This is a genomic window from Flavobacterium sp., assembly GCF_044339515.1.
In the GTDB taxonomy this organism is placed as follows: domain Bacteria; phylum Bacteroidota; class Bacteroidia; order Flavobacteriales; family Flavobacteriaceae; genus Flavobacterium.
This window is the reverse complement of the sequence record NZ_JBIIVK010000017.1, coordinates 1-57,671: the sequence shown is the minus strand read 5'-3', so window position 1 is coordinate 57,671 and position 57,671 is coordinate 1. Positions and strand designations below refer to the sequence as shown.

At 35.0% G+C, this 57,671-nt stretch carries 48 protein-coding genes and 1 pseudogene (1 of these 49 running past the window's edge); 32 read left to right on the top strand and 17 right to left on the bottom strand.

Annotated elements, in window-relative coordinates; all coding sequences use genetic code 11:
• The 4 genes in view from ACIQ0M_RS06650 to ACIQ0M_RS06635 are tightly spaced (at most 22 nt apart) and all read right to left on the bottom strand, a layout consistent with a single transcriptional unit that may run on beyond the window.
• Positions 1–306, bottom strand: the 5' portion of a protein-coding gene (locus tag ACIQ0M_RS06650) for a CopD family protein (RefSeq protein WP_396150986.1). It extends 237 nt beyond the left edge of the window; only the first 306 of its 543 coding nucleotides appear in the window; the start codon lies at positions 304–306; its stop codon lies off the left edge, out of view.
• Entirely contained in the window at positions 293–1,648 is a 1,356-nt protein-coding gene (locus ACIQ0M_RS06645) for an MATE family efflux transporter (protein ID WP_396150984.1), read from the bottom strand. Before ACIQ0M_RS06645 ends, ACIQ0M_RS06650 begins: the two co-directional genes overlap by 14 nt.
• A complete protein-coding gene (hemH, locus tag ACIQ0M_RS06640; protein WP_396150982.1) occupies positions 1,648–2,685 on the bottom strand; it encodes a ferrochelatase in 1,038 nt (345 codons plus the stop codon). The genes ACIQ0M_RS06645 and hemH overlap by 1 nt, the downstream gene beginning before the upstream one ends.
• A gap of 22 nt (positions 2,686–2,707) precedes the next feature.
• A complete protein-coding gene (locus ACIQ0M_RS06635; RefSeq protein ID WP_396150980.1) occupies positions 2,708–3,574 on the bottom strand; it encodes a helix-turn-helix domain-containing protein in 867 nt (288 codons plus the stop codon).
• A 229-nt stretch (positions 3,575–3,803) separates the two neighbouring features.
• On the opposite strand from ACIQ0M_RS06635, the gene hemA reads away from it, so the two are divergent.
• Genes hemA through hemE form a run of 6 tightly spaced genes read left to right on the top strand, consistent with a single transcriptional unit; the run spans position 3,804 to position 10,169 of the window.
• Positions 3,804–5,060, top strand: coding sequence for a glutamyl-tRNA reductase (hemA, locus tag ACIQ0M_RS06630; RefSeq protein WP_396150978.1), 1,257 nt, complete (start codon positions 3,804–3,806; stop codon positions 5,058–5,060).
• Positions 5,057–5,980 (top strand): hydroxymethylbilane synthase, encoded by a 924-nt coding sequence (hemC, locus tag ACIQ0M_RS06625; protein WP_396150976.1) that lies wholly within the window; start codon positions 5,057–5,059, stop codon positions 5,978–5,980. The genes hemA and hemC overlap by 4 nt, the downstream gene beginning before the upstream one ends.
• A 10-nt stretch (positions 5,981–5,990) precedes the next feature.
• A complete protein-coding gene (locus tag ACIQ0M_RS06620) occupies positions 5,991–7,733 on the top strand; it encodes a TrkH family potassium uptake protein (protein WP_396150974.1) in 1,743 nt (580 codons plus the stop codon).
• 11 nt (positions 7,734–7,744) lie between these two features.
• The gene (locus ACIQ0M_RS06615; RefSeq protein WP_396150972.1) at positions 7,745–8,434 is read left to right on the top strand and encodes a potassium channel family protein; all 690 of its coding nucleotides are present in this window, start codon (positions 7,745–7,747) and stop codon (positions 8,432–8,434) included.
• A gap of 2 nt (positions 8,435–8,436) precedes the next feature.
• Positions 8,437–9,132, top strand: a complete 696-nt coding sequence (locus ACIQ0M_RS06610) for a uroporphyrinogen-III synthase (RefSeq protein WP_396150970.1) — start codon at positions 8,437–8,439, stop codon at positions 9,130–9,132.
• 11 nt (positions 9,133–9,143) lie between these two features.
• Positions 9,144–10,169, top strand: coding sequence for a uroporphyrinogen decarboxylase (hemE, locus tag ACIQ0M_RS06605; protein ID WP_396150968.1), 1,026 nt, complete (start codon positions 9,144–9,146; stop codon positions 10,167–10,169).
• Here the strand turns inward: hemE and ACIQ0M_RS06600 are convergent.
• Positions 10,166–11,059, bottom strand: coding sequence for a T9SS type A sorting domain-containing protein (locus ACIQ0M_RS06600; protein WP_396150966.1), 894 nt, complete (start codon positions 11,057–11,059; stop codon positions 10,166–10,168). The two genes, hemE and ACIQ0M_RS06600, sit on opposite strands and share 4 nt — an antisense overlap.
• 141 nt (positions 11,060–11,200) lie before the next feature.
• On the opposite strand from ACIQ0M_RS06600, the gene ACIQ0M_RS06595 reads away from it, so the two are divergent.
• Positions 11,201–11,716 (top strand): PAS domain-containing protein, encoded by a 516-nt coding sequence (locus ACIQ0M_RS06595; RefSeq protein ID WP_396150964.1) that lies wholly within the window; start codon positions 11,201–11,203, stop codon positions 11,714–11,716.
• 48 nt (positions 11,717–11,764) lie between these two features.
• Here ACIQ0M_RS06595 and pyk read toward each other — a convergent pair whose 3' ends face one another.
• From pyk to ACIQ0M_RS06570, 5 genes are all read right to left on the bottom strand, one after another.
• Positions 11,765–13,195, bottom strand: a complete 1,431-nt coding sequence (gene pyk / locus ACIQ0M_RS06590) for a pyruvate kinase (RefSeq protein ID WP_396150962.1) — start codon at positions 13,193–13,195, stop codon at positions 11,765–11,767.
• Positions 13,196–13,203: 8 nt separating this feature from the next.
• Complete coding sequence (locus ACIQ0M_RS06585; protein WP_396150960.1) at positions 13,204–13,689, bottom strand: IPExxxVDY family protein; 486 nt, start codon at positions 13,687–13,689, stop codon at positions 13,204–13,206.
• A gap of 110 nt (positions 13,690–13,799) precedes the next feature.
• Positions 13,800–14,546: a ribonuclease III gene (rnc, locus tag ACIQ0M_RS06580; RefSeq protein ID WP_396150958.1), complete on the bottom strand. Its 747-nt coding sequence runs from the start codon at positions 14,544–14,546 to the stop codon at positions 13,800–13,802.
• Between the two features lie 6 nt (positions 14,547–14,552).
• Complete coding sequence (gene fabF / locus ACIQ0M_RS06575; RefSeq protein WP_396150956.1) at positions 14,553–15,806, bottom strand: beta-ketoacyl-ACP synthase II; 1,254 nt, start codon at positions 15,804–15,806, stop codon at positions 14,553–14,555.
• 174 nt (positions 15,807–15,980) lie between these two features.
• Positions 15,981–16,217, bottom strand: coding sequence for an acyl carrier protein (locus ACIQ0M_RS06570; RefSeq protein WP_007137004.1), 237 nt, complete (start codon positions 16,215–16,217; stop codon positions 15,981–15,983).
• 175 nt (positions 16,218–16,392) lie between these two features.
• Between ACIQ0M_RS06570 and ACIQ0M_RS06565 the strand changes: the two genes are divergently transcribed.
• From ACIQ0M_RS06565 to ACIQ0M_RS06545, 5 genes are all read left to right on the top strand, one after another.
• On the top strand, positions 16,393–16,962 hold the full coding sequence (locus ACIQ0M_RS06565; protein ID WP_396150954.1) for a phosphoribosylglycinamide formyltransferase: 570 nt from the start codon (positions 16,393–16,395) through the stop codon (positions 16,960–16,962).
• Positions 16,963–16,988: 26 nt separating this feature from the next.
• Positions 16,989–17,468: a ribonuclease HI gene (gene rnhA / locus ACIQ0M_RS06560; protein ID WP_396150952.1), complete on the top strand. Its 480-nt coding sequence runs from the start codon at positions 16,989–16,991 to the stop codon at positions 17,466–17,468.
• 206 nt (positions 17,469–17,674) lie between these two features.
• Positions 17,675–18,373, top strand: a complete 699-nt coding sequence (locus ACIQ0M_RS06555) for an IS1 family transposase (RefSeq protein ID WP_396150950.1) — start codon at positions 17,675–17,677, stop codon at positions 18,371–18,373.
• 83 nt (positions 18,374–18,456) lie between these two features.
• Positions 18,457–19,383, top strand: coding sequence for a PfkB family carbohydrate kinase (locus tag ACIQ0M_RS06550; RefSeq protein ID WP_396150949.1), 927 nt, complete (start codon positions 18,457–18,459; stop codon positions 19,381–19,383).
• Between the two features lie 133 nt (positions 19,384–19,516).
• Positions 19,517–21,415, top strand: coding sequence for an amidophosphoribosyltransferase (locus ACIQ0M_RS06545; protein WP_396150946.1), 1,899 nt, complete (start codon positions 19,517–19,519; stop codon positions 21,413–21,415).
• Between the two features lie 430 nt (positions 21,416–21,845).
• On the opposite strand, the gene ACIQ0M_RS06540 is transcribed toward ACIQ0M_RS06545, so the two are convergent.
• Complete coding sequence (locus tag ACIQ0M_RS06540) at positions 21,846–22,451, bottom strand: superoxide dismutase (protein WP_396150944.1); 606 nt, start codon at positions 22,449–22,451, stop codon at positions 21,846–21,848.
• A gap of 105 nt (positions 22,452–22,556) precedes the next feature.
• Between ACIQ0M_RS06540 and ACIQ0M_RS06535 the strand changes: the two genes are divergently transcribed.
• The 4 genes from ACIQ0M_RS06535 (at position 22,557) to ACIQ0M_RS06520 (ending at position 31,224) form a co-directional block, all read left to right on the top strand.
• On the top strand, positions 22,557–25,709 hold the full coding sequence (locus ACIQ0M_RS06535) for a UvrD-helicase domain-containing protein (RefSeq protein WP_396150942.1): 3,153 nt from the start codon (positions 22,557–22,559) through the stop codon (positions 25,707–25,709).
• A gap of 13 nt (positions 25,710–25,722) precedes the next feature.
• Positions 25,723–26,916 (top strand): glycine C-acetyltransferase, encoded by a 1,194-nt coding sequence (gene kbl, locus ACIQ0M_RS06530; RefSeq protein ID WP_396150940.1) that lies wholly within the window; start codon positions 25,723–25,725, stop codon positions 26,914–26,916.
• 99 nt (positions 26,917–27,015) lie between these two features.
• Complete coding sequence (locus ACIQ0M_RS06525; RefSeq protein WP_396150938.1) at positions 27,016–28,407, top strand: OmpA family protein; 1,392 nt, start codon at positions 27,016–27,018, stop codon at positions 28,405–28,407.
• Between the two features lie 63 nt (positions 28,408–28,470).
• Complete coding sequence (locus ACIQ0M_RS06520) at positions 28,471–31,224, top strand: PD-(D/E)XK nuclease family protein (RefSeq protein WP_396150934.1); 2,754 nt, start codon at positions 28,471–28,473, stop codon at positions 31,222–31,224.
• Between the two features lie 61 nt (positions 31,225–31,285).
• On the opposite strand, the gene ACIQ0M_RS06515 is transcribed toward ACIQ0M_RS06520, so the two are convergent.
• The gene (locus ACIQ0M_RS06515; RefSeq protein WP_396150932.1) at positions 31,286–32,104 is read right to left on the bottom strand and encodes an alpha/beta fold hydrolase; all 819 of its coding nucleotides are present in this window, start codon (positions 32,102–32,104) and stop codon (positions 31,286–31,288) included.
• A gap of 310 nt (positions 32,105–32,414) precedes the next feature.
• Here ACIQ0M_RS06515 and ACIQ0M_RS06510 point away from each other — a divergent pair, with 310 nt between their 5' ends.
• The 3 genes from ACIQ0M_RS06510 (at position 32,415) to ACIQ0M_RS06500 (ending at position 33,566) form a co-directional block, all read left to right on the top strand.
• A complete protein-coding gene (locus ACIQ0M_RS06510; RefSeq protein WP_396150930.1) occupies positions 32,415–32,612 on the top strand; it encodes a hypothetical protein in 198 nt (65 codons plus the stop codon).
• Positions 32,600–32,923, top strand: coding sequence for a hypothetical protein (locus ACIQ0M_RS06505; protein WP_396150929.1), 324 nt, complete (start codon positions 32,600–32,602; stop codon positions 32,921–32,923). Before ACIQ0M_RS06510 ends, ACIQ0M_RS06505 begins: the two co-directional genes overlap by 13 nt.
• A 100-nt stretch (positions 32,924–33,023) precedes the next feature.
• Positions 33,024–33,566, top strand: coding sequence for an STM3941 family protein (locus ACIQ0M_RS06500; protein ID WP_396150927.1), 543 nt, complete (start codon positions 33,024–33,026; stop codon positions 33,564–33,566).
• A 143-nt stretch (positions 33,567–33,709) separates the two neighbouring features.
• Here ACIQ0M_RS06500 and ACIQ0M_RS06495 read toward each other — a convergent pair whose 3' ends face one another.
• Entirely contained in the window at positions 33,710–35,002 is a 1,293-nt protein-coding gene (locus ACIQ0M_RS06495; protein WP_396150925.1) for an aminopeptidase P family protein, read from the bottom strand.
• A 125-nt stretch (positions 35,003–35,127) separates the two neighbouring features.
• On the opposite strand from ACIQ0M_RS06495, the gene ACIQ0M_RS06490 reads away from it, so the two are divergent.
• The 7 genes from ACIQ0M_RS06490 to ACIQ0M_RS06460 all read left to right on the top strand — a co-directional run bounded on the left by ACIQ0M_RS06490 (position 35,128) and on the right by ACIQ0M_RS06460 (position 46,691).
• Positions 35,128–37,944: a WD40/YVTN/BNR-like repeat-containing protein gene (locus ACIQ0M_RS06490; protein ID WP_396150923.1), complete on the top strand. Its 2,817-nt coding sequence runs from the start codon at positions 35,128–35,130 to the stop codon at positions 37,942–37,944.
• On the top strand, positions 37,931–38,839 hold the full coding sequence (locus ACIQ0M_RS06485; RefSeq protein WP_396150921.1) for a ChaN family lipoprotein: 909 nt from the start codon (positions 37,931–37,933) through the stop codon (positions 38,837–38,839). The genes ACIQ0M_RS06490 and ACIQ0M_RS06485 overlap by 14 nt, the downstream gene beginning before the upstream one ends.
• A 1-nt stretch (position 38,840) precedes the next feature.
• Positions 38,841–39,722: a hypothetical protein gene (locus tag ACIQ0M_RS06480; protein ID WP_396150919.1), complete on the top strand. Its 882-nt coding sequence runs from the start codon at positions 38,841–38,843 to the stop codon at positions 39,720–39,722.
• A gap of 165 nt (positions 39,723–39,887) precedes the next feature.
• Positions 39,888–40,760 carry a succinate dehydrogenase cytochrome b subunit gene (locus ACIQ0M_RS06475; RefSeq protein WP_396150917.1) on the top strand — a complete coding sequence of 291 codons (873 nt, stop codon included), beginning with the start codon at positions 39,888–39,890 and terminating at the stop codon, positions 40,758–40,760.
• 19 nt (positions 40,761–40,779) lie between these two features.
• Positions 40,780–42,789, top strand: a complete 2,010-nt coding sequence (locus ACIQ0M_RS06470; protein WP_396150915.1) for a fumarate reductase/succinate dehydrogenase flavoprotein subunit — start codon at positions 40,780–40,782, stop codon at positions 42,787–42,789.
• A 6-nt stretch (positions 42,790–42,795) separates the two neighbouring features.
• Entirely contained in the window at positions 42,796–43,554 is a 759-nt protein-coding gene (locus ACIQ0M_RS06465) for a succinate dehydrogenase/fumarate reductase iron-sulfur subunit (protein WP_396150913.1), read from the top strand.
• 287 nt (positions 43,555–43,841) lie between these two features.
• Complete coding sequence (locus tag ACIQ0M_RS06460) at positions 43,842–46,691, top strand: GH92 family glycosyl hydrolase (RefSeq protein WP_396150911.1); 2,850 nt, start codon at positions 43,842–43,844, stop codon at positions 46,689–46,691.
• Positions 46,692–47,123: 432 nt separating this feature from the next.
• Here the strand turns inward: ACIQ0M_RS06460 and ACIQ0M_RS06455 are convergent, their stop codons facing one another.
• A complete protein-coding gene (locus tag ACIQ0M_RS06455; protein WP_396150909.1) occupies positions 47,124–47,687 on the bottom strand; it encodes a hypothetical protein in 564 nt (187 codons plus the stop codon).
• A gap of 70 nt (positions 47,688–47,757) precedes the next feature.
• On the opposite strand from ACIQ0M_RS06455, the gene ACIQ0M_RS06450 reads away from it, so the two are divergent.
• Positions 47,758–48,525, top strand: coding sequence for an amidohydrolase (locus ACIQ0M_RS06450; RefSeq protein WP_396150907.1), 768 nt, complete (start codon positions 47,758–47,760; stop codon positions 48,523–48,525).
• Between the two features lie 121 nt (positions 48,526–48,646).
• Here the strand turns inward: ACIQ0M_RS06450 and ACIQ0M_RS06445 are convergent, their stop codons facing one another.
• Together ACIQ0M_RS06445 and ACIQ0M_RS06440 are read right to left on the bottom strand one after the other, a co-directional pair.
• Complete coding sequence (locus ACIQ0M_RS06445) at positions 48,647–50,236, bottom strand: Ig-like domain-containing protein (RefSeq protein WP_396150905.1); 1,590 nt, start codon at positions 50,234–50,236, stop codon at positions 48,647–48,649.
• A gap of 85 nt (positions 50,237–50,321) precedes the next feature.
• The gene (locus ACIQ0M_RS06440) at positions 50,322–51,002 is read right to left on the bottom strand and encodes a ComF family protein (RefSeq protein WP_396150903.1); all 681 of its coding nucleotides are present in this window, start codon (positions 51,000–51,002) and stop codon (positions 50,322–50,324) included.
• A 115-nt stretch (positions 51,003–51,117) separates the two neighbouring features.
• Here ACIQ0M_RS06440 and ACIQ0M_RS06435 point away from each other — a divergent pair, with 115 nt between their 5' ends.
• The 4 genes from ACIQ0M_RS06435 (at position 51,118) to ACIQ0M_RS06420 (ending at position 56,567) form a co-directional block, all read left to right on the top strand.
• Positions 51,118–52,659 carry a glycine--tRNA ligase gene (locus ACIQ0M_RS06435; RefSeq protein WP_396150901.1) on the top strand — a complete coding sequence of 514 codons (1,542 nt, stop codon included), beginning with the start codon at positions 51,118–51,120 and terminating at the stop codon, positions 52,657–52,659.
• Between the two features lie 78 nt (positions 52,660–52,737).
• Positions 52,738–53,505, top strand: coding sequence for a sensor histidine kinase (locus tag ACIQ0M_RS06430; protein ID WP_396150899.1), 768 nt, complete (start codon positions 52,738–52,740; stop codon positions 53,503–53,505).
• Positions 53,468–54,184, top strand: coding sequence for a LytR/AlgR family response regulator transcription factor (locus ACIQ0M_RS06425; RefSeq protein WP_396150897.1), 717 nt, complete (start codon positions 53,468–53,470; stop codon positions 54,182–54,184). Before ACIQ0M_RS06430 ends, ACIQ0M_RS06425 begins: the two co-directional genes overlap by 38 nt.
• Positions 54,185–54,293: 109 nt before the next feature.
• The gene (locus tag ACIQ0M_RS06420; RefSeq protein ID WP_396150895.1) at positions 54,294–56,567 is read left to right on the top strand and encodes a cation:proton antiporter; all 2,274 of its coding nucleotides are present in this window, start codon (positions 54,294–54,296) and stop codon (positions 56,565–56,567) included.
• Between the two features lie 215 nt (positions 56,568–56,782).
• On the opposite strand, the gene ACIQ0M_RS06415 is transcribed toward ACIQ0M_RS06420, so the two are convergent.
• Positions 56,783–57,112, bottom strand: a complete 330-nt coding sequence (locus ACIQ0M_RS06415) for an ArsR/SmtB family transcription factor (protein WP_396150893.1) — start codon at positions 57,110–57,112, stop codon at positions 56,783–56,785.
• Between the two features lie 281 nt (positions 57,113–57,393).
• Here ACIQ0M_RS06415 and ACIQ0M_RS06410 point away from each other — a divergent pair.
• Positions 57,394–57,671 (top strand): annotated as a pseudogene (locus ACIQ0M_RS06410) (DNA-binding response regulator); the annotation flags it as partial.

The window sequence follows — 57,671 nt, the reverse complement described above, 5'->3', positions numbered from 1 at the left end:
ATAAGCATATAGTAAAACCACAAAACCTAATTTAATAATCATCCAATCTTGTTCTAACCAAGTGGGAATTAAATGTAATAACCAAAAGGCAAAAACGCTTGCTAAAACTGCACTCGGCCAAGTGATAATGTACCACAATCGGTATTGCATCAATTGGTATTGTTTGATTAAAATGCTTTGTTCCGGTTCGGGTTTTTCTTTGGCTTCGGCATGATACACAAACAATCGAACGATATAAAACAACCCGGCAAACCAAGTGATGACAAAGATAAGGTGTAACGCTTTGATGTAGTTATAAAATTCCATCCGGTTTTTCAATCAGTTTAGTAGTCATTTCCTTCCTCAAAAAGTAGGCCGTGATTATTGTTGATAAAATATCTGCAATCGGAAAAGCGACCCATACTCCAAAAATACCAAAATAATTTGGCAAAATAAGTACAAGCGGAATCAGAAAAAATCCTTGTTTGGATAACGTGAGCAACAAAGCAGGAATTGCCTTTCCGGCAGCTTGAAAATAAGCGGCTCCAATCAATTGCAAAGCAATAATCGGTGACGCAGCAAAAACCCATCGCAACGCATCGGGAGTTTCGGCAATTACATCTGCATCGTTTGTAAAAACAGAAACGATTGGTTTTGCAAAAACTAAAATTAAAATGAATATAAATGTCGCCAAAATAGCCGCATATTTTATAGAAATAGAAATAGTTTCCTTTACACGATTATAATTTTCTGCCCCATAATTGTATCCGGCAATCGGAAGAAATCCGTGCGTAATTCCCAAAATGGGAAACAAAGCAAACATCAACATTCGACTGATAATTCCGTATACAACCACAGAATGTTCACCACCATACGTAAATAAAGTATGATTGATGATGATGGCTAAAATACTCACGACACCTTGACGAGAAAAAGTAACCAATCCAAGCGAAGAAATCTCTTTTACAATCGATAAATCAAATTTATAATGATGAAACGAAGGTTTTAATTCACTTTTTTTAACGAAGAACCAAAGAATAAAAACAAAACACATAAAATAGGAAATCGTTGTAGCCAAAGCCGCTCCGAACATTCCCATATCTAAAAACTTGATGAAAATTATATCTAAAATGATGTTTCCAAAAGCCGGAATTATCATCGCCATCATCGCAAATTTGGCTTTTCCTTCGGCACGAATCACGTTGTTTCCCATCATACAAAGAGCCAAAAACGGAACACCGATTAAAACAGGAATGAAAAATTCTTTGGCCGGTTTCATAATATCGCCATTCGCCCCAAAAAGAAGCAGAATTTCATCGGAAAACAAAAATCCAATTACAACAAAAAATAATGCTAAGACTAAGGTCATCATAATTTGATTTCCAAAAGTCCGATAGGCTTTTTCTTTGTCTTTTGCACCTAAAGCTCTTGAAATAATGGAGCTTCCGCCAATACCAATCGCCATTCCTAACGAAGAAATTAAAAAGGTAATTGGCAAAACTACGGTAACAGCAGCAATGGCTAACGACCCTATCCATTGACCCACAAAAATGGTGTCAACTAAAATGTTAACCGACATAAATAAAATACCAATAGAGGCCGGAACAGCTTGTTTTATCAACAATTGTTTGATGTCATCTGTGCCTAATGCTCCTGATGATTGTGCCATTATTTTGCGGTTTCTGTTTCAGCAAAAGCCCATTGGTCAATCCATCGGCTTAAGGTTTTGCACCAGTTGTCGTCGTCGTTTAAACAAGGGATTGCTAAAAATTCTTCGCCTCCATGTTCTTTAAATTCATGATTCGCTTCCATGGCTATTTCCTCTAGTGTTTCCAAACAATCAGAAACGAAAGCAGGTGTAACAACGGCTAATTTTTTAATTCCTTTTTCAGGCATTTTATTGATTTCAACATCAGTATATGGTGTTAACCATTTGTCGCCGGCTAAACGCGATTGAAATGTTTGGCTATATTTTCCTTCCGGAATACCTAAAAATTCAACTACTTGTTTGGTGGTTTCGTAACATTGATGACGGTAGCAAAATTCATGAGCCGGCGATGGTGTGTTGCAGCAGGAACCATCAATTTTACAATGACTTTTGGTGATATCAGTTTTGCGAATATGACGTTCCGGAATGCCGTGGTACGAAAATAATAAGTGATCGTATTCAAAACCTTCCAAATGTTTTTTGATGGAATTGGATAAATCGCGGATGTAATCTTTTTGGTTGTAAAAAGCCGGAAGAATTGTGAAATTCATGTTGGGGAATTTCTTTTTACGAATTTCCTCTGCCAAAACTAAAATTGTCACGGTTGAAGCCATTGCGTGTTGTGGATACAAAGGAAAAAGCATCACTTCGGTCACGCCTTGATCGTGTAATTCTTGTAATCCGGATTCAATGCTTGGTTTGCCATAACGCATGGCTAAACTAACAGGAATACTCGTGTTGGCTTGCACTTTTTTGTGCATTCGTTTAGATAACACAATAAGTGGCGAACCTTCATCCCACCAGATTTTGGCGTAAGCTGCGGCTGATTTTTTTGGTCTGGTTTGTAAAATTATTCCGCGAACAATCAACGCTCGCAGTAAAAACGGAACGTCAATCACATATTTATCCATTAAAAATTCGTCCAAATATGGCTTGACATCTTTTGGGGTCGGACTTTCGGGCGAACCTAAGTTGACTAATAATACTCCTTTTTTCATTTTTATGTTGCAATTTATTTTTTTAATTTGAGAGAGACATTAAATATTTCTTCGGAGTCGTTCCGAATTTCTTTTTAAACGCAGCAATAAAATGCGAAGCAGTGCTGTATCCAATTTGCACACCTACTTCATTTACATTGTATGTTCCGCTGTCTAACAATTTTCGGGCGTATTCCATCTTATAATCAAACAAAAAACTGTACACACTATCGCCATAAATTTGTTTGAAACCCATTTTTAGTTTCTTCAAATTCAAACCTACTTGATCGGCTAAATCTTGTAAACCCGGTGGTTCAGCCATGTTGGCAATCACAATTTCTTTTGCTTTTTTAATTTTTAACACATTTTCTTCATCAACCAAAAACGGACAATGTTCAGCATTCGGATCTTCGTTGCGGTTAAAGTACAAACTTAACAGTTCATAACCTTTTCCTTTGTAATAGAGATTTTTTATAGACGCATTGAGGTTGTAATGAAAAATCTGATTGAGCACAATTGCCATTGAAGGACTGATGTTTTCTTCGGCATAATATTTTTTCTCCCGATTATCATCACTCAAAAACGGAATGTATTCTGCTTCTGCGGAAAACAAAGCGTGGAATTTTTTTATTGAAACCAACACGGAAATTATCCACGATTGGGGTGAAATTTCCAAATGAACCGGCAATTCTTTTTGTGGATTATAGAGCAAAAGCGATTTTTCTTCCTTCATTTCTAACGCATAATTACCTTGATTAAAGATAAATTTTGCTTTTCCTTTTAATCCAAAATGAAATTGAATTAAACCCGTAGATACCTGTCTTTCAAAGCGAACTACCTCGTCGGAGTCGTTTTGAAAACGGATTAAAATAAAGTCATCTTCAATTTTTATTTCTTCTTGAGAACCCATAGCGACATTTTTTCGTATATAACTCGGAAAGCTTTAATTTTGTTTATTTAGAATTATTCTAAACAAATGTATTCAAAAGCATTGAGAACACTACAAATATAAAAGAAATTACGATGAAAACCACATTTTGGATTCGTATATCTTCAAGCGATACAAAAAGTACTTTGAGCGATACTTTTATAGAATAGATAATGATAATTTTGTTCAACTTTTTAGGAAGAGTGTATTTATGGAAAATTTAAACTTGTCGAAACATCAAACGTTTTATGCCGTTGGATTGAGTTACAAAAAAGCGGATGCAGAGACACGAGGAAAGTTCAGCTTAGACGAAAAAGCGAAAACCAATGTTTTGCGTCAGGCAAAATTAGAAGGAATAGACAGTTTGATAGTTACCTCAACGTGTAACAGAACAGAAATATATGGTTTTGCACAACATCCATTTCAATTGATTAAATTGATGTGCGAGAACAGCGTTGGTACAGTAGAAGAATTTCAAAAAGTGGCTTTTGTTTATAAAAATCAAGAAGCTATCTCCCATATGTTTCGAGTAGGAACCGGATTAGACAGTCAGATTTTAGGCGATTTTGAAATCATCTCTCAAATCAAAAACAGTTTTGTTGAAAGTAAATCGTTCGGTTTAGCTAATTCTTTTTTAGAACGATTGATTAATGCCGTAATTCAAGCCAGTAAACGTATTAAAAACGAAACGGAAATAAGTTCAGGAGCCACTTCGGTTGCTTTTGCTTCGGTTCAATATATTATCAATAACGTAGAAGGAATTTCACAAAAAAACATTCTTCTTTTCGGAACAGGAAAAATTGGTCGAAATACCTGTGAAAATCTTGTGAAACACACCAAAAATGATCATATTGTTTTAATCAACAGAACAAAAGACAAAGCAGAAAAAATTGCAGGAAAGTTTAATTTAATTGTAAAAGATTATACTGAATTACAGTTAGAAATCCAAAAAGCGGATGTGTTGATTGTGGCTACCGGTGCTCAAAATCCTACTATTGACAAAGACATTTTAAATCTAAAAAAACCACTTTTAATTTTAGATTTATCCATCCCAAAAAATGTGAACGAAAATGTGAAAACATTGGATAACGTTTCGTTGGTTCATATGGATTATCTATCGCAATTGACAGACGATACGTTAGAAAAAAGAAAACTACATATTCCGGCTGCTGAAGCAATAATTGATGAAGTGAAATCCGAATTTATTTCGTGGATGAAAGCCAGAAAGTTTGCTCCAACCATTCATGCATTGAAAGAGAAATTGAATTCTATTAAAGAAGGTGAATTGGATTTTCAACGAAAAAAAATAGCCAATTTTGATCAAGAACAAGCCGAGATAATCAGTAACCGAATCATTCAAAAAATCACAACCCATTTTGCTAATCATTTGAAAGATGATAACACCATGGTGGATGAAAGCATCGAATGGATTGAGAAAATTTTTCAAATTGAAACGGCGGTAAAATGAGTAAAACCATTAAAATTGGAACTCGAGACAGCGAACTCGCACTTTGGCAAGCTCATACCGTTGAAAAAAAACTGAATGATTTGGGTTATCAGACCGAAATTATTTCAGTAAAATCCATAGGTGATATTATTCTAGACAAACCACTTTACGAACTCGGAATTACCGGAATTTTCACCAAAACACTTGATATTGCTATGCTTAAAGGCGAAGTTGATATTGCCGTTCATTCCATGAAAGATGTGCCAACTGCTCTACCAAAAGGAATTGTGCAAGCGGCGGTTTTGGAACGAGCTTCAACATTAGATATTTTAGTTCATAAAGGCGATTTGTCTTTTTTAGAAAATTCAGGAACAATTGCATCAGGAAGTTTACGACGAAAAGCACAGTGGTTGAATAAATATCCATCTCATCAAGTAGAAGATTTACGTGGAAATGTAAACACCCGAATGCAAAAATTGAAAGATAACAATTGGAATGGAGCCGTTTTTGCCGCCGCCGGTTTAGAACGAATCAATTTAAAGCCCGAAACATTCATCAACCTGGATTGGATGATTCCGGCACCGGCACAAGGTGCAATGGTGGTGGTTGCGATGGAAAATGATACTTTTTCGCAAGAAGCTTTAGCTCACTTAAATCATAATGAATCCGAAATCTGTACTTTTGTTGAAAGACAATTTCTCAAAACATTAGAAGGTGGTTGTACGGCACCTATTGGAGCACTTGCTACGATTGATAAAAATCAACTTACTTTAAAAGGAGTGCTTTTTTCTTTAGATGGAAAAGAAAAGTTAGTAATAGAAAAAACTATAAATAGCTCTTTATTTCAAAAATTTGGCGAACTTTGTGCTACTGAAATTTTAGAAAATGGTGGTTCTGAATTAATGCGAATCATAAAAACCGCATTAAACCAAAAGCACTAACTATCGCTTTATGGAAAAAGATTCTATATTCAAGATAATCTATCGGTTTTTTGATCTCATTGTATTGACATACATCGTTTTTGATTTTGGATATAGCATTCATGTAGAATACCATACCCCCAAATTCATAGGCTTGGTTCTTATTACTATTGCCTTATTAGCATTTAATATTTTTAAATATTTTTACTATAAATCAAAAGGAAGGAAGAAAGTTGCTTTAGTTAATTCTATAATAATTGGAGCGTTATTGTTAATTTCTTTGGTGATTTCAATTGTAAATATTGATTTGCACTACTTGGATGTTCTTCGAAAAATTCGTCCCATTTTAGAAGCGGGCTTGATATTTTATTTTATCATTCGGTTAATGATTTTGGTACGATTTGTCTATGAAGTTTACTATAATCCTGCCATAGTATTTGTGGGAAGTTTTTTTGCCATCATTATTTTGGGATCATTTTTACTAATGCTACCAAATGCCACAACAAGCGGAATTTCGTTTACCGATGCACTTTTTACATCCACTAGTGCAGTTTGTGTAACCGGTTTAATTGTAGTGGATACGGCAACAGTTTTCACAACCGTTGGTCAAACCATTATAATTAGTTTAATTCAAATTGGTGGATTGGGAATCTTGACATTTACTTCGTTTTTTGCCTTTTTCTTTCGAGGAAGTTCTTCGTTTAAAGAAGGATTAAACGTTAGAGACTTTATCGCTCAAGATACTTTAAAGGATGTTTTAAAAACGGCTTTGAATGTTGTTGTTTTCACTCTTGGTGTTGAGTTAATAGGGGCTTTGTTTATTTATTCCTCTATTTTAGATAACCCGGAAATCAAAGACAAAATTTTCTTCTCCGTTTTTCATGCTATTTCCGCTTTTTGCAACGCAGGTTTTTCAACCTTAACGGCGGGACTGAGTGAAAGTTACATTCAATTTAATTATTACATGCAATGGGTTGTAATCGTAATGGTTGTATTTGGTGGATTGGGCTACAACATTATTTTTAATTTTTATCAATATATAAAAATCTATGTTTTAGAGTTTTTTGATCGAAATAGAATTCATAAACAGGTGAGTATTATGACGTTAAATTCCAAAATAGTACTCTATACGACGGGAGCACTTTTGGTTGGTGGTTTTGTTTTTTTATGGATTTCAGAATACAACAATACCATGAACTATCACCAAACATGGTTTGGAAAAATAACCGCGACAGCTTTTAATGCCGTAACACCAAGAACAGCAGGTTTTAACACCATCGATTTTACTGAATTTTCGGTTCCAACCTTACTATTTATCATCTTTTTAATGTGGATTGGAGCTTCACCGGCATCAACCGGAGGAGGAATAAAGACAAGTACCTTTGCTCTGGCAACTTTAAACATTTTTGCCATTGCCAGAGGAAAATCCAGAATACAACTGTTGGGAAGAAGAATTTCTAGCGAGTCAACTTCCAGAGCTTTTGCTATATTATGTATCTCGTTGATAGTGATTGGTTTTGCTATTTTAGCATTGTTGGTTTTTGAGCCCAAAGGAACTGACTTACTTTCAGTTGTTTTTGAATGTTTTTCGGCTTACAGTACGGTAGGATTATCATTGAATTTTACGCCAACTTTAACTGAGCCCAGTAAATATGTGCTTATTGTGACGATGTTTATCGGAAGAATCGGGATGCTTAACTTAATGATTGGATTGCTTCGTCAAATCAATCATCAGTTTTACGAATACCCCAAAGAAAATATTTTAATTAACTAAAATCTAAGAGAATGAAAATCATCATTTTTGGATTAGGAAATTTTGGAATGTCATTGGCCTTAAGCCTCACAGAAACAGGTAATGAAGTAATTGGTGTGGACAAACAAATGGACAAAGTCAACTTAATTAAAGACAAAATTTCACACGCCATTTGTATGGACTCTACCAATGAATTAGCCTACGAAGCTTTGCCATTAAAGGATGCGGATAAAATTGTTGTAGCAATTGGAGAAAACGAAGGAGCAGCCATTATCACCACGGCCATCATCAAAAAATTATCTAATGTAAAAATCATCAGTCGTGCATTATCACCCATTCACGACACGGTTTTGGAAGCGATGGGAATTTACAGTATTATCCATCCGGAACAAGAAAGTGCTGATCGTTTGACCAAGCAAATCAACTTTAAAACGACGTTGGAAAATTATCAATTAGATAATAATTATACTATTTCCGAGGTTAAATCAAAACCTGAATTTCACGGAAAAACGCTATACGAATTAAATACAATTGATAAATACCACCTTAATTTAGTGACGATTATCCGTAAAAAAGAAAAAACGAATTTAATCGGAAAAAAATCAATTGTAAAAGAAACCATCGGTATTCCAACACCGGAAACCGTTATTTATGAAGATGATATTTTGGTGGTTTTTGGTGAAAATAAAAATATTTCAGTTTATTGTGAAGGACAAGATTAACGTTGGAAAAAGCAATCAGAATACTATCTACTAAAAAACTTCAGCCTAACCAAAAACAGTTTTTACTCAATGCTGATTTTCGTTTGATTGAAGCCGATTTTATTCAAATTGAATTTCAGCCTTTTCAATTGAACTCATCTTTTGATTATTTAATTTTCACCAGTCAAAATGCGGTTTTAAGTGTTTTGAAAAATGAAAATAATTCCTTTTTAAAAGATAAATTTTGTTTTTGTGTAGGAATAAAAACAAAGCACCTTTTGGAAGAAAATGGATTTAAAGTTGAAAAGGCAGTTGAATATGCCGAAGATTTAGTTGTTTTTCTAGTAGAAAATCATTTCGATAAAGAATTCACTTTCTTCTCGGGAAATTTAAGAAAAGATACCATTCCAACTACTTTTCAAAAACACAATATCATTTTTCAAGAAATAGAAGTTTATACAACAGTCTTAACACCTCATAAGATTGGTTATAAACCGGATGGAATCTTGTTTTTCAGTCCGTCAGCGGTACAGAGTTATTTAAAAGAAAACAACATTTCAAGCGAAGTTTGTTTCTGTATCGGGACGACAACCGCTGCAGAAATTAAAAAAGACATAAAAAACATAGTGATTGCAAACCAACCAACCGTTGAAAACGTAATCATACAATGTATAAATTATTTTAAAAATCCTATCTCTGACAAAATTTTGTCAGTTTAAAGCATTCAATTATGTTAAAAAACGACCTTTTCCTAAGAGCCTTAAATAATGAAACTGTTGAGCGTCCACCCGTTTGGATGATGCGTCAAGCCGGAAGATATTTGCCTGAATTCAGAGCTTTACGCGACAAATACGATTTTTTCACGCGTTGCGAAACACCGGAACTAGCAGCAGAAATTACTGTTCAACCCATCCGAATTGTTCAACCCGATGCGGCCATTTTATTTTCCGATATTTTGGTTGTGCCAAGAGCAATGGGAATTCACGTGGAATTAAAAGACAATTTAGGACCAATTATTCCTAACCCAATTCGAACCATGGAACAAGTGAACCAGGTTTATGTTCCGGATGTGAATGAAACCTTAGGTTATGTTTTTGATGCCATCAAATTAACCAAAGAAATGTTGAATGATGAGGTGCCGTTGATTGGTTTTGCCGGATCACCTTGGACGATTTTTTGTTATGCCGTGGAAGGAAAAGGATCCAAAAGTTTTGATACAGCCAAAGGGTTTTGTTTTTCAAATCCAATGGCTGCTCACACCTTATTACAAAAAATTACAGACACGACTATTTTGTATTTAAAAGAAAAAGTAAAAGCGGGTTGTAATGCCATTCAAATTTTCGATTCATGGGGCGGAATGTTATCACCTGTTGATTATCAGGAATTCTCATGGCAATACATCAATCAAATAGTGGAAGCTTTAGCTCCACATACCAAAGTTATTGTTTTTGGAAAAGGATGCTGGTTTGCTCTAAACGACATGGCTAAATCAAAAGCTTCGGCTTTAGGTGTAGATTGGACTTGTTCTGCAAGAAATGCTCGTTATTTATCAGGTGGAAAAATCACGTTGCAAGGGAATTTTGATCCATCACGTTTATTATCGCCCATTCCAACCATCAAGAAAATGGTACATCAAATGATTGATGAATTTGGGAAAGATAGTTATATCGTAAATCTTGGTCACGGAATTTTACCAAATATTCCTGTAGATCACGCAAAGGCTTTTGTGGAAGCGGTGAAGGAATATAAAAGTTAATGACTTACCATTATTTTTATTTGTTTTTCTCCTTCATAACTATATAGCTTTAGACTATAAATCCCATTAGAAAAAGAACTTAAATCAAACTGAATTTCGTTTTGATTCGAATTTTGATAACTAACTAATTTCCTTCCTTTAAGGTCAAGAAGATCAATTTTAGTTACATTTTCTGTGTTTTTTAAATAACAAACAGACTTGTCATTTTCCGGATAATAAACAATTATTTCTAATTCTTTATCTTCTGATAATGATAGAATAGTTGGTTCACAAACCGTTACTTCAGGAGTTAAATTGGAGTAGAAGAGTTCACCATTTTTAAAAAAACAATTCAATAATCCTACGTTATTTATATCCGGATGTCCACCTGGAGCATTGATTATTGACAAAGATCCAACACCTTCTACCCAAATTGCATTTTGAGTACTGATTTGATTAGTTTCGTGAGGAGAAAAATAAAAGTGTTTTCGCGTGGTTACCGACCAAATTTCAACATTTCGAATAGAATCTAAAACAAACAAACCGCCTTCTTCAGGAAAAGGGGTAATAGGGTTTTTCATCTCAAACGTATCTCCTTCTTCTAATCCAAAATCGTAAAGTAAATATTCATCAATTCGGTTAGGACTAATTCTTGTCAGAGAAACCTTTTTTTCTGCTATATCTTCATACAATAAAAATGTTCTCGAAATATAATGGTAACCATCAAGAATTTTGTGGCTTTTATTGTTTACTAATGTATCACCATTCGTATAATAGATATCGGTAATACAGCCTTCGTAACAAGTCGTAAAATGCCATTCGTTTTGTGTATCGAGCAGAGGAATATATGTTTGCCCTAATAGGGTAAAACAATTTAAAAATAAACCGATATAGAAAATTTTTTTCAGCATATGTGAATCAAATATATGAATTTTTGGTGGTCAATTCATTCTGTTTACTTTGATTTTTCAAACTTCAACAATCGTTAAACCTTATACAATTTGATTGTGGTTTGAAATTAAAATCTAATTTTGGCTCAAAATAGAATTACAATGTTAGAGTTTAAAGAATATGACAAAGGTTTTTCCATCTATGAATCAAATTTGGAAACTAAAAAAATGCCTCTCACCACTTGGGATTTTTATGGAGATTTCTTAAGTCAACTAAATAAAATAATCGCCGATCAAAACCAATTGGAACTTTTGGCGACATTTAACAATTGGAAAACGGAGATTGATTTAAATAAAGCAATTGATGTTGATACCGTAGTTGTAGTGACTTGTCCTAGTTTAAAAATTGTTTTTTCCACTAAAAATATGGAAAGAATGAACGGTTACCGACCCGAAGAAGTTCTAGGAAAAACGCCAAAAATGTTTCAAGGTCCCGCCACTTGTGTTGTAACTTCAAAAGAAATTGGTTATGCGGTTCGAAATAAACTTCCTTTTGAAAAAGTAGTTACAAATTATTGTAAAAATGGTTCTTTATACCAATGTCATATTAAAGGGTTTCCGATTTTTAATACATCAGGTGAACTGACAAATTTTATCGCATTTGAAAAAGCAGCATAAAAAAAGGAGCTAATTTCAGCTCCTTTTTTATTAATTTCTATGAGTGTTTTATGAAATATCTGAAACTCTCAATGTATTAACCATACCTTTTTCAGCAATTGGCATCGCAGCTAAATTGATAACCATATCACCTTTTTCTACAAATCCTTTTTCTTTAGCTAATTTGTTTACATCTTCCACTGTATCATCTGTGCTGGCAAATTTATCATAATAAAAGGAACGAACACCCCACAATAAATTCAGTTGAGTTAGTATTCTTTTGTTGGATGTGAAAACCAAAATATGAGCACTTGGTCGCCAAGCAGAAATCTGGAAAGCCGTATATCCACTATTTGTTAAAGTAGAAATAGCCTTTGCTTTAATTTCATTAGCCATAATTGCAGCATGATAACAAATGGACTTGGTTATGAATCGTTTCGTGCGAACATGAGGCGGATTGTGCGGAACTTGTATAAGCGGACTATCTTCAACCGAACGAATGATTTTAGACATCGTTTCAATCACTTCAACAGGATAGTTTCCTACGGAAGTTTCTCCGGAAAGCATTACGGCATCTGCACCATCCATCACCGAGTTGGCTACGTCGTTCACTTCCGCTCTGGTTGGTGTTAAACTGGTAATCATTGTTTCCATCATTTGTGTGGCCACAATAACCGGAATTCGAGCCGTTTTAGCACGGTGGATCAATTTTTTCTGTATCAAAGGAACTTCCTCTGCCGGAACTTCAACACCTAAATCTCCACGAGCAACCATTAAACCATCACAAAAAGCTACGATTTTATCGATGTTTTCCACCGCTTCCGGTTTTTCAATTTTTGCAATAATCGGTATTTTATAAGAAGAGTGTTTAGCAATTAAATCCTGTAATTCTTCTAAATCTTTTGGCGTTCTTACAAAAGAAAGTGCAATCCAATCTACTTCATTTTCAATGGCAAAAAGGGCGTCTTTAATGTCTTTTTTGGTCAAAGCAGGTAATGAAACCTTGGTGTTAGGAAGGTTTACTCCTTTTTTTGATTTCAATGGACCACCTTGAATAACTTTACAAACTACTTCGGTAGTTCCATTGGTTTCCAATGCTTCAAACATTAATTTTCCATCATCTAAAAGAATTTTTTCACCCGGATTTACATCACTTGGAAATTCTTTATAATTCATATAAACACGTTCGGCAGTTCCCGGGACATCTTCTGCGGTTTGAAAGGTGATAATATCTCCTTTACTCACTACAACATCTTCTTTCATAACACCAACACGTAGTTTTGGGCCTTGTAAATCGGCTAAAATAGCAGTGGTGTAACCAAACTCTTCATTTAAACCCCGAATGATGTTGATGCGTTCTTTTACATCGTCATAATCGGCATGAGAAAAATTGATTCGGAATACATTTACTCCGGCATCCACCATGTTTTTAATAACTTCTTTAGTACTGCAAGCGGGCCCTAATGTGGCAACAATTTTGGTTTTTTTGTTGATTGGCATGTTGTTTTTTAAAAAATTAAATTGTTTTTAGATTTTATTCGACTTTTGTCTACAGCATATACTGTTGTTATTAGGTCGATGGTATTTAGTTTTAGTAATATGTTGTTAAGAATAATTTGGTCTTCATCACCTTCAATTTTCAGAAAAAAATCTACATTTTTAAATTCAGGTAAAAAATATACTCTATTGCTAAATTCTTGTTCCTCTTTAAAAAGATTGATGGTTTTGCTTTTTTGTGGGAGAGAAACTTCTTTTTTGTTTTCAATTAACGTCCAAAAAATTTCTTTTTTATTGTCTTCAAATATGAAGTTTGAGAATCCTGTTTTTTGTTTTTCCGAACCGATTAAAATATCTTTTTTATTACGGTGTAGTAAAATGGGCAGGTTTTGGTTTATAAAGTAGGCAACTCGATAATTTTCCAAGGTAGTATGAATGGCGATTAGCTGATAGTCAGCTTCTTCGAAGTCGTCAATGAATAATTTATGAATAGCCATATTTAACATTCAAACAAGATGTAAATATAGTGTTTTTAGCCTACAAAAACAGACAGGTTTCTTAACTTAACGATAATTTATGAACGAAAACGATGTAGTTTTTGAGATTTCTACAATTTTTTGTCCATTTTTTCTTGGAAAGCGAAAAAAGCACGCTTGGATGCAATTTCTTCCGCCTTCTTTTTGGAAGTTGCTCTTGCTTTGGCAATTATTTTGTTATCAATACTTAATTTAACACCAAAATAGCGTTGACCATCATTGCCATTGTCGTCAAAAACGTCATAATGAAAAGGTTTTTTCTCCTTTTGACACCATTCGATGACCAAACTTTTGTAGCTGATGACTTTTCCTTCCAGTTTAGCAATGTCTACATAAGGAACAATAACTCGTTTGTTGATAAATTTTTCGCAATAAGTATAACCTTTATCTAAAAAAATGGCTCCCACTAAGGCTTCAAAAATATTGCCGTGAATGTTTTCTCCAAAATGTTGAGAAGGTACTTTGCTGTCTACTAATTGGATTAGGTTTAAATCTCTTCCAAGTTCATTCAAATGTTCACGACTCACAATTTTAGAACGCATTTTAGTGAGGTACCCTTCGTCTCCGGTTGGGACTTCTTTAAACAAATGTCCGGCTATCACAGCACTTAACATAGCATCTCCCAAAAACTCCATTCGTTCATAATTTATGGGATTTCCTTTAATGTCTAATTTGTTTGAAGACCGATGTGTAAAAGCTTTTTGATAAAATTCTATATTATCGGGCTTGAACCCCAGAATTTTATGAATAGTTTCAAAAAAAATCCCGCCTTCGAGAGGACGGGAGTTTTTGGTAAATATTTTTTTAAAAACGTTCATTGAAAATTAGTCTTCCAATTTTTTAAATAAAACACAAGCGTTGTGGCCACCAAAACCAAAGGTATTACTCATCGCAACTTTGATGTCTCTCTTTTGAGCTTTATTTAAAGTCAGGTTTAACTCCGGGTTAATGTTTTCATCCACCACCGTATGGTTGATGGTTGGTGGAATTATACCATGTTTGATAGCTAAGATGGAAGCAATTGCCTCAATTCCTCCCGCTGCACCCAGCAAATGCCCGGTCATCGATTTGGTAGAATTGATATTGATGTTTTTTGCATGATCGCCAAAAACAGCACTAATTGCTTTTAATTCAGCTACATCACCTAGCGGTGTTGAGGTTCCATGTGTGTTGATGTGATCGATGTCTTCCGGATTCATTTTTGCATCACGTAAACAGTTTTTCATAACGGCAATCACGCCAATTCCTTCCGGATGTGGGGCTGTTAAATGATACGCATCCGATGACATTCCACCACCGCCAATTTCACAATAAATTTTTGCTCCACGAGCTATGGCATGCTCATATTCTTCTAAAACTAATGCACCGGCACCTTCACCCAACACAAATCCGTCGCGGGTTGCGTCAAAAGGTCTTGAGGCTGTTTCAGGACTATCATTTCGGGTTGATAAAGCGTGCATCGAGTTAAATCCGCCCATTCCGGCTATAGTAACTGCTGCTTCAGAACCGCCTGAAATAATTACATCACACAATCCTAATCGAATATAGTTAAAGGCATCAATCAACGCATTTGCAGAAGAAGCACAAGCAGAAACGGTCGTATAATTTGGCCCCATAAATCCATTTTTCATCGAAATATGAGCAGGAGCAATATCTGCAATCATCTTAGGGATAAAAAACGGATTAAATTTTGGTGTTCCGTCTCCTTTAGCATAATACAAAACTTCTTCTTGAAAAGTTTCTAATCCGCCAATTCCTGCTCCCCAAATGACACCGACTCTGTGTTTATCAACGTTGTCTTCAGTAATTCCTGCATCTAAGATAGCTTCGTCACTGGCAACAATGGCATATTGAGCAAATTTATCCATTCTTCGGGCTTCTTTGCGGTCAATAAATTCTTCCACATTGAAATTTTTCACTTCACAGGCAAACTTTGTTTTGTGTTTTTCTGTGTCATAATAGGTTATAGGTGCGGCTCCACTTACACCGTTAATGAGACCATTCCAGTATTCCTGAATATTATTTCCTATGGGCGTCAAAGCACCTAATCCGGTAACAACTACTCGTTTTAACTCCATTTTGTTAAAAATTTATTGGTACGAATATAAACAAAAAAACCCTGAAATTTATTGAATTTTAAAAATCAGGGGTGTTTTTTTGTGTGTGTGTGTGATTGAATGACAATCAATAATTTAAATTTAATAAAATAATAACACCCGCTCGGATTAAACAGAACGGGATGTTTGTAGTTATTATTTTTTAGCTTCTTCGATGTAAGAAATAGCTTGACCTACAGTAGCAATGTTTTCAGCTTGGTCGTCTGGAATTTGAATATCAAATTCTTTCTCGAACTCCATAATTAGCTCAACAGTGTCTAATGAATCAGCTCCTAAATCGTTTGTGAAGCTTGCTTCTGTTACAACTTCGTTTTCGTCAACGCCTAATTTGTCTACGATAATCGCTTTTACTCTTGATGCAATGTCTGACATAATCTTTTAAATTTTAGTTTAATTGTTGGCAAAAATAAAAAACTTTATTTTAATACAACATTTTAGTTAATAAATCTGACTACGAATTTAAAAAATTAATTTGACAATAGAAGCTCAAACCCTATAAATTCTCGTTTCTTTTTTGTTTTTTTGCGTAATAAAAATTACAGGAAACATGAAGAACATCGTGATTTTTGCCTCAGGAACGGGTTCCAATGCTGAAAATATCATTCACTATTTCAAAAATAACAACTCAAAATCGGTAGTCGCTGTTTTTTCAAACAATTCTAATGCCAAAGTTGTTGAGAAAGCAAAAATAGTAGGTGTACAAGTAGTTACATTCAATAAAGAAGAGCTTTCCGGCGAGATAGTACTTTCTAAATTAGTAGCTATTAAACCCGATTTGATTGTGTTAGCCGGTTTTTTACTTAAATTTCCTGAACATATCATCCAAGAATTTCCCAACAAAATTATAAATATTCATCCGGCATTACTACCCAAATATGGAGGAAAAGGGATGTATGGCAATCATGTGCATCAAGCCGTTTTAGAAAATCAAGAAAGCGAAACCGGAATCACAATTCATTTTGTCAATGAGCAGTATGACGAAGGAGGAATTATCTTTCAAAAATCTGTTTCCATCTCCGATTGCTCTTCCATTGAAGAAGTTTCTAAGAAAGTGCATCAATTGGAACAAAAGTATTTCCCAGAAATTATCGACCAGCTTTTAACCCTCAACCCGTAACCCGCAACTTTCAAACCCACATTATTATGTCTCACCAAATCCACATCTACACAGACGGAGCAGCCAAAGGAAATCCGGGGCCCGGTGGTTATGGCGTTGTCATCGAATTAGTGGGTTCTACCTATAAAAAAGAATTTTATGAAGGGTTTCGTTACACCACTAACAACCGAATGGAATTATTGGCTGTGATTGTGGGTTTAGAAAAATTAAAAAACCCTAATACGACTGTTTTAGTGACTTCCGATTCCAAATATGTGGTAGACGCCGTTGAAAAAAGATGGGTTTTTCAATGGGAAAAGAAAGGTTTTGCCGGAAAGAAAAACCCGGATTTATGGTTGCGTTTTCTAAAAATTTACCGCAAACACAAAGTCGATTTCAAATGGGTAAAAGGACATAACAGTCATCCGCAAAACGAACGTTGTGATGAATTGGCGGTGTATGCATCCGGTTTGCCCAATTTATCTATTGATGCGTTTTATGAAAAGGAAGAAGGTAAATTATTTTGAAAAATAACATTCTTAATCCTTAAAATTTGGTTGCTTATTCTAATCGTTTAAACATCTAAAACCATCGGTAATGTTCCAAAGTTAGTGATGAACAAAAAAGTTGAACTTAACCATTTGTAAATCAATTCTTAAATGAAATTTAAACCTAGAAGGTAAGCCTAACCGCTTACCTTTTTTAGATTTGAAAATGCCTTAAATCGAATGTAATGAAGAAAATTGACACCACGTGTATCAAAATTAGTGATACCGGAATTTGTCCTAATTGTAAATCGAAAGAGATTATTAAAAACGGCTTTACAAAAAATCGAAAGCAACAATATTATTGCAAAAGTTGCAACACGAGAAGTATTGATTTTTACACTAACAAGGCTTATTGCAAGAACATAAATTCCTCGCTTATACAACTAACAAAAGAGGGTGTCGGAATTAGAAGCACATCTAGAATTCTAAACATTTCAACTACTACGGTTTTAAAGCGAATTATTTTAATTGCAAAATCAATTAAAACACCTGCAATCGCCTCAGGTCAAATTTATGAAGTAGATGAAATGCGAAGTTTCATAAGTAGGAAGTCTCGCCCTATATGGATTGTGTATGCTTTCCAAAGAAAAACAAAAAATGTTGTCAGTATTGCAGTTGGAAAACGAACATTAAGAACACTTGGTATTGTTGTCAATACATTATTACTTTCTAAAGCCAAACGAATATACACTGATGGTTTAAGACATTATAAATCACTCATAGATAAAACCATTCATTGTGCCACAAGGTTTGGAACAAATCAAATCGAAAGAAACAATCTCACTTTACGCAATAGCCTGAAAAGATTAAACCGTAAAACTATTTGTTATTCTAAAAGCTATTCAGTGCTATTGTGTGTTTTAAAAATTTATTTTTGGGGATAATTTCACCCAAACTTTTACACTTCTACCCATTTAAACTTTTAAACAAAAACCGTATCTTTGCACCTTATTTCAAACCATAATCCATGAACAAACTACTCATCGTAGGAACGGTTGCTTTTGATGCGATTGAAACACCTTTCGGGAAGACCGACAAAATTTTAGGCGGAGCCGCTACTTTTATTGGCTTGTCAGCTTCTTTTTTTAATGTAAAATCGGCGATTGTTTCCGTTGTGGGAGAAGATTTTCCGCAAGAATACTTAGATTTATTATCCGATAGAGACATCGATATTTCCGGAATTGAAATTGTAAAAGGAGGCAAAACGTTCTTCTGGAGCGGTCGCTACCATAATGATTTGAATTCAAGAGATACGTTAGTTACAGAGTTAAATGTGTTGGCCGATTTTCAACCGAAAGTACCTGCTGAATTCAAAGATGCAGATGTAGTAATGTTAGGCAACTTGCACCCAATGGTTCAAATCAGTGTGTTAGACCAAATGACCGCTAAACCAAAGTTAGTTGTATTGGACACCATGAATTTCTGGATGGATTGTGCATTAGCTGAATTACATGAAGTGATGAAACGCGTAGATGTAATTACCATTAACGATGAAGAAGCCCGTCAACTATCCGGTGAATATTCATTGGTGAAAGCAGCTGCCAAAATCCATACGATGGGACCAAAATATGTAGTAATTAAAAAAGGAGAACACGGAGCCTTGTTGTTCCAAGGAAAAGAGATTTTCTTTGCACCGGCTTTGCCATTAGAAGAAGTATTTGATCCAACCGGAGCAGGCGATACGTTTGCAGGTGGATTTTCAGGATTCATTGCTCAAAGCGAAAACATTTCGTTTGGCAACATGAAAAATGCTATCATTTATGGTTCTAACTTAGCTTCTTTTTGTGTAGAAAAATTTGGAACCGAGCGAATGCTTGACCTTGAAAAAGAAGAAGTATATGACCGCTTGAAACAATTTAGAGCGTTAACTCAATTTGACATCGAATTAGAATAAAATAGTGTGCCTCGAAATTTCGAGGCTTTTTTTATTAAAAAACACCGCAAATTCGCAAATTTTTTTGTCAAACAAAAGAGTAATAAAATTCGCGAATCTGCGGTTAAAATAACAACACAACTAAACAACAACAATGAGTGACAACTTAAAACACGAATGCGGAATTGCCTTATTACGATTAAAAAAACCGCTTCAGTATTACAAAGACAAATACGGAACTGCTTTTTACGGGATACAAAAAATGTATCTTTTGATGGAAAAGCAGCACAACCGCGGACAAGACGGTGCCGGTTTTGCCAGTATCAAATTTGATGTAGAACCTGGACAGCGTTACATCAGCCGGGTTCGTTCCAATAAAGCACAGCCGATTCAAGATATTTTTGCTCAAATTAATGAGCGGATTAATGATGATTTAGCCAATAATCCTGAATTTCAAAATGATGTGGATTGGCAGAAAGAAAATATTCCATATATCGGAGAATTATTTTTAGGGCACGTTCGCTATGGCACGTTTGGAAAAAACAGTATCGAAAGTGTTCATCCATTTCTTCGTCAAAATAATTGGATGCACCGAAATCTGATAGTAGCCGGAAATTTCAACATGACCAATGTGAAAGAACTTTTTGACAATTTGGTTGAATTGGGTCAGCACCCAAAAGAATTAGCCGACACCGTTACTGTAATGGAAAAAATCGGTCATTTTTTAGATGATGAAGTAACCGATTTATATCAGGAATGCAAAAACAACGGTTTATCTAAAAGAGAAGCTTCTCCGGTGATTGCCGAAAAATTAGACATTGCTAAAATTTTACGAAAAGCTTCTAAAAATTGGGATGGTGGTTTTGCCATGGCCGGTTTGTTAGGTCACGGAGATGCATTTGTGTTTCGTGATCCTGCCGGAATTCGTCCGGCGTATTTTTACGAAGACGATGAAATCGTGGTGGTTGCATCGGAAAGACCGGTAATTCAAACGGTTTTCAATGTATCTTTCGAAAAAGTGCAAGAATTAGAGCCAGGGAAAGCGTTGATTGTAAAGAAAAACGGAAGCTTTTCGTTAGAACAAATTTTGGAGCCGTTGGAAAAGAAAGCCTGTTCTTTTGAACGCATTTATTTTTCCAGAGGAAGCGACGCCGAAATCTACAGAGAAAGAAAAATGCTTGGAAAATTAATTCTTCCTGCCGTTTTGGATGCTATTGAAAGCGATACTGACAACACTGTTTTTTCATACATTCCAAACACAGCTGAAACTTCTTTTTATGGAATGGTGGAAGCCGCTCAGGATTTTCTGAATCAACGGAAAAACAAATACATTCTTACCAACCGAAAAACGTTAACGAAGGAAAAGTTAGAGGAAATTCTTTCGGTAAAAATCAGAACCGAAAAAGTAGCGATTAAAGATGCGAAATTGCGAACGTTTATTACAGAAGACAGCAGCCGTGATGATTTAGTAGCTCACGTGTATGATGTAACATATGGCGTAATCAAACCGGAAGATAATTTAGTAATCATCGACGATAGTATCGTTCGCGGAACAACATTAAAGAAAAGTATTATTCGTATGATGGATCGATTAAATCCAAAACGAATTGTCATTGTTTCATCGGCTCCACAAATTCGTTATCCGGATTGTTACGGTATCGATATGGCGAAATTAGAAGGATTGGTGGCCTTTAGAGCTGTTTTAGAATTATTAAAAGAAAACAATCAATATCATATTATTGATGAGGTGTATAAAAAGTGCAAGCTTCAAGAGAAATTCAAAGACGGAGAAATTGTAAATTATGTCAAAGAAATTTATGCACCGTTTACCGACCAGCAAGTTTCAGATAAAATTGCCGAAATGTTATGTTCATCGGATACAAAAGCAGAAGTCAAAATTATCTTTCAGTCCGTAGATAATCTGCACATTGCTTGTCCTAAAAATTTAGGCGATTGGTATTTCACCGGAGACTATCCAACACCCGGCGGAAACCGTGTGGTAAACCGTGCTTTCATGAATTTCTACGAAGGAAAAGACGCAAGAGCTTACTAAAGTGAAGTATTTTTTGCCTTTTAACGATTTTTGATGCATTTCATCTAATTTATTTGTTAACAAAAAAGTGTTAATATACATTTGTTTCACCATAGCATTAGTAGGTTAAGTTTATGGTAGATTTGGGGCAAAAAGGGTACGCTATGCGTACCTTTTTTATTTTATAATGGCTAATAATCACTTTTAAAACCCAACCAAAAACCCATATAAACCTATAATGTACCCTTTATTCCCTAATTGTTAAAATTTATTTTATCATACAATAGTTTCTTACTAAAAACCGTTGTACATTTGTACTTACCATAGTACGCACGGTTAAGTTTATGGTAGATTTGGGGCAAAAGGGTGGAAGAAATTCCACCTTTTTATTTTTACATAAAAAAAGCGACACTCGTTAGAATGTCGCTTTTTTTGATTGAATAGAACTTTTTTATTTTTCTATGGCAAATCTTCTTGAAACTTCTTCCCAATTAATTACGTTAAAGAATGCTTCAATGTAGTCCGGTCTTCTATTTTGATAATTTAAATAGTAAGCATGCTCCCAAACATCCATGGCTAAAATAGGTGTTCCGCCACAACCAACACCCGGCATTAAAGGGTTGTCTTGGTTTGGAGTTCCGCAAACTTCTAATTTACCGTCTTTCACACACAAAAAAGCCCAACCTGAACCAAATTGAGTGGCTCCAGCTTTAGAAAACTTAGCTTTAAATTCTGCAAAAGTGCCAAAATCTCTTTCAATGGCTTCGGCTAGTTCTCCTGATGGTTCACCGCCTCCGCTAGGAGACATTACTGTCCAAAACAAATTGTGATTATAAAAACCACCGCCATTGTTACGAACAGCCGCATTGGTTTTGTCTAAATTAATTAAAATATTTTCAATTGTTTTGCCATTCATATCTGTTCCTTCAATAGCCGCATTTAGGTTATTGGTGTAGGCAGCATGGTGTTTTGAATGATGAATTTCCATCGTTCTGGCATCAATATGTGGCTCTAATGCATCGTATGCATAAGGTAATTTTGGTAGTTCAAATGACATAATTATATTTTTTACGTTTAACAATAATGAGCTTCAAATTTAATCATTTAACTTTGGAAAAGGAAATTCTATTTCGTTATTGTTGTATTAATTTAAATTATAGCCTTGAATAGACCCGCTTTTTCAATCTACGATGCCTCTGCCGGTTCAGGTAAAACCTTTACTTTGGTGAAAGAATATTTAAAAATTATTCTATTATCCAAAAAAGAAGATGCCTATAAAAATATATTGGCTATCACATTTACCAACAAGGCTGTAGGTGAAATGAAATCCAGAGTGGTTGAAACCTTGTCGCAATTTGCCGCAGACGAACCAAATGCCAAAGGAATGGCGGTGATGAATGCAATTGTTTTAGAAACCGGATTGTCCGTCCAGGAAATCAAACAAAAATCGAAAGCCATTATTCGAAATATTATTCACAATTATGCTGCTTTTGATATTTCAACAATCGATAAGTTTACGCACAAAGTCATTCGAACGTTTGCACACGATTTGAATTTGCCCTCCACTTTTGAAGTTTCGTTGGAAACCGATAATCTCTTGCAAGAAGCTATCGATGCCATTATTGCTCAAGCAGGTGATGATGAAATGCTCACACGTTTGCTGGTAGATTTCACCTTAGAAAAAACAGACGATGACAAATCGTGGGATGTTACCCGTGACATTAAAGAAATTTCGAAGCTGTTGACCAATGAAAACAATCGAAACGAAATAGTTCACTTTAAAGACAAGCAGATTCAGGAATTTATTGATTTGAAGAAAAATGTGCTTGAAAAAATTAGAACCATTGAAAAAGAGTGTTTGGTAGCAGGACAAAAAGCAGTGCAACTAATTCATTCAAATCAATTGGATGCCAAATCATTTACTAGAGGTGTAGTTTTTAATTATTTTACAAAAACCGCTCAAGGCGAAATTATCAACAATGCTAAAATTGAAGAGTATTTAGCAGATGGAAATCGCTATTCCAAATCCATTCCTCAATCGCAAAAAGATGCGGTTGATTTAATTTCAACGGAATTACTTCAATTTTTCAGTTTGATACATTCTTCCATTAAAGAATATATGTTGTATTTGGCTTTTTTGAAAAACATCACACCCTTATCACTTTTAAATCGAGTAAGTCAGGAATTGGATAAAATTCAAGAAGAGCAAAATATTTTATCGATTTCAGAATTCAATGCCATCATTCACAACGAAATTCAAAACCAACCGGCTCCTTTTATTTATGAACGAATGGGCGAACGGTATAAACATTTTTTTATAGATGAATTTCAGGATACATCGCAAATGCAGTGGGAAAATTTGATTCCGTTGATTGATAATGCTTTGTCCAGCGAAGATTTAAACCAAGAAAGAGGTTCGTTGATGATTGTGGGCGACCCAAAACAGTCGATTTACCGTTGGCGAGGTGGAAAAGCAGAGCAATTTATCGAATTAAGTAAAGCTGAAAACCCTTTTGTGAATCCTGAAAAAGAACTTTTTCATTTAGATACCAACTGGCGAAGTTATAGCCAAATTATCGATTTTAATAATCAGTTTTTTGCCTTTTTGGCCTATAGTTTTGAGCATCCGGATTATAAAGATTTGTATGAAAATCACAGCCGTCAGAAGGAAAACGATAAAAAAGGTGGTTATGTGAAACTGTCTTTCATTCCATCCAAATCAGAATGGGATGATGAGGTTGAAAAAGATGATTTGTATTTAGAAGCCATTCTTCAAACTATCGAAGAATTAAAAGCAAGAGGATTTTCGTATCGTGATATCGTTATTCTAACCCGAAAAAAAGATCCCGGAGTTAAAATTGCTGCTTTTTTAACCGAAAAAAGTATTCCGATTGTTTCGTCTGAATCACTGTTGTTGCAAAATTCATCCGATGTAAATTTGATTATTTCACTGTTGCGATTTTTAAAAAACGGGGCTGATAAAGAATCAAAAGCACATTTTTTATATTATGTTGCCAAAAATCTTCAGCAAGAAATGCCAACCCATGATTTTGTGGGGAAAGGGATGGAATTTGACTTGGAAATTGATTTAGAAAATTGGTTAACTTCGTTAGATTTATCTTTTTCGTTTCAACAAATTAGAAAAAAATCGCTGTATGAAGCGGTTGAAACGATCATCAGAACTTTCATAAAACCCAAAGAATCAAATGCTTATATCCAAGATTTTCTGGATAGGGTTTTGGATAGAGATAGTAAAAACCAAAGCGGAATTTCAGATTTTTTAGAATACTGGGATAATAATAGTGCCAAATTTAGCATTCCATCGCCGGAAGGAAATAATGCCATTCGGATTATGACCATTCACAAATCAAAAGGATTGGAATTTCCGGTCGTTATATTTCCGTTTGCCGAAGAAAGTTATACCAATTCACCCAAAGATAAATTGTGGATTGAACCCGAATCTAATTTAATTGAATTGCCAAAAGTTTTAATTGATAACAATAAAAATGTAGAAGAATTTGGCGAATCGGCAGCAGCGGTGTATCATCAAAAAAAGGAAGAAGAATTGCTGGACAACATCAATATTCTTTATGTAGCATTAACCAGAGCAGAGGAGCAACTTCACATTATTTCGAGTATGAATTTGACTTCCAAAGGAGAAATTGTTTCCAACAACATGTCAACTTTCTTTCTCACTTTTTTACAAGACAATAATTTATTCGATTCGCAAAAGAAAGTCTATGAATGGGGAATTGCTGAAAAAGTTTCAAACGAAAGTAAAAAAGTTCAAGAGTTAATTCCGATTACTTTGGTAGAGAAAAATCTCAATCCAAATTCAATTAAAATTGCTCATCGAGAAAGTTTGATGTGGGGAACTCATCAACAGAAAGCAATTGAATATGGCAATGTGATTCACGAAATATTATCCTATATCCAAACCAAAAATGATACTGATTTGGCAGTTACAAAAGCATTGGAAAATGGAATTATTGCTTTGAGCCAAAAAGAAGCTGTTTCGTCGATTATTACTCAAATTTGTTTTCATCCGGAATTATCCATCTTTTTTGATGAGTCGAATAAAATATTGAATGAACAGATTATTTTACGCAAGGAAGATAACATCGTAAAACCCGATCGGATTGTAATTAATCGTCAAAATCAAGCAATGATTCTCGATTATAAAACAGGAGAACCGCTCGCTAAACATCATAAACAAGTAGAAATATACGAAGTTGCTTTGCAAAATATGGGTTTTAAAGTCGTTAAAAAAGCACTGGTTTATATTGGCGAAACATTGGAAATAGTAACTTTGTAAAAAATAAAACAACATGTACGGTAAAATACAACACCATTTACAAAACGAATTAGACACAATTCAACAAAACGGATTGTTTAAAAAAGAACGCATCATTACTTCGCCCCAAGGAGCGGAAATCACCATTTCAACTGGCGAAAAAGTATTGAATTTTTGTGCGAATAATTATTTAGGACTTTCTTCACATCCTGAGGTGGTTCAAGCAGCTAAAGATGCGTTGGATTCTCATGGTTTCGGAATGTCGTCGGTGCGATTCATTTGCGGAACACAAGATATTCACAAACAATTAGAACAAAAAATAGCAGAATTCTACGGCACAGAAGATACGATTTTATATGCTGCTGCTTTTGATGCTAATGGTGGTGTTTTTGAACCTTTGTTAGGTGAAGAAGATGCCATTATTTCGGATAGTTTAAATCATGCTTCTATTATCGATGGTGTTCGATTGTGTAAAGCGGCTCGTTATCGTTACGAAAACAACAACATGAATGAGTTGGAACAACAATTAATCAAAGCCAATCAAGAAGGAAGACGTTTTAAATTAATTGTAACCGATGGTGTTTTTTCGATGGACGGTTTAGTAGCTCCGTTGGATAAAATTTGTGATTTAGCCGATAAATATGATGCGATGGTGATGGTGGATGAATGTCACGCTGCCGGTTTCATAGGAGCAATAGGAAAAGGTACATTGGAAGCAAAAGGTGTAATGGGTCGTGTGGATATCATCACCGGAACACTCGGAAAAGCCTTAGGCGGAGCCATGGGCGGTTATACCACAGCCAAAAAAGAAATTATTGAACTGTTAAGACAACGTTCCAGACCCTATTTGTTTTCAAATTCCTTAGCACCATCAATCGTTGGAGCTTCTTTAAAGGTTTTTGAATTACTTGAAAAAGATACCACCCTTCGTGATAAATTGGAATGGAATACCAATTATTTCAAAAAAGGAATGAAGGCAGCCGGATTTGATATTGTCGATGGAGACTCTGCTATTGTTCCCGTTATGCTTTATGATGCAAAATTGTCACAACAAATGGCTGAAGAATTGCTAAAAGAAGGCGTTTATGTAATTGGCTTTTTCTTTCCCGTAGTTCCTAAAGATAAAGCAAGAATTCGTGTACAACTTTCTGCAGCTCACAACAAGGAACACCTCGATAAAGCTATTGCAGCGTTCATAAAAGTAGGTAGGTTGTTGAATGTCATCTAGTTTTCTTATTAATATTTTTAACATTAAGTTTTGTAGTTAAAGGAAAACAACTTATTTTTGCATCAATTAACAATGTATTGTAATCAAAACAAATCAAGTATGAAACATCTTAACAAATTAGTTGTCGCTATCTTTATGTTTGCAGGACTAAGTTCTCAAGCTCAGGATAGTAACAACCCATGGGCAATCTCTTTTGGAGCAAATGCCGTTGACGGAGGTAGAGTTAGTGCTGCCGAAAGTGTTAAAAATCAGTTTTCTGAATATTTTAACGCAAATGATTTTTGGAACGTTGTTCCTTCAGTATCTTACATTACAGTATCAAGACACGTAGGAGATAATTTCTCTTTCGGAGTTACTGGATCTTTTAACAAGATTGACAAATTTGTAACAGAAAAATCGCCACTTAATAATGGAGATTATGTTGTTACAGATATTGATGAAATGTATTACGCTGTTGATGGTACTATCAACTACAGTGTAGGGACTTACTTCAAATTTATTGAGCCAGTTTTACACATTGGTGGAGGTTATACTTTCTTAGGTGATAACAGTGCCGGAACAGTGAACGGAGGTTTAGGGTTTAACTTTTGGTTCTCAGAAGTGGTTGGTCTTTCAGTAAGATCTACATACAAGCATTCTTTCGAGGATGACAGAACTGTTATGCCTGCTCATTTACAACACTTCGCTGGTCTTACTTTCAAATTTGGAGGCAAAGATACAGACGGTGACGGAATCTATGATAAAGACGATGCTTGCCCGGAAGTTGCTGGTTTAAAACAGTTTAACGGATGTCCAGATAGAGATAGTGACGGAATCATTGATGGTGATGATGCATGCCCTGATGAATTTGGTTTAGCTGAATTCCAAGGATGTCCTGATACTGATGGAGACGGAGTGCCTAACAAAGATGATGAGTGTCCAGAAGTTGCCGGTTTAAAAACATTAAAAGGTTGTCCTGACACAGACGGAGACGGAATCGCTGATAAAGATGATTCTTGTGTAAACGAAAAAGGACCAAGAGAAAACAAAGGATGTCCATGGCCAGATAGAGATGGTGACGGAGTTCTTGACAAAGATGACAAATGTCCAGATGTAAAAGGAACTGTTGCAAATAATGGTTGTCCTGAGGTTTCCGCTGAAGTTGTAAAACAATTAAATGATTTCGCTAAATCAATCTTGTTTGACACTGGTAAATCTACAATCAAATCGAGTTCATTTGAAACCTTAGCTTCAATCAAAAATGTAATGAATGAGTACTCTCATGCAAGATTCAGAATTGAAGGTCACACAGATAGCACTGGTAAATTAGCTACAAATGAGAGACTTTCTAAAGAAAGAGCTGCTGCAGTTAAAGATTACCTAATAGCGAATGGTGTTGCCGCTTCTAGATTAGAGTCTGAAGGTTTCGGTCCATCTAAACCGGTTGCTGATAACAAAACAGCTGCAGGTAGAGCACAAAACAGAAGAACAGAAGTTGTTGTTATTAAATAATTTCTTTTTTAAATAATTGAAGAAACGCTCCGATTTATCGGGGCGTTTTTTTATTTTTATAACATGAAGTCAATTTCTTTTTTATCGTTACTTGCAAAGCATATCGTTGCTAATTATTCAGCTAGAATTGAGGAATTAGTTGTTGTTATGCCCAATAAAAGAGCAAAAGTTTTCTTATTGGAAGAACTTAAAAATGAAATTCAACAAAACAGTTTTGCTCCCAAAATTATCAGTATCGAAGACTTTATTCAAGACATTGCAGGAATACGTTCGGTAGATTCCGTTGAATTGTTATTCGAATTCTATAATGTTTACATCAGTTTAACCGAAAAAGAACAGCAACCCTTTGAACAGTTTTCCAATTGGGGAAAAACATTATTACAAGATTTTAATGAAATTGATCGCTATCTATTAGAACCTACTCACGTTTTTTCGTATTTAAAAGATATTGAAGCCATCAAAAGATGGAATCTTGAACCACAAGACAAGACCAAATTAATTGAAAATTATCTTTTGTTTTGGGAAAATATGCCGTTGTATTATGATGCTTTTTATAAGCATTTGCTTTCTAAAGGAATTGGTTATCAAGGGTTGATTTATAGAGAGGCAGTTGAAAATTTAAACTTTTTCTCAAACTCCATCAATAATAAAATTGTTTTTGCCGGATTCAACGCATTGAATCAAGCCGAAGTAAAAATATTCCAACATTTACTTTCTGTTGAAAAAGCAGATGTTTTGTGGGATGTGGAAGAAACTTTTCTCAATGATCCCTACCACGATGCCGGTTTGTTTGCCAGAAAAATCAAGAAGTCTTGGCCGCATTACAAATCAAATCCATACGAATGGTTGTTCAATGAATTTAAGGATCATAAGAATATCCAAATCATGGGAACGCCCAAAACGATTGGTCAGGCGAAATTGGTTGGAGAAATCATTGAAACTATTTCATCCGAACAAAAGCTTGAAAATATAGCAATTGTTTTAGGAGAAGAAAACATGCTGATTCCGCTTTTGCATTCCTTACCGGAATCGGTTTCGCATCTTAACATCACCATGGGTTATTCCGGGAAAAACAATCCTGCACAATTGTTGGTTTCCAAACTGTTCAAAATGCATCAAAATGCATTTAACCGAAGCCAAACCAGTTATGTTTTCTATTATAAAGATGTGTTGGAAGTACTTCAAAATCCGCTTGTAGAACCTTTCGCAAAAGCAAAATCAGTCGTAAAGAAAATTAATGAAAATAATTATACATTCATCACTCATTCAAAATTACTCGAGTTTTGCGAAACAGAAAATGAATTTTTTGCACTTTTATTTCAAAGATGGGAAGCTAATCCAGTTCTTGTTTTAGAAAGAATTTCATCGATTCTACTGCAAATTAGGCACTATTTGTTAAGTGAAGCAACCAGTGATAAGTTAACCAACAGCTTTGTATACGCGATTTTTAAGGTGATTAATAAGCTTTCAACTTACTGTGAACAACACAACCATATTACTTCCATTGAAGGGCTGTTTTCCCTTTACAAACAAATTATCGATTTAGCTGAAGTTTCTTTTGAAGGTGAACCACTTCAAGGATTGCAAATCATGGGTGTTTTAGAAAGCCGCGTGCTCGATTTTGAAACAGTCATTATTACTTCTATGAATGAAGGCGTTTTTCCAGCCGGAAAGTCGCAAAATTCCTTTATTCCGTTGGATGTAAAACGAGAATTAGGTTTACCGACATTCAAAGAAAAAGATGCTATTTACACCTATCATTTCTATCACTTGTTGCAAAGAGCAAAAAACGTTTATCTACTTTACAATACCGAGTCAGAAGGAATCGATGCCGGCGAAAAAAGCCGTTTTATCACGCAATTAGAAGTGGAAAAGCAACCTAATCATACGTTGTCACATCAAATATATAATGCCTATTTACCGGAAAAAGCCAGACAACTCATTCAAGTGGAAAAGTCTGATTTGGTCATGGAACGATTGAAAGAAATGGCAGAAAATGGATTTTCACCATCAACTTTAACAACATATATCCGCAACCCCATTCAGTTTTATTTTCAACGAATTTTACGAATCTCCGAAGTGGATGAGGTGGAAGAAAATATTGCCGTCAATACACTCGGAACCATCATTCACGGTGCTTTGGAAGAATTATATAAACCTTATTTGAATACTTTTTTAAGTGTTTCTACCATTGAAAACATGTTGCAATTAGCCAATGAAGAAGTTTTAAAACAGTTCAAATACGTTTACAAAGAGGGCGAAATTACCAAAGGTAAAAACCTACTCGCTTTTGAAGTAGCTAAGCGAAATGTCTTTAATTTTCTTCAACTCGAAAAGCGTTTGCTCGAACAAGGTGATGCAGTTAAAGTACTGTTTTTAGAGCAAAATTTCGAACAAATGTTGACTGATGAGCGTTTACCTTTTCCTATCAAAATAAAAGGAAATGTGGACAGAATTGAACAGAGAAACGGAAAAATCCGCATCATCGACTACAAAACAGGAAAAGTTGAGCAAAACGGATTGGCCATTCAACATTGGCAAGGCTTAACCGAAGACATTAAATACGATAAAATCATTCAATTGTTGTGTTATGCTTTCATGGTTCAAACGGAATTCCCAAATACAGAATTGGAAGTCGGCATTATTTCATTCAAAAATTTAAAGGCCGGATTTATGCCTTTTCAAATTAAAGAAGGTAGAGAATTGGTAAGCGATTTAGTGGATGATTCTGTTTTGAATGATTTTAAAACCGAATTAATTGTGTTACTAAATGAAATTTTAAATGTTGATTTACCTTTTGAAGAAAAAATAGTATAACCATATAAGTCATATAAGTTTACGCAAAAAAGGCTTATATGACTTATATGGTAAAAAATAATTATATTTTTTTCAGAAAGTTAACCAAAACCGTTTTTAATCCTGCCTCATTTTCAATGTGACTCATGTGTCCATCCGGAAAGGAAACCAATTCCACTTTCGTGTTTTCAATTTGTTCCAAACTGTCTTCGTAGTTTAAAACACCATCTTTTTTACCTAAAATTAATAAAATAGGATAAGGTGAAAAATGCAACAAAACCTCTCTGTCGTTGCGAATTTTCATGCCTTCCAATGCCGCAACAATGCCTTGAAGTGGCGTTTTTAAAGCTTCATTACGAACTTCTTCAATTTTTTCAGCCAAACGTTCACGATTATCTTCGCTAAATAAATTGGCAATACTCATCCGAACAAAAGCGGTATAATTTTGTTTAACCGCTGAAATTGCTCGATCCCGATTTATTTTGCGTTCCTCACTATCGGCTCGCGAAGTCGAATTGAGTAAAATCAAACCTTTTACATTATCCGGATACAATTCTGCGAAAGCCATCGCAACATATCCGCCCATTGAATGCCCAATAAAAATTGCCTTCCTAATTTTGAGTTCATGCAACACATGATGCACCATATCCGCCTGATCTTCCATCGTGTGAATATAACCTAAACATTCAGTTCCTCCGTGACCTAATAAATCAATTGTAATGACACGGTTTTTCTTTGAAAATTCATCCACATAAGCATTCCACATCGAAAGGTTTTCTAAAAAGCCGTGTAACAACACAATAGCCGTTCCTTTTCCAATGTCAGTGTAATTGATTTTGGTGTTTTTGTAGAGGATGGATTTGGTTTCAGGTTTCAAGTTTAATGTTAAAAAGTTACGCATACAAAGTAAATTATTACCAAACTAAAATCCTATTTTTGAGAAAAGGAATTTTGAGATGAATAGAATTATCGCAATTGATTTTGTCTCATTTCGACGAAGGAGAAATCACATCAAGCTATTTATATTGTAAGATTCCTCCTTTGTTGGAATGACAAGTTTGCGGACAAAAAACTACCCATTTAATTATTCTTTTAATAATTAAATCAAGTTAAGCAATGCAAAAATATATTTTTAACTAACTCAAAATTATATCGCTAATCTATTTCATACCAAAAAAATTTAGTAGTTTTGTTTCTAATAATTTACAACTATGAATTTAACAGCACAAAAATCTGAATTAATTAAATGGATTAATTCTATTGAAGATGTTACTATTCTTAAGAAAATTGAAGTTATTAAATCAGAAACTTCTTTTGATTTTGAAAAAGAATGGACTAGAAGTATTTCAGGAGATGAATTAAGAGAAAGAACTAAAAAGCATCTAAAATCATTGCCTTGGAAAAAGTAAGTATTCAATATTTACCTGAAATTGAAAACTTTATTAATGATTTGAACGATTTACTTTTCGAAAAAGAGTATTTCTCATTTTATGAATATGCTTCAACTTACGTTGATAATCTAACTTTTTTTATCGAAAGAGAATTACATAATTTTCCTCACAAAAAAACGCCTAAAAAATTAAAAAATTTTGGTTCTTTCTACGCTTTTTATAAACCAAACAACCGAACAACGTGGTATATATTCTTCGAAAAAAGTAATAATCGTTACTTAATTACCCATCTTACCAACAACCACGTAAAAGAACTAAATGATTTATAAAATGCTACGCTCCTAGATGCGATTATTCTTAAAACAGCATTGAGTTTTTATTTATTACTAATTTACAGTGGTTAAAAAAACTAATTTTAATAAAAATCAAATGGAGTCTACGATATTTAAAAGAAATACTAATTATTCAAGAAAAATTTTAATAATTTTTTTGTTAAGTTTTATCCTGTATCAGTTGTTCAATTTTTTAAAATACCCTAGTGAACACACTTATTTTCTGCTTCGTACAAAAGAAATTGTCGTTTTGTTTTCTTTGTTTGGTATTGTATTTTGTTTTTTGGGTGTTTTCGTTGTTTTTAAGAGTGTAATAGGGAGTAAAGCATATTTGAAAATTGATGCTAATGGTATATTTAATGGTTTTTTTTTGTACAAAAAAAAGTTTATAGGATGGGAAGAAATAAATGAAATAAGTACCATCAAGTATAATTATAATAACTACATAGCAATTTTTTTAAAAAAAAGCAGGTTTAAGGAGAAGGGGTTGAGTTATATTTTTTATAAAATAAATGAATATACTATGGGAACTCCCTATGTCATTTATTCAGGAGATTTAGAGTGTAATTTTCAAGAATTAGAAATGGCAATAAAAGAAGCTTTTTTAATATATAAAAAAAGAAATAAAGTTAGTAGGTAATTAACTTTTTAAAATTAGATCTAAACTAAAAATCCATTTTGAAGTAAATAAATAATTCATAAAATTTCTATAATTTGTGTTCAAAAAAACGACCCACATTCCTGCAAGTTGTCTATTTTCTATGCTCTATTTTCTATATTCTTTTAACTATTCATTAAAGATTCAATCTCCTCCACCTCAATCGGAATATTCCGCATCAAATTAAACGGTTCGCCACTTTTTTGAATTACTACATCATCTTCCAAACGAATACCAAAACCTTCTTTTGGGATATAAATACCGGGCTCCACCGTAAAAACCATATTGGCTTGCATTGGTTCGTGCAACAATCCGTAATCGTGCGTGTCTAATCCCAAATGATGCGAGGTGCCGTGCATAAAATATTTTTTATAAGCCGGCCACTCCGGATTTTCATTTTGCACATCGGCTTTGTCTAACAGACCTAAATTTAGTAATTCTGAAGTCATTATTTTACCAACTTCAATATGATATTCTTTCCACAACGTTCCCGGAACTAAAAGTTTAGTAGCTTCGTTTTTCACATTCAAAACGGCATTGTAAACTACTTTTTGTCGGTCATTAAATTTTCCTGAAACCGGAATCGTTCGCGTCATATCACTTGAATAATTGGCATATTCTGCACCCACATCCAACAAAATCAAATCGCCTGCTTTGCATTGTTGGTTGTTTTCAATATAATGTAAAACGTTCGCATTATTTCCCGAAGCAATAATTGGCGTATAGGCAAATCCTTTTGAACGATTTCGGATGAATTCGTGAGCAAATTCAGCTTCAATTTCATATTCCATGACATTCGGTTTCACAAAAGATAAAACTCTGCGAAAACCTTTTTCAGTCAAATCACAAGCTTTTTGCAACAAATCAATTTCTTCACTTTCTTTCACCGAACGTAAACGCTGCAAAATCGGGTTACTTTTTTCCACTTTGTGAGCCGGATAATTTTCTTTCCACCATTTGATAAAGCGAGCCTCACGCGTTTCCGTTTCAATGGAGGCACGATAATGTTCATTTGTGTTGATGTACATTGTATCGGCATACGCCATCACTTCTTTCAAAATCTTATGAAAATCACTCAACCAATACACCGTTTTGATGCCCGAAACTTCAAAAGCACGGTCTTTAGTGAGTTTTTCACCTTCCCAAATGGCTATGTGTTCATTGGTTTCTCGTAGAAATAAAATTTCTTTCAAATGAGCATAAGGTGCGTCCGGAAACAAAAGCAAAATACTTTCTTCTTGATCAACGCCTGATAGATATAAAATGTCACGATGTTGTGCAAACGGCAACGTCGTATCGGCACTCACCGGATAAATATCATTAGAATTAAAAACCGCCACACTGTTTGGCTTCATCTGAGCAACAAATTTTGCTCGGTTTTTGATGTATAAATCACGATCAATCGGATGGTATTTCATAATGGGAAAATGTAAATTGTGTAAAAATCAAAATTAGTAAGAATACAATGATTTGCTGTTAATTCAACGATAAAATTTTGTCAACAGCGTAGTTATGCCTAATTTTCCGTACTAAATTTATTCAAATGAAGAAAGAACGCGTCGGTTTGGTTTGGCTTTTCTTTTTTGTTTCCTTTTCTTGGGCACAAAATAACTCAGTTTCAAATGAAAATTCTCTCGTAAAAAACATTGCTTTTCAAAGTGTTGGACCAACCATCATGAGCGGTAGGGTGGTAGATATAGATGTAAATCCCGACAATCCAATCGAATTTTATGTGGCGTATGCGTCGGGCGGACTCTGGTATTCCAACAACAACGGAATGAGTTTTAACCCAGTCATGGATTCATCACCAACGCAAAACATTGGAGAAATTGCGGTAGATTGGAAAACCGGAACCATTTGGGTGGGAACCGGTGAACACAATGCATCCCGTTCTTCGTATGCCGGAATCGGAATTTTAAAATCTTCTGATAAAGGAAAAACATGGAAAAATATGGGTTTAACCGACAGTCATCACATCGGAAAAATAGAAATTAATCCGAATAATCCAAATGAAATAATTGTTGCTGTCACCGGACATTTGTATTCTAAAAACAACGAAAGAGGCATTTATAAATCAACCGATGGCGGAAATTCGTGGAAACAAACGCTTTATATTGATGATGAAACCGGAATTATTGATATTTCAATTTCGCCAAAAAATTTTAATATTCAATATGCTGCAGCTTGGAAAAAAGATCGAAAAGCTTGGAATTTTTTAGGAAACGGCTCTACTTCCGGCATTTATAAAAGTGAAGATGGTGGAAATTCGTGGAAATTGATTTCAACGGCAGAAAGTGGTTTTCCTACCGGAGAGGGTGTGGGCAGAATTGGTTTGGCTGCATTTGATAACCAAATTGTCTATGCGGTGTTAGACAATCAATTCAATCGTCCCAAAACCGAAGTTAAGAAAAGCATTTTGCCAACTATGTTTAGTGTACCGGGCGATGTTTTTATGCAAATTTCTGATAAAGAAATCAACACGGTTTTAAAAAAGCACGGACTTACAGAGAAATATCGTGCACAAAACCTTAAAAACATGGTTAGTAAAGGTGAGATGCTTCCGGAAGAGGTGAAAAATGTTATTTCTGATGCCAACAAAGCCTTGTTTGAAACGGAAGTGATCGGTGCAGAAGTCTATAAATCAATCGACGGCGGAAAAACATGGAAAAAAACACATACCGATTTTATTGATGATTTCTTTTATACTTACGGTTATTATTTCGGACGAATAGCAGTAGATCCATCTAATGTTGATAAACTTTATGTTTGTGGTGTACCATTGATTAAGTCAGACGATGGTGGAAAAACCTTTGTTTCCATCAATCGGGAAAATGTTCATTTAGATCATCATATCGTATGGATAAATCCGAAAAAGCCAGGGCATTTAATTAACGGAAATGACGGAGGATTGAATATTTCGTATGATGATGGAGCCAATTGGGTAAAATGCAATTCACACGGAGTGAGCCAGTTTTATTCGGTAAATGTAGATTATCAAAAACCGTATAACATTTATGGTGGGATGCAAGATAACGGCGTTTGGGTTGGACCAAGCAATTACAAATACGATGTCGAATGGCACCAAGAAGGAAAATATGCCTATGAAAGTTTAATGGGAGGCGATGGGATGCAAACACAAATCGACAGAAGAAATCCCGACATCGTTTTTACCGGCTTTCAGTTTGGGAATTATTATCGCATCGATAGAAGTAAAAAAGAAACCAAATACATTTCGCCTAAAGCAAAAAAAGACGAAAAACCGTTGCGATTCAATTGGCAAACACCGATTTTGTTGTCTTCTCATAACCAAGATATTTTGTATATGGGTTCGCAGTATTTGCACCGTTCTTTCGATCAAGGCGAAACGTGGACACCCATTTCTTCCGATTTAACACAAGGAGGAAAAGAGGGAAATGTGGCCTATGGAACGCTCACCACCATTAGCGAAAGCAAACAACAATTCGGTGTAATTTATGTGGGAAGTGATGACGGTTTGGTTCATGTGACTAAAGACGGCGGTGTGAATTGGCAGAACATTTCAACGAGTTTTCCAAAAGATTTATGGGTTTCCAGAGTGGTGGCTTCTATACATAAAAACGAACGTGTTTATGTCACTTTGAATGGTTATCGTTGGGATGATTTTAAACCGCATGTCTATTTTTCCGATGATTACGGACAAACATGGACTTCCATTGCTCCGAAATTCGAAACGCTTTCTGTAAATGTTTTAGTGGAAGATAATGTAAATCCGAATATTTTGTATTTAGGTTCAGATAATGGTGTTTATATTTCATTCGATCAAGGAAAAAATTGGCAAACTTTCAATAACGGAATGCCTCCGGTTGCCGTTCACGACATGGTTATTCAAACGGATGCTAAAGATTTAGTGGTTGGAACACACGGACGATCAATTTATAAAGTGAATTTAAAATCAATTCAGCAATTGAATGATGAAAATTTAACCGCTGATTTAAAAGTTTTTACAGTTGATAATGTCGTTCATTCCAACTTCTGGGGAAGCTCTTGGAGTAAATGGCTGCCTGCCAATGAGCCCAAAATTGACGTAGATTATTTCGTAAAAAACCAAGGTGAAGTAACTATTCAAGTGATTCATGAAAACGGAATTGTTGTATTTGAGGAAAAACTAACCGCTTCAGTCGGAATAAATCAATGGAACTACGACGTTGAAATTTCAAAAACCGGAGCTGAAAAGTGGAAGAAAAAAGATAAAAAAGTTACTTTAACCGAATCTAAAAACGGAAAAACATACCTAATCCCAGGAAAATATCAAATCAAAATCACTCAAGGAAAAATTTCACAATCCACACCTTTTGAAATCATAAAAAATGAAAGAAATTAAAATAAATAAACTTTTAAGCACGCTCGCTCCCCTCTCCCTTGGAGAGGGGTTGGGGGTGAGGTTTTTAATCCTATTAATATCAACATCCTCCTTCTCCCAAAACAAATCCCCCTACCAAGTTTTCGATAAAAAAGGTAAAAAATCTTCTTATGAAAAGATTTTAAAAGCTGCGGAAAAATCAGAATTGGTATTGTTTGGTGAACACCATGATAATTCTGTTGTGCATTGGCTACAATTGGAATTCACAAAAGATTTAGCCGAAAAAAAATCATTGATTTTAGGTGCAGAAATGATTGAAGCCGATAATCAAAAGCAGTTAAATCAATACCTGAATGACGAAATCGATCAAAAAAAGTTTGATACGACAGCCCGTTTGTGGAACAACTACAAAACGGATTATAAACCGTTAGTTGATTTTGCAAAAGCGAAAAAATTCCCTTTTATCGCTACAAATGTGCCACGACGGTATGCCAGTATTGTTTTTAAAAAGGATTTTGCAGGTTTAGATGACTTAACCGACGAAGAAAAAAGCTGGATAGCCCCATTACCAATTCCATTCGATATTAATTTACCCAGTTATCAAAAAATGTTGGAAATGATGGGCGGTCATGCCGGAGAAAAAATGCCAAAAGCTCAAGCTATTAAAGATGCAACGATGGCTCATTTTATTTTTCAAAACTTAAAAAGCGGCACTGTTTTTGTGCATTATAACGGAACGTATCACAGTGATTTTTTTGAAGGAATTAGTTGGTATGTAAATCAATACCGTAAAGACACCAAAATTATTACGATTGCTACAGTTGAACAAAAAGAGTTAACTAAATTAGAACAAGAACATTACAATAAAGCCGACTTTATTCTCGTTATAGACGAAGATGTGACCAAAACCTACTAATATGACCAAATTGATTAAATTATCATCTGTAATTTTACTCCTAGCAATTAGTTACGGATTTTTTTCGTGTAGTTCCGAAGACGGAGCTACCGAGCCGGCTAATTTAATCATCAAAATTAAGTTTGATCCCAATCAAATTCGATTAAACAACTTGGGTCAACCTTCGGTTATTCCGGATGGAAATGCAACTCAAACACCTGATATGAAGAACATTAGTGCACATTATTTAGAATTGGCACCGTCGGCAACCACTTTATTAGGTCAAGGAAAAGTACTTTATCATGCTCCTGAAACCGACTTAGGCGGAACGATGGCAATTGATTTTAGTCAGGCAAAAATAGTAGGTCAAAATGAGGTTTTTTTAACTATTCCCATCACGCCACAAATGGCAGGTTCATTTGAATGGGTGCGACTTTCATTATCTTACCAAAGTGGAAAAATTCAGGTACTGAGTCAGGGTACAACGTACGGCGGTACTTTAGATAGCTTCTTAGGATATAACACTTATATCGGCACTCACAGCATAGGAAATAATGTTTTTCCAGTTAATGGAAATAAATTACAAGGTTATTGGGCTTTCGCGTTGGATTCTCATCCATATATGACTTCAGGTCAAGCTCCTGCAGGAGCTACAACAGTGCCTAATCCTTTGTTTCAAACTTCACCTGTTCCACAAGGTTCTTGTGTGGTAACGGGAAAATTTGAAAATAATTTAACCTTAGTCGGTAATGAAACTTCTGATGTAGTGGTTACCTTGTCGCTTTCCATAAACAACAGTTTTGAATGGACAGAAGTAAATAATGACGGTAAATATGAGCCTTCTGTAGGTGAAAGTGTTGTTGATATGGGAATACGAGGAATGATTCCGAGTTTTATTCGGTAAATAGTGTTTAATGTTTTTGGGAATATTAACCTTCCAAAGAGTACCTTTTTAAACACATGTTAATCCTTCTTTAAAATCGTTTTAAATAAAGACGAAAAGGTTGTAGTTAATACTAAATAGCTGTAAATTTGTGTGAAATTTTTAAAAATTTATTTACACAACGTTATGGCAAAATCTGCACTTCTAAAGTCATCCATCGGGAAAAAGTATTGGATGGCTCTTACGGGTTTATTTTTATGCTTGTTTTTAGTAGGTCATTTGGCGGGTAATTTACAATTACTAATGCCAAATAGTCAATTGCAATTTAATCAGTATGCATTGTTTATGACTACTAATCCGGCCGTAAAAATTCTTTCTTATCTTACTTACATTTCAATTTTATTCCATGCTGTTGATGGAATTCTTCTAGCGATTCAAAACAAAAAAGCACGACCGGTTGGTTATGCAAAATCAAATCCTTCTGCCAATAGTAGTTTTGCTTCGAGAAATATGGCGGTTTTGGGGACATTGGTATTAGTGTTTATTGCCACACACATGATTAATTTCTGGGCAAAAATGCATTTTGATAAGAATATGCCTTTAATGACTCAAACAATTGAGCCTGCACCCGGAATGAAGAGTGAATATTACGTGGGAAGAGCTGTTGGTCAGTATTATCAAGTTGATCAGGTAAAATTGCATGGAGAAAAAGAACCTGAAGCCGGACTACCACCAAAACAATTGGAAATAAAAAATGGCACGGATTTATACAATGTCCAAGCCAATGTAAAAGTGGGAGAACTTTACAAGGATTTACATAAAATTACTTTCGACTTCTTTAAAGATAAGAAATACGGTTTGTATTTTACACTTTTTTATGTGTTTTCAATGGCAGTCTTAGCTTTCCACTTATGGCATGGTTTCCAAAGTGCATTTCAATCCTTAGGATTAAATAGTCCAAAATGGACACCAATCATCAAATTCGCAGGGAAAGCTTTTGCGGTAATTGTACCCTTATTATTTGCCATTATCCCGCTGTTTATTCATTTTAGTAAATAATCAACATCAGAAATATATTATGAAGTTAGATTCAAAAATACCGGAAGGTCCAGTTGCTCACAAATGGACAAACCATAAAAATCATTTAAAATTAGTTGCACCAAATAACCGTCCAAAAATTGATATTATTGTAGTTGGAACCGGTTTAGCCGGAGCTTCTGCTGCCGCTTCTTTTGGAGAAATGGGGTACAATGTAAGTGCATTTTGTTTTCAAGATTCACCACGTAGAGCTCACTCTATAGCCGCTCAAGGTGGAATTAATGCTGCAAAAAATTATCAAAATGATGGTGATAGTGTATATAGACTTTTTTATGATACGATAAAAGGTGGTGATTACCGTGCTCGTGAAGCAAACGTTCACCGTTTAGCCGAAGTTTCCGGAAGCATCATCGACCAATGTGTGGCTCAAGGTGTTCCTTTTGCTCGTGAATATGGCGGAATGTTAGACAACCGTTCTTTCGGTGGAACGCAAGTACAACGTACATTTTATGCTGCAGGTCAAACAGGGCAACAATTATTATTAGGAGCGTATTCGGCTTTATCCAGACAAATCGGTTTAGGTCGTGTAAAAATGTACAACCGCCACGAAATGTTAGAGTTAGTAAAAGTGGATGGAAAAGCTCGCGGAATTATTGCCCGAAATCTAATCACAGGAGAATTAGAAAGACATTCCGCTCACGCTGTAATTATAGCATCAGGAGGTTACGGAAATGTTTATTTCCTTTCTACTAATGCCATGGGAAGTAATGTAAGTGCAGGTTGGAAAATCCATAAACAAGGAGCGTTATTCGCTAATCCTTGTTTTGTGCAAATTCACCCAACGTGTATTCCGGTTCACGGAACAAATCAGTCAAAATTAACGTTAATGTCAGAATCATTGCGTAATTCAGGTCGAATTTGGGTTCCAAAAAAGAAAGAAGATGCCGAAGCGATTCGTTCAGGAAATTTAAAACCTACTCAAATTGCCGAAGAAAATAGAGATTATTTCTTAGAAAGAAGATATCCTGCCTTTGGTAACCTAGTACCACGTGACGTAGCTTCCAGAGCCGCCAAAGAACGTTGTGATGCCGGTTACGGAATCGAAGCCAACGATACCAACGAAGGCGTTTACCTTGATTTCTCTACCGAAATTAAAAGTAAAGGAAAACAAGCCGCTTATGCTCAAGGAAATCATAATCCTTCTGAAGAAGAAATCATCAAATTAGGTAAAAAATGGTTGGAAGAAAAGTACGGAAACTTATTCACCATGTACCAAAAAATTACTGACGAGAATCCTTACGAAACCCCAATGAAAATTTATCCTGCCGTGCATTATACCATGGGTGGAGTTTGGGTAGATTACAACTTAATGTCAACCATTCCGGGATGTTTTGTGGCGGGAGAAGCCAATTTCTCTGACCATGGAGCCAACCGATTAGGGGCTTCTGCTTTGATGCAAGGTTTAGCCGATGGTTATTTCGTATTGCCTTATACGGTTTCTAATTATTTAGCAGATGAAATCAGAACCGGAAAAATCTCAACAGATTTACCTGAATTTGCTGAAGCTGAAAACAATGTCAAGAACCAAATTGATAAGTTTTTAAACAATAACGGAACCAAAACAGTAGATCATTTCCACAAACGTTTAGGTTTAATTATGTGGAATAAAGTAGGAATGGCTCGTAACGAACAAGGATTAAAACAAGCTATTGCTGAAATTGCTCAATTAAAAGAAGAATTCTACAGCGATGTTTTTGTACCTGGAAGTGCAGATGAATTAAACCCTGAATTGGAAAAAGCTCTTCGTGTTGCCGATTTCATCGAACTCGGACAATTAATGGCGATGGATGCATTACAACGAAACGAATCGTGTGGAGGTCATTTCCGTGAAGAATACCAGGATGCAGAAGGCGAAACACTACGTGACGACGAAAACTTCAAATTTGTGGGTGCTTGGGAATACAAAGGTTCAGACATTTCAAAAGCCGAATTACACAAAGAAGAATTGAAATACGAAGAAATTAAAATTGCAGCTAGAAATTATAAATAAAAGACTATGAGTGCAGCAAAAAATATAAATATTACCCTAAAAATTTGGCGTCAAAAAAACGCCAAAACCAAAGGAGGAATCGAAACATACAAATTAGACAACGTTTCAACAGCGAGTTCTTTTTTGGAAATGTTAGACCAATTAAACGAACAATTAGTAAACGAAAGAAAAGAACCGGTTGCGTTTGATCACGATTGTCGCGAAGGAATCTGCGGAAGCTGTTCATTGTATATCAACGGACGTGCCCACGGTCCGGATACCGGAATCACCACCTGTCAATTGCACATGCGAATGTTCAACGATGGCGATACCATTTATGTTGAACCATGGAGAAGTAAAGCGTTCCCGGTAATCAAAGATTTGGTGGTGGACAGAAGTGCATTTGACCGTATCCAACAAGCCGGCGGTTTCGTATCGGTAAATACTTCCGGAAGAACGATCGATGCCAATTCGCTTCCTGTGCCAAAAGACGACGCAGACAAAGCCTTCATGGCAGCAGCTTGTATTGGTTGCGGAGCGTGTGTTGCCTCTTGCAAAAACGGTTCAGCGATGTTGTTCGTAGGTGCAAAAGTGTCGCAATACGCTCTTTTACCTCAAGGAAAAGTAGAAGCAACAGAACGCGTTCTAAATATGGTGCGTCAAATGGACGAAGAAGGATTCGGAAACTGTACCAACACCGGTGCTTGTGAAATCGAATGTCCAAAAGGCATCTCGTTAGAAAATATTGCTCGTATGAACCGCGAATATTTAAAAGCGAGTTTATAAAACATTCATAACCTGCGAATGAATTTGTGAAAATTCGTTCAATTCGTGGCAAAAATATAAAGCATTCAGCAAAAGTTGAATGCTTTTTTTGTGTGCGTTTACGGGCTTTCCGTTACAAGTCCTCACCCAAAAACGCAATTTTCTAAAGTCACAAAAGAGCTTCCTTTGGTCGCTTTTTGTGCCCAAGAAAATTTGCATTTTTAGGCTCCGGGCTTTTCACTTCAATCCCTAACGCAAATCCTGCTCCAAAAGAAAATTTAGTATATTTGAAGAACAAACAAACAACTATGCGATTTTATATTCTTTCAGTATTTCTTTTCATTAGCGGACTACATTTCAGTCAAAACTACCAACAATACGTTAACCCCTTCATAGGAACTGGTGGAACCGGACACACATTTCCCGGAGCCACTGTGCCTTACGGAATGGTGCAACTTTCCCCCGACACTAGAATCGACGGCAGTTGGGAAGGCTGTTCCGGCTATCATTATTCCGATAACCGCATTTATGGTTTCTCGCACACCCATCTCAACGGAACTGGTGTGTCCGATTATGGTGATATTTTATTGATGCCAACGATGGGCGAACCTTCTTTTGACAACAAAATCTATTCTTCCACTTTTTCACATGCCAACGAAAAAGCTTCTGCCGGATTTTATTCCGTAAAATTAGATAAACACAATATTGATGTGCGTTTAACCACATCAACTCGAGTTGGTTTTCACGAATATACTTTTAATGAAAGTGGTCAAGCCAACATCATTTTAGACTTAAATCACCGGGATATATTGTTGGAAGGAGAAATTAGAATCATTGATGAAAAAACAATATTTGTCAAAAGAAGAAGTGAAGCTTGGGCTCGTGACCAATATGTTTATGCTTTTATTGAATTTAATCAGCCATTAGAAATTAATAAAGTAAATCATAATGGAGAACAAATAGGAAGAGTTTTTAAAGGAACTGAACTTGCCATAAGTTTCTCCAAAAAAGTAAAAAAAGGAGAAAAAATACTCGTGAAAGTTGCCCTTTCACCAACAGGATACGAAGGAGCACAACTCAACAGCACCGAAATCCCACATTGGGACTTCGAGAAAGTAAAAAAAGCGACAGAAGAAATGTGGAACAAAGAACTCTCCAAAATTGAAGTCACTTCTTCCGATAAAAACAAACTTACTATTTTCTACACGGCTTTGTATCACACGATGATGCAACCCAATATTGCTCAGGATTTAGATGGAAAATACAGAGGCCGAGACAATAAAATTCACCAAGCAGAAGGATTTGATTATTATACCGTTTTTTCCCTTTGGGATACGTTTCGAGCCGCTCATCCGCTTTACACGTTAATTGACAAAAAACGCACTTCCGATTACATCAACACCTTTATCAAACAATTTGAACAAGGCGGTCGCTTACCCGTTTGGGAACTCGCTTCCAATGAAACCGATTGTATGATTGGCTATCATTCCGTTTCTGTGATTGCCGATGCGATGGTAAAAGGCATTAAAGGTTTTGATTACGAAAAAGCATATGAAGCTGCCAAACATTCCGCTATGCTAGACCATTTAGGATTGGATGCCTACAAAAAACAAGGTTTTATTTCCATCGATGATGAACATGAAAGTGTTTCCAAAACCTTAGAATATGCGTATGACGATTGGTGCATTGCTCAAATGGCAATGTTGCTAGATAAGAAAGAAGATTACAAGTATTTCATGCTTCGTTCCCAAAATTGGAAAAACCTTTTCAATTGGGAAACCGGATTCATTCAACCCAAGAAAAATGGCGGTTGGGATAAACCGTTCGACCCAAAAGAAGTGAACAATAATTACACTGAAGCGAATGGCTGGCAATACACGTTTTTTGTACCGCAAGATATTGATGGAATGATAGAAGCAATGGGTGGAATTGAAAAATTTGAAGCCAAATTAGATGAAATGTTTAATGCTGTCAGCGAAACTTCCGGTCGTCATCAAGTTGACATTACTGGTTTAATCGGACAGTATGCTCACGGAAACGAACCGAGTCATCATGTGGCGTATTTGTACAATTATGTCAACAAACCCGAAAAAACGAAAGAAAAAGTATATTTCATTTTAGACAATTTCTATAAAAACGACCCAGACGGCTTAATTGGCAACGAAGATTGCGGACAAATGAGTGCGTGGTATGTGTTGAGTTCAATGGGAATTTATAATGTGACTCCCGGTCAGCCAAATTGGGAAACTGTAAAACCATTTTTTGAAAAAATTAAGGTAAATTTTGAAAATGGAAAAGAAGGCATTATTTCTAACTTAGATGCTGATTACCATAACAATAGTATTGGATTTTTTAGCATGAAAAATTTTGGTTCATATTATGATGTTGAAGGAATCGAATCTGATAAATATATTCCTGTCCCAGTTATTCAAGCTGAAAGCAAATCATTTAAAGATAGAATGACAGTTGAAATTAAAATGAATTCTGTTACTTTTCAAAAATTAAACAAACCTGAAATTCTTTTTAGGGTGATTCAAAATGATTCTGTAAAAACTAATTTTAAAGTTTATAGAAATCCAATTGAAATTGACAAATCTTCAAAAATTGAAACATATTTAGTTGATTTATTTGAAGCTGTAGAAACAAAAAGCAACACTGTTTCCGCCACCTTCTTCAAAAAGCCAAACAATTTCACCATCGACATCAAATCAAAATACAATCCGCAATACCACGCTGGTGGTCCGGAAGGCTTGATTGATGGCATTTTTGGTACAGAAAACTGGCGAAAAGGCGATTGGCAAGGTTATCAAACCCAAGATTTTGAAGCAGTCATCGATATGCAATCTACCTGTGAAATTAGTCAAATTACAGCTAATTTTCTACAAGACACCCGCTCGTGGATTTTAATGCCAACCAAAGTGGAATACTATATTTCAGATGATAATGTGAATTTTATGCTTTTCGACACGCAAAACAATACAATTGACCCGAAAGATTACAATTCCATTACTAAAGGATTTAAAAGCATCAAAAAACCTGTAAAAGCTCGCTACTTAAAAGTAAAAGCCACCAACTTTGGTAAATTACCCGAATGGCATCAAGGTTTTCCGTTTGATGGGGAAGCGTTTATTTTTGTGGATGAGATTACGGTGGAGTAACCTCCCCCCAACCCCCTCCAAAGGAGGGGGAGACGAGACGTTGAAAAATTCGATAAATTTTAGGAGAATAATCCTTTTCTATCCATTATAAGCGAAGCGAATCCAAAAAATCAGCGTAAATCTATTAAATCTTTCTAATCCGTGTTCCATTGAAAGAGTTTTCACTCAAAGTCGCAGTTTATTGCATTAATAAATCCGTTTCAATCCATTTTAAGCAAAGCGAATCAAAAAAATCAGCGTAAATCTATTAAATCCATCGCATCCGTGTTCAATTAAAGTTTTATATCACATCCGCATTTTTCAGCAGAAGATAGCAAAAAAGATTCTGTTTCCATCCATTTCAAGCTAAGCAAATCAAAAAAATCAGCGTAAATCTATTAAATCCTTAATATCCGTGTCCCATTAAAAGGTTTACTTGTTTTCAGTGAGCAATTAATCCTTCCAACCCCAAGGTGACTCAGGATTTTCAACAGCCTCACTCAAATCAAACGACACCGAAAAAACCCGATCTGTTCCAATACGGCGTAAATTGTACGTAAAAGCTTTGTCATCCACGGTTATCCACCAAACATTCATAGAAGCATACGGAATCAATTCGCTCGTAAATTCATCGGCCGGAAAAAATTGCATGTTTTGAGAACCGCCATTCGTTGAGGTTCCGCCGTATTGCGTTACTTTATCCGGTTTGCCGTTTTCGTGACGATGGTCATGTTTGAGTGTAATTTTACCATTTTTATAGGTCAATACCCAAGTTCTGGATTTATCATCACCAACGAAGAAAGGAATTCTAATTTTATTTTTTCCACAACTTTTTACGTGCATAACTAGCTTTTTTCCTCGAAATTCATCGTTGGCCGGGGCTTCAATTATTTCGCCTTCAAACGATTTTCCACATTGTTTTTGCAGAGTTTCCCAAAATTTCTGAGCATTTGATTTTTCTTGAGCATTCATTGAAAAGCAAATCAATAAAGCAAATAAAAATATCCATTTTTTCATAGCATTGTTTTTTGTGAAGATAAGAAAAAATCTCAAATTCGTATTTTGTATCTTTATCAAAAAAGAAAAAATGATAGTTTCACTCATTCAAGCTCCTTTAGTTTGGGAAAATCCATTCGAAAATCGACTTTATTTTGAACAAAAGATAAAGGCAATTTCGCAACAAACCGATTTAATTGTGCTTCCCGAAATGTTTACTTCCGGTTTTACAATGAATCCAAAATACGTTGCAGAAACTATGCAAGGCGAAACCATTTCGTGGTTAATTGAACTCGCAAAAGCCAAAAATGCTGCGATAACCGGTAGTTTAGTCATTCAAGAAGGAGAACATTTTTTTAATCGGATGGTATTTGTTTTTCCTTCCGGCAAATTGGAATATTATGATAAACGACATCTTTTCACCTTAGCCGGAGAAGAAAAAGTCTATCAACTCGGAAATGAAAAGAAAATAGTTGAATTCAATAACTGGAAAATCTGTTTGCAAGTGTGTTACGATCTGCGTTTTCCGGTTTTCGCCCGAAATACGGAAGAATATGATTTACTGATTTATGTGGCGAATTGGCCAAAAGTGAGAATAAATGCGTGGGATATTTTGTTGAAAGCCAGAGCGGTAGAAAATTTAACGTATGTTGTTGGTTTAAATCGAATTGGATTGGATGGAAATCAAAATGAATACGTTGGTCATTCACAAGTGATTGATGAATTGGGGAATTATCTTTTGGAACCACAACGCAATGAACATGTATTTCATGTTGAGTTAGATAAAGAAAAAATGCTTGAAACGCGAAAAAAATTGAATTTTTTGAATGATAGAGATGATTTTTCTATTTCTACTTGAAAAACTCAAGGAAAGATTTTCACAGAAAGCACGGAAAACGCAGAATTTTCTCAAGTGAAAACTCCAACTACTCACTCGAAAATCCCATTCAAAACTTAAAACTTCAAACCTGAAAATTTCATCATCCACCACTAAACTTCAACGTTTGATTCACGTCCCAATTGGCTCGCACTTCCACGGGTGTTGGGAAATAGCGGACTTCTTCGGTTTGGCGTTTTTCCAGATAGCTTCCGGTATCCCAAACCTTGTTTTTGTTTTCGTCATAAATGATTCTAACCGTAAACATTGCCGGTTCAACCAAATCAAAATCCAATATCGTTTCTCCCTCTGAGTAGGCTGAAGCTAATACCTTACCTTTGTCATCTGTCAATTCTACAATGATGGGGTATGATTTTATTCCTTCCAATTGAAGCCGCAGATTGCCATAATCGGCCACATCTTTAGTCGAAACTCTATAACCGGTTGAATCACTTTCGCGTTCTAGCAAATCAGTAAAAGCACCTTTTTCAAGGGTGAAATTATACTTTTCGAGTGGTTCTTTTTTAAAATCGATTTCAACTTCTTGTTTTTCGGCATTGTATTTCGTTGAAAAAGCAATAGCAACAGAATCCTTATTTATCAATTTAATTTTTGAATCATCAATTTTTATCAGTGGAATAGAACTCGTGAGTGTGAATTTATCTTTAAAATGGAGTGTTCCGCTTTGTTTTGCTTTGAAAGTCAACGAGTCTGCTTTTTGATTTTTCATTTTAACCGTAAATTCCTTTTCAAAATTATTTCGGTTTAATTTTAAAGAGAGCGAATCGGTTTTAATGGGTTTAAACCAAATTTGAACAGAGTCCTTTCCCTCAAATGGCGTAATAACTGTGGGAATAATTTCGTTTCCGTTTTTCAGTTCTGATTTTAAGTTATCGGCCTTTCCTTCGTGGCCAACGATTATTCTATTTCCGGAGGCTTGTATCGGTTTTAAAGGTTTAAAAGGCAATTCTTCTTTAAACAATTCTAATTCATAAGCAAAATCGCTTGGAACGGAGATTGTTTCATTAAAAAATGCAATTTTATCGGTTTTGGGGTCAAATTTGTTGTTATTGTTTGCGTCTTTTAGAGCAATTAAGAGATAATTACCTTCCTTTAAATTTTCAAGTTTAAATGTTTTTAAACTGTCTAATGTATTGGTTATGTAACGCGGAACTTCTTTATAAACGACTGAATCATTAAACTTTTCGTTTTTTTCATACAACATCACCGAAACAAAATTGTCTGTTTTACGATCAAAAGCATCTTTGATGGTTCCTCTTAGTTCAAGCGAATCAATATATGTTCCGGTAGAAAAAATATATTTAAATTGTTGATAAGGATTTCCTTCGTTGTTATCTTGAATACTATTTCCAAAATTGAAACTATACGTCGTATTTTCAAGTAAAGTATCTTTTATTGTGATTTTGATTTCTTTCGTAGCGGCCATTGGCGAAATGAGTGGCTGCGTTTTCATTGGAGGTGAGATAATCATTTGCTTGTTCACATCTTTCAATTTCACATATTCATCAAATTGAAGCTTAATGACATTTCCTTTAAAATTTGTTGAGAAATTCTTAGGCTCACTCAGTTTCAAAACAGGAGCAATAGTGTCTTTCATACCGCCGGTAATATAACCTCGCTTGGCACAGCTTGTAAACAAAACCGAAATAAGAAGCAAAAAAAGAATTCTCATAATTTTATTTGATGCATAAAGTGACCACAAAATAACAATTATATTTAGTGTAAATGAAATGTTTTAAGTTTTTCTTTACGAATACTCAATGCGAATACGCCATGCAAACTATACTTAAACGTGCTCCCGGAATTTTAAGTATTGCTTTTCCGCATTGTTCTAGAGTTGAACCGGTTGTAATTACATCGTCAATTAAAAGAAAATGCTTGTTGTGGTGATTTTCATTAAATTCAATTTCAAAAATGGTTTTTTTAGCCTCAGTTCGCTCTAAAAAAGACTTTTTGGTTTGGGTGATAGCATAGGTGTTTCGATGTAAAATATCTTCGAAAAAGGGTATTTGTAGTGATTTTGAAAGTGCTTGACCAAATGTTGTCAATTGATTGTAGCCTCGCTCTTTCATTCTCTTTTTGTGTAAAGGAACGGGAATAATTGCATCAAATTTTAACTGGGAATGAATTTTTTGAAGTTCTTCGCCATACCATTCACCCAAAAAACTACCCACTTGTTGCCGATTTCTATATTTAAGATGATGAATCAGTTCTTGCACCATTCCTTTTTTATGAAAATACAGCAAAGTGGAAACATGCTCTACCGGTAAACGGCCATAAAATTTCCGTATTACTTCATTGTCCGGATTTTCAAGATGTAGGGTTAATGGCAACTGATGTCGGCATTGTGCACAAACCGAAATTTCATTGGTAAATAGCGGATTTTTGCAGGCTAAGCAAACTTCGGGATAGAATAAATGGAGTAAACTTTTTAACATTTTGGCTCATATTTGATTTAAAACAGCTCACGGTCGGTAAACAAATTTATAATTTTTTTTAAAACTTTAACAACTTTGTGGCTTATCGAGCCACTTTTTATATTTTTGCACCATTATGGCAAAACAAGAAGATAATTTTAAGAATGTAATTTCACACGCAAAGGAGTACGGATTTATTTTTCCGTCGAGTGAAATTTATGACGGTTTGAGTGCCGTTTACGATTATGCCCAAAACGGAGCAGAATTAAAGAAAAACATCCGTGAATACTGGTGGAAATCAATGGTGCAAATGCATGAAAACATTGTTGGAATTGACGCGGCGATTTTTATGCATCCCACCACTTGGAAAGCTTCAGGACACGTAGATGCGTTTAATGATCCGTTGATTGACAACAAAGATTCGAAAAAAAGATACCGTGCCGATGTGTTAATTGAGGATTATGCCGAAAAATTAAACCAAAAAGCACAAAAAGAAATCGACAAAGCCAGAGAACGTTTTGGTGATGCGTTTGACGAAGGCCAATTTGTGACCACCAACGCCCGTGTGATGGAATACAAAGCCAAACAACGTGAGATTTTGGAAAGAATGGCACGTTCTTTAGGCAATGAAGATTTGGCCGATGTAAAGGCTTTAATTGAAGAATTAGAAATCGCTTGTCCGGAGTCTGGTTCACGCAATTGGACTGAAGTGCGTCAATTTAACTTGATGTTCGGTACTAAATTAGGAGCTTCTGCTGATTCTGCGATGGATTTGTATTTGCGTCCGGAAACGGCTCAAGGAATTTTCGTGAATTTCTTAAACGTGCAAAAATCAGGACGAATGAAAATTCCGTTTGGAATTGCTCAAACCGGAAAAGCATTTAGAAACGAGATTGTGGCTCGTCAATTCATTTTCCGTATGAGAGAATTTGAACAAATGGAAATGCAATTTTTTGTGAAACCGGGTGAAGAAATGAAATGGTACGAATACTGGAAAGAAACCCGTTTAAAATGGCATCTATCGCTTGGTTTAGGGAGAGAGAACTATCGTTTTCACGACCATGAAAAATTAGCTCATTATGCCAATGCAGCAGCGGATATTGAATTTAATTTTCCCTTCGGATTCAAAGAGTTGGAAGGAATTCACTCCAGAACCGACTTCGATTTGAAAGCTCACGAACAATATTCCGGCAAAAAACTGCAATACTTTGATTCAGAAGAAAATAGAAATTATGTGCCATATGTTGTGGAAACATCTGTTGGTTTAGACCGTATGTTTTTAGCTGTTTTTGCTAATTCCTTAACAGAAGAAGCGTTAGAAGATGGTTCAACCCGAACTGTTTTGCGTTTGCCATCGGTTTTAGCACCAACAAAAGCCGCCATTTTACCTTTGGTAAAGAAAGACGGTTTGCCTGAAATTTCAAGAAAAATTGTGGATGAACTGAAATGGGATTTCAATGTAGCCTATGATGAAAAAGATGCCGTAGGTCGTCGTTACAGAAGACAAGATGCGTTGGGAACTCCGTTTTGCATTACTGTTGACCATCAAACCATAGAAGATGAAACAGTTACCATTCGTCACAGAGATTCAATGCAACAAGATCGTGTGAAAATTTCTGAATTGAGAGATATCATCGCCAATGATGTTTCCATGCGAAATTGGTTGATGAAAATGTAATAACCATTTAATAATATGTAATATGGCTTTCCAATCGGGAAGCCTTATTTGTTTAAATTTGCAAGACATTTTTGGATTATGGAATCGAATGATTTTCAATTTTACTTTTATTTTTTGGTTGCTGCACTTATTTTAGTAGTAGGAATAGCCCTTTTTTTGGGATATAAATTGTTTAAATCCTTAAAAAGAAAAGAAGTTATTGAGTCGCAGTTTCAACAATTAGAAGACAAAGTCAACAATCTGCAATTGGAAACGTTAGAAGCAAAACTCAATCCACATTTGTTTAAAAACATTTTAAATTCCATACAATCGCATGCGTATCAAACTTATTTTGCATTAGATAAATTGGCCAATGTGTTGGATTATATTTTGTATGAGAGCCGTAAAAAATTCGTCACACCAAAAGATGAAATCGAATTTGCATGTAACTTAATAGAAATCAATAAAATAAAAGTCAGTCCGCTTTTTGAATTAAAAGTAAAAATGAAGGTCAAGGAAGATGAACTACTTTACAATCAAAAATTAATTGCACCGATGATTTCCATCGATTTAATCGAAAACGCCTTCAAACATGCAGATTTACAAAGTGCCGACGCGTTTATTTCCATCGTATTTGAATTTAAAGAAAGTGTTTTCAGTTTAACGGTTTCCAACAAAATTTCAGGAAAATCAAAATTATCAAAAGAAAAAGGCGGTTTTGGAACACAAACCTTAGAACAAAGACTAAAAATAATCTACAAAGACCATTTTAAACTGGATCGATTTGTAGAAAAAGACGTTTATATTGCTCACTTAAAAATTAATTTACTTGAACACAAAGCTGAAATGCTTGCTGCTCGACGATGAGCTGCCCGGATTAACTTACCTGAAAATGCTTTGCGAACAAATTCCGGAGTTGGAAGTCGTAAAAGCATTTAACAACCCTGATGTGTTTTTAAGTGAAATTCCCGAATTAGATTTTGATTTGTGTATTTTGGATATCGAGATGCCTATGATTTCTGGCATTGAAGTGGCTAATCTATTACAAGGGAAACTCATTATTTTTGCCACAGCGTATAAAGAATTTGCGTTAGAAGCTTTTGAATTGGATGCTGTTGATTACCTTCAAAAACCCATCAAAAAAGAGCGATTGCAAATGGCTGTTCAAAAGGTATTAAAAAGAATTCAGCAAGTTAATCCAACGAAGAAATTTGTTCAATTACAAGCAGACAAAGGCAAAATACTATTGTATTTCGACAAAATCAATTACATTAAAACCGCTTCGATTGATAGCAGAGATAAAGAAGTTTTACTTGAAGATGGTTCAACCGTTATTTTAAAAAATATTTCTTTTGAAAAATTACTGGAATCGCTACCAACTTCTGATTTTTGTCGAATTAATAAACACGAAATTATCAAACTTAGCATTGTTCAGTTTTTTTCTGCTGATCTGATTACTACGAATTGTACTTTAAAAGAGAAAAACCTTGTACTTACGTTGGGAAATTCATTTAAAAAGGATTTTTTATCAAAACTCACTTTATAAGTTGTTACATTTTTTTGCCGTTTCATTACAAAAATAAAATGTTCTATTTCAGAGGCGGATATTGCTATTTTAAAATGATAGAATTTTGAGGTAATTAATTCCTTTTATCATGAAAAACTTTAAAAATTCTTTCTTCTATATTTTAATTATTGGAGGTTTTTCTGTCTTGATGTATTGGATTGCCGTTCAAGGCGAAAAATTGGAATATAACCGAAATATTAAAGTCGTTTCTACCAATTTATCACAATGGGATTCGTTTTTAGAATCAATTACACATAATATCCATCATCCGTTAGCGATACTTTTGGCTCAAATTGTAACTATAATTTTAGTAGCCAGAATGTTTGGATGGATTTGTAAAAAAATCGGTCAACCTTCAGTTATTGGCGAAATTATTGCCGGAATTGTTTTAGGGCCTTCGTTGTTCGGAATGTATTTTCCGGAATTTTCAGCGAATCTTTTTCCGGTTGAATCTTTGGGGAACTTACAATTTCTTAGTCAAATAGGGCTTATTTTATTCATGTTCGTTATCGGAATGGAGTTAGATATCAAAGTGCTTCAAAACAAAGCCCACGATGCCGTTGTGGTAAGTCATGCCAGCATCATTATTCCGTTTGCTTTAGGCATGGGTTTGGCTTATTATATTTATGAATCGTTTGCTCCCGAAGGTATTCAGTTTTCTTCTTTCGGTTTGTTTTTAGGAATAGCTATGAGTATAACAGCTTTTCCTGTTTTAGCTCGAATCGTACAAGAACGCGGTATACATAAAACCCGATTAGGAACGATGGTAATCACATGTGCGGCGGCAGATGATATAACGGCTTGGTGTTTACTTGCTGCTGTTATTGCAATTGTTAAAGCAGGTTCTTTTGTGAGTTCGCTTTATATCATTGCTCTAGCAGCTCTTTACGTATTATTAATGCTAAAATTAGTTCGACCATTCTTAGAAAGAGTCGGGGATTTATATGCCACGAAAGAAAAATTGAGTAAACCTGTTGTTGCTATCTTTTTTGTTACACTGATTGTTTCTTCTTATGCTACCGAAATTATTGGTATTCACGCTTTGTTTGGAGCTTTTATGGCGGGTGCAATTATGCCTGATAATATGCGTTTCAGAACACTTTTTATCGAAAAGGTCGAAGATGTTTCGATCGTTTTACTTTTGCCACTATTTTTTGTTTTTACAGGTTTGCGTACCCAAATAGGACTTTTAAATGATCCCTATTTAAGGAAAGTGACAGGTTTAATCATTTTGGTTGCTGTCGTTGGAAAATTTGTGGGAAGTGCTTTGGCTGCTAAATTCGTTGGTCAAAATTGGCGTGACAGTCTAACCATTGGTGCGTTAATGAATACCAGAGGTTTAATGGAGTTAGTAGTTTTGAACATTGGTTTTGACTTAGGTGTTCTTACTCCCGAAGTTTTTGCGATGATGGTGATTATGGCTTTGGTAACTACCTTTATGACCGGTCCTGCACTGAATTTAATCAACCGAATTTTCAAAAAACCTGTTGATGAAACTATTCCTGTAGAAATTATTGATTCAGGAAAATATAAAATGCTGATTTCGTTTGGAGATGCTAAAAATGGTAAAGCTCTTTTACGTTTAAGTCATTTTTTTACTAAAAAGCAAGGTGAAAATGCATTGATTACCGCCATGCACCTGACACCTACCAACGAAATCAATCAAATTAGCATTGAGAATTATGAAAAGGAAAGTTTTGAACCCATTTTAAACGAAGCTAAAAACATTAATCAAAAGGTTTCTACTTTTTTTAAGGCATCTAATGATATTGATTCCGATATTGCCAAAACGGGTAATCAAGGTGATTTTGATTTGCTTTTAATCGGTTTGGGTCAATCGATGTTTGAAGGAAGTTTTTTAGGTAAAATTTTAGGTTTTACTACCAGAATTATTACCCCCGATCGTATTTTTAATACAATCGCAGGAAAAGAAAACATTTTTGAAGAATCTATTTTTGATGAAAGAACGCGTCAAATTTTGATGAAGAGTGAAATACCGGTCGGTATTTTAGTTGATAAGAAATTCACTAAAGCGGATGTCGTTTTTGTACCCGTTTTTGATAAAAATGATGCTTTTTTGATTACCTATGCTCAAAAACTAATTCATAACAACGAAGCACAGGTAACTATCTTAGATTCAACCGGATTTATTAAAAATAATGCAGAAATTAAAGAGATGATTCGTTCCATTGAACAAAAAGCTCCCAATCATATAACTGTTATGAACGAGCAAAAAATTGAAAAAGAATTTTTGCTCAAACAGGATTTGATGTTGATAAGTCTTAACAGTTGGAAAAAATTGGTAGAAACGAGAGGAGTTTGGTTGAGTAACACTCCCTCAACACTAATTATACAGAAATAAAACATTATAAAAAGAAATATCTCAAGTTTAAATGACTTTGGGATATTTTATTATTTTTAAACTACAAAAATACTACCTAACACTTTCATTATTTTGAAATTAGCAAATTAATTTGTTTAAAACTATTTTTAAATTAATTGCTTATTAAAATAAAATTAATTCGTTTTAATGTGCTTTTTATATAATTTTATTGCTTCGATTTAATCAATTAATAATTAACAGCAGTCAAACGGACTGCCGTCGGGTTTACCAATTGTTTTGATAAAAGTTTTGACTTTTTTCCATGTTTCTTGGTTCAAGCTATAGTATATATTATTTCCCTTGTTTACGGCATGAATTAAATTTACTTTTTTTAGTTCTGTTAAGTGTCTGGAAACGGTAGATTGAGCGAGGGGAAGTACTTCTACAATTTCTCCACATACACACGAAGGTATATTGCTCAATAATTTTATAATAGCAATCCGAGCCGGATGCCCTATGGCTTTAAAGATTTCCGACATGTCGTTGGTTTCATTTGAAAACCCGGTTGTTTTCGTTACACCCATATCGCAATATTACGATATGCTTTTAAAAAATACAAGGTTTTTAACGGAAATTTTTGCGTGTTATCGAAAGCCTTAAAATATACTTTTTTAACCGTGTTTTTTAGCTTAAGTTTGTTGATGGTTATTGGTTAAGTTTATTTAACAAAAAAACCGATAATTTAAATTGATAAAAGTGTAAATCGCCCCATTTTTTTACACAATTAACCTACAAATCAATTTTTTTAACGAAATAAGTCAGGAATAATTTCCTGAATTTTCTACTCAAAAGATTTTGTAGGTTTATGATGCATTCTTACCTCATTCTTGACGATGATAGCAAAAGCATTTTGAAAATCCAATCCGTGATGGAAGGGTTTTCAAATTTTCAGCTTGTGGCTACTGCGACCAATTATGAGGATGGTCTAAATGCTATTCTAGCCCATCAACCGGATTTTGTTTTTTTAGAGATTAATCCACTTTCTTCAACTTCCAACCTTTCTTTGTTGCTGATAAACGAGTTGCATCGTTTTTTAAAGAAGATCCCGAAAATTATCGCTATTTCACACGATACAAGCAAAGC

Bases quoted from the DNA above. Each gene is read 5' to 3' on its own strand.
- ACIQ0M_RS06645 (WP_396150984.1), bottom strand. From the start codon at position 1,648: ATGGCACAATCATCAGGAGCATTAGGCACAGATGACATCAAACAATTG.
- hemH (WP_396150982.1), bottom strand. From the start codon at position 2,685: ATGAAAAAAGGAGTATTATTAGTCAACTTAGGTTCGCCCGAAAGTCCG.
- ACIQ0M_RS06635 (WP_396150980.1), bottom strand. From the start codon at position 3,574: ATGGGTTCTCAAGAAGAAATAAAAATTGAAGATGACTTTATTTTAATC.
- hemA (WP_396150978.1), top strand. From the start codon at position 3,804: ATGGAAAATTTAAACTTGTCGAAACATCAAACGTTTTATGCCGTTGGA.
- hemC (WP_396150976.1), top strand. From the start codon at position 5,057: ATGAGTAAAACCATTAAAATTGGAACTCGAGACAGCGAACTCGCACTT.
- ACIQ0M_RS06620 (WP_396150974.1), top strand. From the start codon at position 5,991: ATGGAAAAAGATTCTATATTCAAGATAATCTATCGGTTTTTTGATCTC.
- ACIQ0M_RS06615 (WP_396150972.1), top strand. From the start codon at position 7,745: ATGAAAATCATCATTTTTGGATTAGGAAATTTTGGAATGTCATTGGCC.
- hemE (WP_396150968.1), top strand. From the start codon at position 9,144: ATGTTAAAAAACGACCTTTTCCTAAGAGCCTTAAATAATGAAACTGTT.
- ACIQ0M_RS06600 (WP_396150966.1), bottom strand. From the start codon at position 11,059: ATGCTGAAAAAAATTTTCTATATCGGTTTATTTTTAAATTGTTTTACC.
- ACIQ0M_RS06595 (WP_396150964.1), top strand. From the start codon at position 11,201: ATGTTAGAGTTTAAAGAATATGACAAAGGTTTTTCCATCTATGAATCA.
- pyk (WP_396150962.1), bottom strand. From the start codon at position 13,195: ATGCCAATCAACAAAAAAACCAAAATTGTTGCCACATTAGGGCCCGCT.
- ACIQ0M_RS06585 (WP_396150960.1), bottom strand. From the start codon at position 13,689: ATGGCTATTCATAAATTATTCATTGACGACTTCGAAGAAGCTGACTAT.
- rnc (WP_396150958.1), bottom strand. From the start codon at position 14,546: ATGAACGTTTTTAAAAAAATATTTACCAAAAACTCCCGTCCTCTCGAA.
- fabF (WP_396150956.1), bottom strand. From the start codon at position 15,806: ATGGAGTTAAAACGAGTAGTTGTTACCGGATTAGGTGCTTTGACGCCC.
- ACIQ0M_RS06570 (WP_007137004.1), bottom strand. From the start codon at position 16,217: ATGTCAGACATTGCATCAAGAGTAAAAGCGATTATCGTAGACAAATTA.
- ACIQ0M_RS06565 (WP_396150954.1), top strand. From the start codon at position 16,393: ATGAAGAACATCGTGATTTTTGCCTCAGGAACGGGTTCCAATGCTGAA.
- rnhA (WP_396150952.1), top strand. From the start codon at position 16,989: ATGTCTCACCAAATCCACATCTACACAGACGGAGCAGCCAAAGGAAAT.
- ACIQ0M_RS06555 (WP_396150950.1), top strand. From the start codon at position 17,675: ATGAAGAAAATTGACACCACGTGTATCAAAATTAGTGATACCGGAATT.
- ACIQ0M_RS06550 (WP_396150949.1), top strand. From the start codon at position 18,457: ATGAACAAACTACTCATCGTAGGAACGGTTGCTTTTGATGCGATTGAA.
- ACIQ0M_RS06545 (WP_396150946.1), top strand. From the start codon at position 19,517: ATGAGTGACAACTTAAAACACGAATGCGGAATTGCCTTATTACGATTA.
- ACIQ0M_RS06540 (WP_396150944.1), bottom strand. From the start codon at position 22,451: ATGTCATTTGAACTACCAAAATTACCTTATGCATACGATGCATTAGAG.
- kbl (WP_396150940.1), top strand. From the start codon at position 25,723: ATGTACGGTAAAATACAACACCATTTACAAAACGAATTAGACACAATT.
- ACIQ0M_RS06525 (WP_396150938.1), top strand. From the start codon at position 27,016: ATGAAACATCTTAACAAATTAGTTGTCGCTATCTTTATGTTTGCAGGA.
- ACIQ0M_RS06520 (WP_396150934.1), top strand. From the start codon at position 28,471: ATGAAGTCAATTTCTTTTTTATCGTTACTTGCAAAGCATATCGTTGCT.
- ACIQ0M_RS06515 (WP_396150932.1), bottom strand. From the start codon at position 32,104: ATGCGTAACTTTTTAACATTAAACTTGAAACCTGAAACCAAATCCATC.
- ACIQ0M_RS06510 (WP_396150930.1), top strand. From the start codon at position 32,415: ATGAATTTAACAGCACAAAAATCTGAATTAATTAAATGGATTAATTCT.
- ACIQ0M_RS06500 (WP_396150927.1), top strand. From the start codon at position 33,024: ATGGAGTCTACGATATTTAAAAGAAATACTAATTATTCAAGAAAAATT.
- ACIQ0M_RS06495 (WP_396150925.1), bottom strand. From the start codon at position 35,002: ATGAAATACCATCCGATTGATCGTGATTTATACATCAAAAACCGAGCA.
- ACIQ0M_RS06490 (WP_396150923.1), top strand. From the start codon at position 35,128: ATGAAGAAAGAACGCGTCGGTTTGGTTTGGCTTTTCTTTTTTGTTTCC.
- ACIQ0M_RS06485 (WP_396150921.1), top strand. From the start codon at position 37,931: ATGAAAGAAATTAAAATAAATAAACTTTTAAGCACGCTCGCTCCCCTC.
- ACIQ0M_RS06480 (WP_396150919.1), top strand. From the start codon at position 38,841: ATGACCAAATTGATTAAATTATCATCTGTAATTTTACTCCTAGCAATT.
- ACIQ0M_RS06475 (WP_396150917.1), top strand. From the start codon at position 39,888: ATGGCAAAATCTGCACTTCTAAAGTCATCCATCGGGAAAAAGTATTGG.
- ACIQ0M_RS06470 (WP_396150915.1), top strand. From the start codon at position 40,780: ATGAAGTTAGATTCAAAAATACCGGAAGGTCCAGTTGCTCACAAATGG.
- ACIQ0M_RS06465 (WP_396150913.1), top strand. From the start codon at position 42,796: ATGAGTGCAGCAAAAAATATAAATATTACCCTAAAAATTTGGCGTCAA.
- ACIQ0M_RS06460 (WP_396150911.1), top strand. From the start codon at position 43,842: ATGCGATTTTATATTCTTTCAGTATTTCTTTTCATTAGCGGACTACAT.
- ACIQ0M_RS06455 (WP_396150909.1), bottom strand. From the start codon at position 47,687: ATGAAAAAATGGATATTTTTATTTGCTTTATTGATTTGCTTTTCAATG.
- ACIQ0M_RS06450 (WP_396150907.1), top strand. From the start codon at position 47,758: ATGATAGTTTCACTCATTCAAGCTCCTTTAGTTTGGGAAAATCCATTC.
- ACIQ0M_RS06445 (WP_396150905.1), bottom strand. From the start codon at position 50,236: ATGAGAATTCTTTTTTTGCTTCTTATTTCGGTTTTGTTTACAAGCTGT.
- ACIQ0M_RS06440 (WP_396150903.1), bottom strand. From the start codon at position 51,002: ATGTTAAAAAGTTTACTCCATTTATTCTATCCCGAAGTTTGCTTAGCC.
- ACIQ0M_RS06435 (WP_396150901.1), top strand. From the start codon at position 51,118: ATGGCAAAACAAGAAGATAATTTTAAGAATGTAATTTCACACGCAAAG.
- ACIQ0M_RS06430 (WP_396150899.1), top strand. From the start codon at position 52,738: ATGGAATCGAATGATTTTCAATTTTACTTTTATTTTTTGGTTGCTGCA.
- ACIQ0M_RS06420 (WP_396150895.1), top strand. From the start codon at position 54,294: ATGAAAAACTTTAAAAATTCTTTCTTCTATATTTTAATTATTGGAGGT.
- ACIQ0M_RS06415 (WP_396150893.1), bottom strand. From the start codon at position 57,112: ATGGGTGTAACGAAAACAACCGGGTTTTCAAATGAAACCAACGACATG.